The sequence below is a fragment of the Microcoleus sp. Pol1C5 genome, from assembly GCF_036701115.1.
Taxonomy (GTDB): domain Bacteria; phylum Cyanobacteriota; class Cyanobacteriia; order Cyanobacteriales; family Microcoleaceae; genus Microcoleus.
In genome coordinates this window covers 1-57,671 of the sequence record NZ_JAUBQE010000041.1, presented here as the reverse complement: position 1 = coordinate 57,671, position 57,671 = coordinate 1, and the positions used below count along the sequence as shown (strand labels likewise).

General features: G+C 45.7%; 49 protein-coding genes and 1 pseudogene (1 of these 50 running past the window's edge). 26 read left to right on the top strand and 24 right to left on the bottom strand.

Annotation, left to right across the window (positions count from 1 at the left end):
* A protein-coding gene (locus QUA23_RS21520; RefSeq protein ID WP_333078045.1) for an ATP-binding protein crosses the window boundary here: on the bottom strand, positions 1-1,901 show its 5' portion. The gene continues 646 nt to the left of window position 1, outside the view; the window shows 1,901 of its 2,547 coding nt (coding positions 1-1,901); its start codon is at positions 1,899-1,901; its stop codon lies beyond the left edge, outside the window.
* A 631-nt stretch (positions 1,902-2,532) separates the two neighbouring features.
* On the opposite strand from QUA23_RS21520, the gene QUA23_RS21515 reads away from it, so the two are divergent.
* The 4 genes from QUA23_RS21515 (at position 2,533) to QUA23_RS21500 (ending at position 10,474) form a co-directional block, all read left to right on the top strand.
* Complete coding sequence (locus QUA23_RS21515) at positions 2,533-3,819, top strand: chemotaxis protein (protein WP_333078044.1); 1,287 nt, start codon at positions 2,533-2,535, stop codon at positions 3,817-3,819.
* Positions 3,820-4,021: 202 nt separating this feature from the next.
* Positions 4,022-5,944 (top strand): response regulator, encoded by a 1,923-nt coding sequence (locus QUA23_RS21510; protein ID WP_333078042.1) that lies wholly within the window; start codon positions 4,022-4,024, stop codon positions 5,942-5,944.
* 269 nt (positions 5,945-6,213) lie between these two features.
* The gene (locus QUA23_RS21505; protein ID WP_333078040.1) at positions 6,214-9,684 is read left to right on the top strand and encodes a PAS domain S-box protein; all 3,471 of its coding nucleotides are present in this window, start codon (positions 6,214-6,216) and stop codon (positions 9,682-9,684) included.
* A gap of 403 nt (positions 9,685-10,087) precedes the next feature.
* The gene (locus QUA23_RS21500) at positions 10,088-10,474 is read left to right on the top strand and encodes a response regulator (protein WP_333078038.1); all 387 of its coding nucleotides are present in this window, start codon (positions 10,088-10,090) and stop codon (positions 10,472-10,474) included.
* Positions 10,475-11,141: 667 nt separating this feature from the next.
* Here QUA23_RS21500 and QUA23_RS21495 read toward each other — a convergent pair.
* Positions 11,142-11,303 carry a hypothetical protein gene (locus QUA23_RS21495; protein WP_333078036.1) on the bottom strand — a complete coding sequence of 54 codons (162 nt, stop codon included), beginning with the start codon at positions 11,301-11,303 and terminating at the stop codon, positions 11,142-11,144.
* 232 nt (positions 11,304-11,535) lie between these two features.
* Between QUA23_RS21495 and QUA23_RS21490 the strand changes: the two genes are divergently transcribed.
* Both QUA23_RS21490 and QUA23_RS21485 read left to right on the top strand, forming a co-directional pair.
* Positions 11,536-11,844: a DUF1830 domain-containing protein gene (locus tag QUA23_RS21490; protein ID WP_333078034.1), complete on the top strand. Its 309-nt coding sequence runs from the start codon at positions 11,536-11,538 to the stop codon at positions 11,842-11,844.
* 74 nt (positions 11,845-11,918) lie between these two features.
* Positions 11,919-12,269 (top strand): late competence development ComFB family protein, encoded by a 351-nt coding sequence (locus QUA23_RS21485; protein WP_333078033.1) that lies wholly within the window; start codon positions 11,919-11,921, stop codon positions 12,267-12,269.
* Positions 12,270-12,351: 82 nt separating this feature from the next.
* On the opposite strand, the gene QUA23_RS21480 is transcribed toward QUA23_RS21485, so the two are convergent.
* Both QUA23_RS21480 and QUA23_RS21475 read right to left on the bottom strand, forming a co-directional pair.
* Entirely contained in the window at positions 12,352-12,705 is a 354-nt protein-coding gene (locus QUA23_RS21480) for a DUF6464 family protein (protein WP_333066483.1), read from the bottom strand.
* A gap of 411 nt (positions 12,706-13,116) precedes the next feature.
* Positions 13,117-13,848 (bottom strand): sucrose-phosphate phosphatase, encoded by a 732-nt coding sequence (locus tag QUA23_RS21475; RefSeq protein WP_333078032.1) that lies wholly within the window; start codon positions 13,846-13,848, stop codon positions 13,117-13,119.
* Between the two features lie 171 nt (positions 13,849-14,019).
* On the opposite strand from QUA23_RS21475, the gene QUA23_RS21470 reads away from it, so the two are divergent.
* Positions 14,020-16,230 (top strand): iron uptake porin, encoded by a 2,211-nt coding sequence (locus QUA23_RS21470; RefSeq protein ID WP_333078031.1) that lies wholly within the window; start codon positions 14,020-14,022, stop codon positions 16,228-16,230.
* 319 nt (positions 16,231-16,549) lie between these two features.
* Here the strand turns inward: QUA23_RS21470 and QUA23_RS21465 are convergent, their stop codons facing one another.
* The 3 genes from QUA23_RS21465 to QUA23_RS21455 all read right to left on the bottom strand — a co-directional run bounded on the left by QUA23_RS21465 (position 16,550) and on the right by QUA23_RS21455 (position 21,270).
* Positions 16,550-16,723, bottom strand: coding sequence for a hypothetical protein (locus QUA23_RS21465; protein ID WP_333110503.1), 174 nt, complete (start codon positions 16,721-16,723; stop codon positions 16,550-16,552).
* A 139-nt stretch (positions 16,724-16,862) separates the two neighbouring features.
* On the bottom strand, positions 16,863-20,204 hold the full coding sequence (locus QUA23_RS21460; RefSeq protein ID WP_333078030.1) for a PAS domain S-box protein: 3,342 nt from the start codon (positions 20,202-20,204) through the stop codon (positions 16,863-16,865).
* 406 nt (positions 20,205-20,610) lie between these two features.
* Positions 20,611-21,270, bottom strand: a complete 660-nt coding sequence (locus QUA23_RS21455) for an HAD family hydrolase (protein WP_333078028.1) — start codon at positions 21,268-21,270, stop codon at positions 20,611-20,613.
* Between the two features lie 111 nt (positions 21,271-21,381).
* Here QUA23_RS21455 and QUA23_RS21450 point away from each other — a divergent pair, with 111 nt between their 5' ends.
* Entirely contained in the window at positions 21,382-22,167 is a 786-nt protein-coding gene (locus QUA23_RS21450; RefSeq protein WP_333078026.1) for a Uma2 family endonuclease, read from the top strand.
* 293 nt (positions 22,168-22,460) lie between these two features.
* Positions 22,461-24,269 (top strand): aspartate kinase, encoded by a 1,809-nt coding sequence (locus tag QUA23_RS21445; protein WP_333078024.1) that lies wholly within the window; start codon positions 22,461-22,463, stop codon positions 24,267-24,269.
* A 118-nt stretch (positions 24,270-24,387) separates the two neighbouring features.
* Here QUA23_RS21445 and QUA23_RS21440 read toward each other — a convergent pair whose 3' ends face one another.
* A complete protein-coding gene (locus QUA23_RS21440) occupies positions 24,388-24,828 on the bottom strand; it encodes a DUF29 family protein (protein WP_333078023.1) in 441 nt (146 codons plus the stop codon).
* Between the two features lie 88 nt (positions 24,829-24,916).
* Entirely contained in the window at positions 24,917-25,969 is a 1,053-nt protein-coding gene (gene dcm / locus QUA23_RS21435; protein WP_333078021.1) for a DNA (cytosine-5-)-methyltransferase, read from the bottom strand.
* Positions 25,970-26,428: 459 nt separating this feature from the next.
* Between dcm and QUA23_RS21430 the strand changes: the two genes are divergently transcribed.
* Entirely contained in the window at positions 26,429-26,812 is a 384-nt protein-coding gene (locus tag QUA23_RS21430) for a DUF4346 domain-containing protein (protein ID WP_006635547.1), read from the top strand.
* Between the two features lie 59 nt (positions 26,813-26,871).
* On the opposite strand, the gene psb32 is transcribed toward QUA23_RS21430, so the two are convergent.
* Positions 26,872-27,594, bottom strand: coding sequence for a photosystem II repair protein Psb32 (gene psb32 / locus QUA23_RS21425; RefSeq protein ID WP_333078019.1), 723 nt, complete (start codon positions 27,592-27,594; stop codon positions 26,872-26,874).
* A 132-nt stretch (positions 27,595-27,726) separates the two neighbouring features.
* Here psb32 and QUA23_RS21420 point away from each other — a divergent pair, with 132 nt between their 5' ends.
* The gene (locus QUA23_RS21420; RefSeq protein ID WP_333078017.1) at positions 27,727-27,957 is read left to right on the top strand and encodes a hypothetical protein; all 231 of its coding nucleotides are present in this window, start codon (positions 27,727-27,729) and stop codon (positions 27,955-27,957) included.
* 166 nt (positions 27,958-28,123) lie between these two features.
* Here the strand turns inward: QUA23_RS21420 and QUA23_RS21415 are convergent, their stop codons facing one another.
* Positions 28,124-28,669: an NADPH-dependent FMN reductase gene (locus tag QUA23_RS21415; protein WP_333078065.1), complete on the bottom strand. Its 546-nt coding sequence runs from the start codon at positions 28,667-28,669 to the stop codon at positions 28,124-28,126.
* Between the two features lie 326 nt (positions 28,670-28,995).
* Here QUA23_RS21415 and ftsH point away from each other — a divergent pair, with 326 nt between their 5' ends.
* Positions 28,996-30,930, top strand: coding sequence for an ATP-dependent zinc metalloprotease FtsH (ftsH, locus tag QUA23_RS21410; protein WP_333078015.1), 1,935 nt, complete (start codon positions 28,996-28,998; stop codon positions 30,928-30,930).
* Between the two features lie 133 nt (positions 30,931-31,063).
* Here the strand turns inward: ftsH and QUA23_RS21405 are convergent, their stop codons facing one another.
* Together QUA23_RS21405 and QUA23_RS21400 are read right to left on the bottom strand one after the other, a co-directional pair.
* Complete coding sequence (locus QUA23_RS21405; RefSeq protein ID WP_333078013.1) at positions 31,064-31,684, bottom strand: M23 family metallopeptidase; 621 nt, start codon at positions 31,682-31,684, stop codon at positions 31,064-31,066.
* Positions 31,685-31,893: 209 nt separating this feature from the next.
* Complete coding sequence (locus tag QUA23_RS21400; RefSeq protein WP_333078011.1) at positions 31,894-32,079, bottom strand: hypothetical protein; 186 nt, start codon at positions 32,077-32,079, stop codon at positions 31,894-31,896.
* 33 nt (positions 32,080-32,112) lie between these two features.
* On the opposite strand from QUA23_RS21400, the gene QUA23_RS21395 reads away from it, so the two are divergent.
* Positions 32,113-32,493: a hypothetical protein gene (locus QUA23_RS21395; RefSeq protein WP_333060384.1), complete on the top strand. Its 381-nt coding sequence runs from the start codon at positions 32,113-32,115 to the stop codon at positions 32,491-32,493.
* 167 nt (positions 32,494-32,660) lie between these two features.
* Here QUA23_RS21395 and QUA23_RS21390 read toward each other — a convergent pair whose 3' ends face one another.
* Complete coding sequence (locus tag QUA23_RS21390; RefSeq protein ID WP_333078010.1) at positions 32,661-33,470, bottom strand: phytanoyl-CoA dioxygenase family protein; 810 nt, start codon at positions 33,468-33,470, stop codon at positions 32,661-32,663.
* 169 nt (positions 33,471-33,639) lie between these two features.
* Between QUA23_RS21390 and QUA23_RS21385 the strand changes: the two genes are divergently transcribed.
* The 4 genes from QUA23_RS21385 (at position 33,640) to QUA23_RS21370 (ending at position 39,357) form a co-directional block, all read left to right on the top strand.
* Entirely contained in the window at positions 33,640-35,088 is a 1,449-nt protein-coding gene (locus QUA23_RS21385; RefSeq protein WP_333078009.1) for a RecQ family ATP-dependent DNA helicase, read from the top strand.
* A gap of 194 nt (positions 35,089-35,282) precedes the next feature.
* Positions 35,283-36,248, top strand: coding sequence for an RluA family pseudouridine synthase (locus tag QUA23_RS21380; protein ID WP_333078008.1), 966 nt, complete (start codon positions 35,283-35,285; stop codon positions 36,246-36,248).
* 179 nt (positions 36,249-36,427) lie between these two features.
* A complete protein-coding gene (locus QUA23_RS21375; protein ID WP_333078006.1) occupies positions 36,428-37,609 on the top strand; it encodes a hypothetical protein in 1,182 nt (393 codons plus the stop codon).
* Positions 37,579-39,357, top strand: a complete 1,779-nt coding sequence (locus QUA23_RS21370) for a formylglycine-generating enzyme family protein (RefSeq protein ID WP_333078005.1) — start codon at positions 37,579-37,581, stop codon at positions 39,355-39,357. Before QUA23_RS21375 ends, QUA23_RS21370 begins: the two co-directional genes overlap by 31 nt.
* A gap of 13 nt (positions 39,358-39,370) precedes the next feature.
* Here QUA23_RS21370 and QUA23_RS21365 read toward each other — a convergent pair whose 3' ends face one another.
* The 4 genes from QUA23_RS21365 to QUA23_RS21350 all read right to left on the bottom strand — a co-directional run bounded on the left by QUA23_RS21365 (position 39,371) and on the right by QUA23_RS21350 (position 45,565).
* Positions 39,371-42,739 (bottom strand): AAA domain-containing protein, encoded by a 3,369-nt coding sequence (locus QUA23_RS21365; protein WP_333078004.1) that lies wholly within the window; start codon positions 42,737-42,739, stop codon positions 39,371-39,373.
* Positions 42,740-42,890: 151 nt separating this feature from the next.
* Positions 42,891-43,568, bottom strand: coding sequence for an NERD domain-containing protein (locus QUA23_RS21360; protein WP_333078003.1), 678 nt, complete (start codon positions 43,566-43,568; stop codon positions 42,891-42,893).
* 279 nt (positions 43,569-43,847) lie between these two features.
* Positions 43,848-44,606 (bottom strand): phycobilisome rod-core linker polypeptide, encoded by a 759-nt coding sequence (locus QUA23_RS21355; protein WP_333078002.1) that lies wholly within the window; start codon positions 44,604-44,606, stop codon positions 43,848-43,850.
* A gap of 362 nt (positions 44,607-44,968) precedes the next feature.
* Complete coding sequence (locus QUA23_RS21350; protein ID WP_333078001.1) at positions 44,969-45,565, bottom strand: phycobiliprotein lyase; 597 nt, start codon at positions 45,563-45,565, stop codon at positions 44,969-44,971.
* A 135-nt stretch (positions 45,566-45,700) separates the two neighbouring features.
* On the opposite strand from QUA23_RS21350, the gene QUA23_RS31135 reads away from it, so the two are divergent.
* Positions 45,701-45,964, top strand: coding sequence for an NblA/ycf18 family protein (locus QUA23_RS31135; RefSeq protein WP_445242210.1), 264 nt, complete (start codon positions 45,701-45,703; stop codon positions 45,962-45,964).
* Positions 45,965-46,197: 233 nt separating this feature from the next.
* Here the strand turns inward: QUA23_RS31135 and pstB are convergent, their stop codons facing one another.
* The 4 genes from pstB to pstS all read right to left on the bottom strand — a co-directional run bounded on the left by pstB (position 46,198) and on the right by pstS (position 50,515).
* On the bottom strand, positions 46,198-46,998 hold the full coding sequence (pstB, locus tag QUA23_RS21340) for a phosphate ABC transporter ATP-binding protein PstB (protein ID WP_333077999.1): 801 nt from the start codon (positions 46,996-46,998) through the stop codon (positions 46,198-46,200).
* 95 nt (positions 46,999-47,093) lie between these two features.
* Positions 47,094-47,987: a phosphate ABC transporter permease PstA gene (pstA, locus tag QUA23_RS21335; RefSeq protein ID WP_333077997.1), complete on the bottom strand. Its 894-nt coding sequence runs from the start codon at positions 47,985-47,987 to the stop codon at positions 47,094-47,096.
* Between the two features lie 34 nt (positions 47,988-48,021).
* The gene (pstC, locus tag QUA23_RS21330) at positions 48,022-48,978 is read right to left on the bottom strand and encodes a phosphate ABC transporter permease subunit PstC (RefSeq protein WP_333077995.1); all 957 of its coding nucleotides are present in this window, start codon (positions 48,976-48,978) and stop codon (positions 48,022-48,024) included.
* Positions 48,979-49,330: 352 nt separating this feature from the next.
* Entirely contained in the window at positions 49,331-50,515 is a 1,185-nt protein-coding gene (gene pstS / locus QUA23_RS21325) for a phosphate ABC transporter substrate-binding protein PstS (RefSeq protein WP_333077994.1), read from the bottom strand.
* A gap of 382 nt (positions 50,516-50,897) precedes the next feature.
* On the opposite strand from pstS, the gene QUA23_RS21320 reads away from it, so the two are divergent.
* From QUA23_RS21320 to QUA23_RS21285, 8 genes and pseudogenes are all read left to right on the top strand, one after another.
* Positions 50,898-51,476: a biotin transporter BioY gene (locus tag QUA23_RS21320; protein WP_006635529.1), complete on the top strand. Its 579-nt coding sequence runs from the start codon at positions 50,898-50,900 to the stop codon at positions 51,474-51,476.
* Between the two features lie 211 nt (positions 51,477-51,687).
* Positions 51,688-52,209 (top strand): signal peptidase II, encoded by a 522-nt coding sequence (gene lspA / locus QUA23_RS21315; protein WP_333077992.1) that lies wholly within the window; start codon positions 51,688-51,690, stop codon positions 52,207-52,209.
* Positions 52,210-52,590: 381 nt separating this feature from the next.
* Entirely contained in the window at positions 52,591-54,228 is a 1,638-nt protein-coding gene (locus QUA23_RS21310) for a radical SAM protein (RefSeq protein ID WP_333077990.1), read from the top strand.
* Positions 54,229-54,341: 113 nt separating this feature from the next.
* Positions 54,342-54,452, top strand: a pseudogene (locus tag QUA23_RS21305) (SRPBCC family protein); the annotation flags it as partial.
* Between the two features lie 37 nt (positions 54,453-54,489).
* On the top strand, positions 54,490-54,819 hold the full coding sequence (locus QUA23_RS21300) for a type II toxin-antitoxin system RelE/ParE family toxin (protein WP_333077989.1): 330 nt from the start codon (positions 54,490-54,492) through the stop codon (positions 54,817-54,819).
* 3 nt (positions 54,820-54,822) lie between these two features.
* Positions 54,823-55,182, top strand: a complete 360-nt coding sequence (locus tag QUA23_RS21295) for a transcriptional regulator (RefSeq protein ID WP_333077986.1) — start codon at positions 54,823-54,825, stop codon at positions 55,180-55,182.
* Positions 55,183-55,195: 13 nt separating this feature from the next.
* Positions 55,196-55,657 carry an SRPBCC family protein gene (locus QUA23_RS21290; RefSeq protein ID WP_333077985.1) on the top strand — a complete coding sequence of 154 codons (462 nt, stop codon included), beginning with the start codon at positions 55,196-55,198 and terminating at the stop codon, positions 55,655-55,657.
* A complete protein-coding gene (locus tag QUA23_RS21285; RefSeq protein ID WP_006635525.1) occupies positions 55,641-55,829 on the top strand; it encodes a CPXCG motif-containing cysteine-rich protein in 189 nt (62 codons plus the stop codon). The genes QUA23_RS21290 and QUA23_RS21285 overlap by 17 nt, the downstream gene beginning before the upstream one ends.
* A 7-nt stretch (positions 55,830-55,836) precedes the next feature.
* Here QUA23_RS21285 and QUA23_RS21280 read toward each other — a convergent pair whose 3' ends face one another.
* Both QUA23_RS21280 and QUA23_RS21275 read right to left on the bottom strand, forming a co-directional pair.
* Positions 55,837-56,586 (bottom strand): gamma-glutamyl-gamma-aminobutyrate hydrolase family protein, encoded by a 750-nt coding sequence (locus QUA23_RS21280; protein WP_333077984.1) that lies wholly within the window; start codon positions 56,584-56,586, stop codon positions 55,837-55,839.
* Between the two features lie 202 nt (positions 56,587-56,788).
* Positions 56,789-57,448: a DUF2834 domain-containing protein gene (locus QUA23_RS21275; RefSeq protein ID WP_333077982.1), complete on the bottom strand. Its 660-nt coding sequence runs from the start codon at positions 57,446-57,448 to the stop codon at positions 56,789-56,791.
* Between the last annotated feature and the right edge of the window lie 223 nt (positions 57,449-57,671).

Below are 57,671 nucleotides of genomic sequence, written 5' to 3'. Positions count from 1 at the left end.
CCAATGCCAGTATCTTTGATTTGAAAAACAGCGGTACTGCCAGCAGGTGCAGTACCGGTCTGCCGCAATGCCGGCGTTCGATTTTTATCTTCTGTCACCCAAACTCGCAGGATGACTCGCCCGCCTTTAGGAGTAAACTTAATCGCATTTCCTAAAAGATTGAAGAGAATTTGTCTTAAGCGGCGCGGGTCAGCCATGAAGCGATCGCACTCTTGTTTGATCCGTTGTTCTTGCAGCAGTTCCACGCCCTTAGCCGCAGCTTTTTCTTTGAGGGCGTGCAGGCTCTGAGAAGCTAATTTAGAAAGTGAAAATTCACTAATTTTTAATATTGCTTTTCCCGCTTCTACTTGTGATAAATCTAAAATATCGTTAATTAATTCTAATAAGTGGTCGCCGCTGTCTCGGATAGTTTGCAGGTACTGCCGCTGCTTTTGCACCGGCACTTCTTTGCTGCCAACTTTGCCGTAAGACCACCGCAGCAGCGTGTCGGAAATGCCGATGACGCAGGTGAGAGGAGTCCGCAATTCGTGGCTCATAGCTGCCAAAAATTCGCTCTTGGCGAGGCTGGCAGACTGGGCGGCGACCAGTGCATCGCGCAGTTCTTGCGTTCGCTCTATTACGCGCTGTTCTGAGGTGCGCTTTTGCTGCTGGACTTCTGCATAAAGTTCGGCTTGGTAAATGGCGATTGCCAAATGTTCTGCTATTTGTCGCAAAAATGTTTTTTTGCTTTCTTCCCACTCCCGAAAAGTACACTGGTGGGCAATTAGCAGCCCCCACAAGTCGTCTTGAACTACGATCGGCACTAGCAACTTCGCCCGCACCTTCGCCCGCCGCATCAACTCTAAAAAACAAGGGTGCGAAGAGTAAGTTGTTTCCACATCCGCGACGCACAAAGTTAAACCTTTGCGATATTTCTCTCGGTCAATGACTCCATTGGTAAAACACTGCGCGTCTTCACTAAAATTCAATACAGACGAGATAGTATCGTTAGCTAAAGCTTCGTAAGTTACACGACCTAAATACAAGTAAGACCCGGAATTTGCTGGGATTTCGCCCGACCCAGAAACCGCCGCAGGTATTTTTTTAGCTAACTCGCCATGGTGCGGCGCAGGCACTTTTTCAAATTGATAAATTAACAGGCGATCGACCTCCAAAAACTCTCGCACTTGCTCGACTGCTTTTGACAAAATTACAGGCAATTCCAAACTCTGGCGGATTTGAGTTGTGACCTGATTCAAAAGTCGCTCTTGTTCAAGCTGTTGCTGCAAAGCATCTTCTACTGGCTGACAAAATGAAATGCAGGGACTGGCAATTTGTAATTGATTGACGGCTTCGGCAATCTGGCTCTGTAGCGTTTCTGGATCTATAACTTTGAGCGCGGATTTTCCCTCTATTTCTGTTTGGCTGTGTAGGGGCAGGCGATTATTTGGGCTGGCATTGGCCGCGAGAATATCCAGCAAATTTAGGGTAAATTCACTTTGAATAACGGCCGAGTTGGTCTGTATATTGTTAATTGCTTGTTTGAGGGCGCGAATGTCAATTTTCCACGAGGGTGCGCCCGTTATTTCTGCGAGTTTGTCTGCGAGGGGAGACAGGAAATTGGCGATCGCCCCAGGATCGAAAGTCAACTGCACATTCAATTGCGAATGGAGATTTTTTTCGCTGTGCTTGTGTCCGTTTGTTGCGAACTCATCTAATAGATTGCCCTGCAGCAGCGCGCTAAAATGCTCTGATACCACTGCTGCAAACCTTTCCGACGAATTTTCCCGATTTTGAGAATCAGCGATCGCATCGTCGGTGAGCCAAATCGCCCCTGGGATTTCAGCCATTTGCTGTAACAACTGGTAAGCAGCCTCAAAGGTTGCTAGCGGCAAAGTCCGATTTAAGGTTTTTGGTTTCAATCTAGATATTTTCCCGGTTGTTTTAAAGAACAAAATATGAATGCCCCTGTTGTCAGGACGGAACCTGGGACACAGCAGGCGCGGCCGATCCAACAGACTTGAGATGAAAGTAGTCAGAAAGTAGTTAATAGAAGGCCTCGGAGCCAGAGAGCTAATTTCTCCCTATAGTTCTCATCTTTCTTCTGGGCGAGTGACCCGCGCTCTAGCGCTTTACGAGCGCGAAAGCGGTAGGAGGAAACGGGGGGAAGGGATACGGCTGTATAATCGATCGCTTCTGGTTGTGTTTGTGAACCCGGTTGTTGATGGAAACTAAGCAATTCCACTCCCATTGCTGGGGTGAAGTTAGCACGCGCCTTTGTTTTGTGAGCTGATTCGCCTAATGGCACGTCCTTAACCCAAATAAAAATGTTTAACCCTTAACGACAGAACAGGGAACTAGCTACGCATCCGCTTGGTGTCATTACTCAAAAAACCTAGACATCAAAGGTGTCAGGCTGCTCAACTGAAAATGAAGTTTTAGGCCCCAAGCCCAGTCACTTCCGTGCTGGGTCGTTGACTACTTTCAACAATCTTATTCCAGTATAATATTAATATATAATTTGTTAACTTGTACTTAACACTATCCGGGTAAATGAGCAATCCAACTCAACTCACCCCCGATTTCACGATCGGACATCTGCCGTGTCACGACTTCCAAGTGAGCGCTGCAACTCTAGGACAGGTAGTGGCTGAAAGATTTGAGCAAGAACCAGACCTGCCGGGAGTCATTATTACTCATGAATCACAGGTATTGGGCATGATTTCTCGCGTCAAATTTCGAGAGCAAATGAGTTTTCCCGATCGCGTAGAACTTTACGGGTCACACCCGATTCGAGCCTTGTTAGATTTTATTAGAATTCCGCCTTTGCTGCTTTCGGAAAACTGGAAAGTTGACGATGCCGTCCAAGCGTCTTTCAACAGGCACAAAGACTTGATTTATGAACCGATTATTGTGGTAATGGAAGACCAAACCCACCGCCTTTTGGACGTTCATACTCTAGTGATTGCCCAGTCTAAACTGTTAGCACAAGCTAACAAACTTATTCAAAAATACCGAGTAGAAAGACACAAGTATTTGGTGCTACTTCAACAAGAGCAGGCTAAGTTTCACGAATGTAATGAGCTTTTGAAAATCCACCAACGTCAAGCAGAAAAGTTTCATACCCATCCCAGTTCCCAGCAAGTGGCACTGGTAAAACAAGCTGAAGAAATTGCTCAAATGAATCAGCGATTTGTGAGGATTGCGAAACTGATTTCTTCGGAAGGTCGCCAAGCGTTTCAAGCTACTTTTCAAGGGGCTAATTCTATTTGCAACAATACAGATAAAATTTTAGGCGTCGGCAAAGCAATAGCTAATGATTTAGAAACGGTTAACCGCACTTCCCGAACCATCCGGGAGGCGATCGAACAAGTCAGGTATTTAGCAGTACAGGTCGCTGTAGTTACCAATCAAATGGGAAGTCAGCCCAGCGGTCTGAGCAAAGTGAGTCTAGAAATTGGCAGACTGGCAAGTAAAACTTTTGAATTGGGGACTCAAATGGAGCAAATTGCCAGCCGCTTTAAACTTCGAGTTCACGAACTCACGGAGGCAGCAAGAGCGGGTGCTAATGTGGCTAAATCCGTGACGATAAAGATCGATCGCGCAGAAATGGCCCTGCTAGAGTTGGAAGAATTAATAGCGGAAAAAAATTTCAATTCATTGACCGCTATCCAAGAACCTTTGGGAGTCATAAAAAATGTTACCGCTGATTCTTTAGTTCAAGACAGAGAACACGCCGAAGTAGCAGTTTCCGAGTTGGAAGACGTAGTTAAACATCAAGATTCCTCGCAATATCTGATTCAAAAAATTCAGCAGGCGCTGAAGTCCAAAAAGCCCTAAAATCCCAGCCCGAATCTAATGAAATATTACCAGAGTAAAATAAGTAAAATTACAATAATAATTTACAATTATTCTATTTCAAGAATACTACTTGTTATACTGAAGGTGGGCAATTGTTAAATTCATTTGTAGTAAGGCTATTTAATTAGCCCCAAAAAACGATAAAAAGTTCCAAGAATAGTTGGAAGGACAGGTGACATTTATGAAAATCCTGCTGGTAGAAGATGACACAGTTACAGTCAGTTTGCTAACTCAAGCGCTGAACTCTCACAATTACAATGTGAATGCGGCAGCAGACGGTGAAACAGCGTTGCATTTGGTGCAGGCATACGATTACGACCTGATTGTTTTGGATGTGCTGATTCCTAAAATCGACGGCATTAGTTTGTGTCGAAAATTGCGCTCGTCCGGCTGCCAAATGCCGATTTTACTGCTGACAGCGCTAGATAGCAGCAACGATCGAGTCCAAGGTTTAGAGGCGGGTGCAGACGATTATGTGGTCAAACCCTTTAATCTTGAAGAATTAATCGCTCGAATTAGGGCTTTGCTGCGCCGGGGTAAGGCAACTTTGTCGAGTACAAATTTAAGATGGGAAAAACTGCAAGTCAACCCGGACACTACGGAAGTAACTTATGCCGAAAAAGTGCTGCACTTGACTCCCAAAGAGTACAATTTGCTAGAACTTTTCCTGAGAAATCCTCGGCGCATTTTCAGTCGCAGCGCCATCCTCGATCGCATTTGGTCGGCCGGCGAATTTCCTCAAGAAGAAGCCGTTACCGCTCACATCAAGGGGCTGCGGCAGAAGCTGAAAGCAGCCGGGATGACAGTAGATTTAGTGGAAACCGTATACGGATTGGGCTATCGGCTCAAAAGTCTGCCGGAGGAGATTGAGAGCCAACAAGTTGGGCAGGAAACGGCAGAAACTGCTAAAACTCAAGAGACTTTATCTACTGAATCCAGCGGGTCGAGCCAGGAATTAAACAAAGACGAGCGCCGTCTCAAAGTCTTGAATGCGATTGCCCAAATGCGGGGAAATTTAAAAGCTAATTTTATCGAAAAGGTGGCGATATTCGATCGCGCGATCGATCAACTGAACAACGGAAGCTTGGAAGGCGAACTGCGCGAGGCAGCCCAGACCCAAGCTCACAAATTAGTCGGTTCTTTGGGAACGTTAGGCCTGCCAAAAGGTTCGGAAGTTGCGCGCCAGATAGAACATTTGTTCAAGGCTGAAAACATCTTGAAACCGGGGACGGCTCAGCAGATTGAGGGATTTCTGCATCAGCTCAAACAGATATTCGATCACCCGTCGCTCGAACCAGAAGGCGATTTGGTTCCTGCAGTTTCCCAAACGCGCCGAATGCTGATTGTTGATGATGATACTTTTGGGAGCGATCAACTCAAAACAGTAGCATCCGGTTCCGGCTTCCAGATAGAAGTTGCCAACTCTCCTCAAGCGGCAAGAAATGCGATTTCTCAACAGCCTCCCGACGCGATTTTGCTGGATTTGACATTTTCCCGATCTCAGGAAAACGGACTTTCTCTCTTAGCCGAACTCCGCAGTGAAAAGCCCGAAATTCCGGTGATGATTTTTAGCGGACACAATCAATTGAGCGATCGAATAGAAGTTGCTCGTTTGGGAGCTTCCGGCTTTTTGCACAAATCTATCCCCCCAGCAGATATACTCAAAGCAGTCGCCCAACTGCTCGACCAGACTGGCCCTGCTGAAGCTAAAGTTATGGTGGTAGACGATGACGTGCATCTATTAGCTGGACTGCAAGTGATTCTACAACCTTGGGGATTTCAAGTAACAACATTGGACGATCCCGAAAAGTTCTGGGAGGTACTCGAAACAACTTGTCCGGATTTGCTAATTTTAGATGTGGAGATGCCCGGTTACAGCGGTATCGAGCTGTGTTTGGCAGTTCGCAACGATTTGCGCTGGAGCAAGCTCCCCGTGCTATTTTTGACAGCTCATTCCGAGTCGGAAATCGTGCGCCAAATGTTTGTCGCAGGTGCTGACGACTACGTGAACAAGCCGATCGTCAAACCGGAATTAATTGCTCGCCTCCTGAATCGTTTGGAGCGGACTCAACTTAGAAACAGACTGGCTCAGGCAAAGCGCTAATCCCATTTTAGATTTTAAAATTTAAAGAATTAAAGAATTGAAGAACTGGGAATGACTGATGAGATATGGGTTTCGAGCACGTACCTACAGTTGTATTCTTTTTTTAAATGGGATAACTAAGAGCAAATAGGCAGTGCGTGTCCGAAACAAATCAGGAAGCCTTAGCCAAGACTTGGGGTTGTTAGATTCTGTGATTCCGACGCGGTGCTATTAATTGATGCTGGGCCGCCGATCGAGAACACAGGCTAATTTAGAGAAGTATTAATCAGATGAAAGCAATGGTATTGCCCTCAGACACAGGCACTTTTAATAACAGCGACTGCGAACTAATTTACGCCCAGGGTTCGATTCAACCTCACGGTATGCTTTTGGTTCTGGAATCTCCTGTGTGGAAAATTTTGCAAGTTAGCAACAATACTTTTGAGGAACTCGGAATTTACCCCGAAGAACTTTTGGGCAAATTTTTACATGAATTTGTCGAGGCTGAGGAAATTGAAGCTATAGAAAAAGCTTTATTTGAAAACAGCCATCACTCTAACGGTATCAAATTATCCTTCAAAAGTCAAAACCGCCAGTCTTTTTTTCATGGAACGCTGCATCAATCTAGTTCAGCATTAATTGTTGAATTAGAGTCGGTTGTTTGCCCAAAAGCTAGCGATAGTTTTAATTGCTATCATTTAGTCCAAGAGCCGATCGACAAAATCCACAAAACACCCAACCTGCAAGTGCTGTGTCAGACAGCAGTGGAAGAAGTGCGGAGGATGATCGGCTTCGATCGAGCGATCGTATATCAATTTGATACCACCGGTGCGGGGGAAGTTATCGCCGAAGACAAAGTAGAAAGTTTGGCTCCTTTATTGGGACTGCACTATCCGGCTACCGATATTCCTCCCCAGGCAAGAAAGCTGTTCAACATGAATTTAATTCGGTTTATTCCCGATATTAACTGTCAGCCGATAGAACTAATTCCTCACTGCAATCCGCTGACAGGTCTCCCCCTGAATCTGGGCTTCTCTTTGTTGAGAGCAGTTTCCCCTTGCCATGTTCAATATCTCAAAAATATGAACGTTGGCGCTAGCATGACCTTGACATTAATCAAAGATCGAAAACTCTGGGGATTGATCGCCTGTCACCACCCAACACGAAAGTATGTCAACTACGAAACAAGAAAGGCTTGCGAACTGCTAGCAAAGTTTGTGAATCTAGAACTTAGCTACAAACAAGATAGCGAAAATTGGGAATATGCAATTTATTTAAAAGAAAATTGCCATAAGTTTATTACCAAAATTTCTCAATCACACTGGTTTGTAGAAGGTTTACTTAAATCCGGAGATGAATTGCTGACCTTAGTGGGCGCTACTGGTGGAGTTGTGTGTGCAAATGAAAATTTAACAACCATCGGCAAAACCCCGGAATTGCTAGAAATCGAAAACTTAATTGCTTGGATAAAAACTCAAATAAATAATGATATTTTTTATACAGATTCTCTCTCAAAACTGTATCCGCCCTCCCATAAGTTTAAAGAAGTTGCTAGCGGTTTGCTGGTCCTTGCCATGTCCGAGATGCAAAATTATTACATTTTGTGGTTCCGTCCAGAAACAATTCAAACTGTCAACTGGGCCGGCAAACCAGACTGGGAAATAGAACTTAAACCGGATGGCAGCCAGCCGCTGTCTCCTCGCAATTCCTTTGACTTGTGGCAAGAAACTGTGAGGTTAAAATCTTTGCCTTGGCAGCGGTGCGAAATCGAAATAGCCCGAGAACTACGGGTTGCTATTACTAGCATGGAGTTGCGCAAAACGAATCAGCAGCTTAGCTTAGCTTTGTCGGCTACCAAAATCGGATTTTGGGACTGGGACTTGCAGAAAAATCGCATTGTTTGGTCGAGGGAACACGAAGAGTTGTTTGGGTTGGCCCCGGGAACTTTTGCGGGAACTTATCAAAGTTTTGCAGCTTGCATTCACCCAGAAGATTTAAAAAATACGGATAATACTATAAATCAGACCCTTGCCCAGCGAGCAGATTACTTTCTGGAATACCGCGTGGTTTGGCCCGACGGCAGCATTCACTGGATCGAGGGAAAAGGTAAGTTTTTTTACAACGAAGCCGGCGATGCAGTGCGGATGGTGGGGACAGTTACAGAAATTACCGATCGCAAAGCTAGAGAATTGCAGTTGCGCCTGTTGGAATCAGCAGTCACCACCACTAACGACGCCGTGTTAATTACCGAAGCTGAACCGATTGAGGAACCGGGCCCGCGAATTATTTATGTCAACCCAGCTTTTACGCGGATGACCGGCTATACGCTAGAAGAAGTTGTGGGCAAAACGCCGCGCATCTTGCAAGGAGAAAAAACAGACCGGGCCAGTCTCCATCTAGTTCGGACAGCTTTGAAAACCTGGCAGCCTGTGCGGGTTGACTCGATCAATTACCGCAAAGACGGGACGGAATTTTGGGTAGAAATGAGCATTGTGCCCATAGCGGACGAAAATGGTGAGTTTACCCACTGGGTATCAGTGCACCGCGATATTAGCGATCGTAAACTTGCTGAAGCAGCCCTCCAACAGCTCAACGAACGGTTAGAAATGCGAGTTTTGCAGCGAACCAGAGAACTAGAAAGCTCTCAAGCAGAACTCCGGGAAAGCGAAGCTTTATTTCGCTCTCTGAGCGAGAGTTCCCCTGTGGGCATTTTCAAAATTGATACTGAGGGGAAATGTACCTATACAAATCCTCGCTGTCAAGCAATTGGTGGCTTCACACCGGCAGCAGCTTTAGGAAACGGCTGGATGCGGTTTGTTCACCGCGAAGATCTCAAACTAATTCTGTCTAAGTGGTCGGAATCAAAATCGCTAGATGGGGAATTTTCCTGCGAATTCCGCCACATTCAGCGAGACGGAACAATCCGGTTTTGTCGGCTTAAAACAGCTCCGATTTTTTCCGACCGATCTCAACTAATTGGTCACGTCGGCACAGTCACAGATGTCACAGAAAGTCGGGCAATTGAAAAAATGAAAAATGAGTTTATTTCGATTGTCAGCCACGAACTGAGAACGCCGCTTGCCTCCATTCGCGGTTCTTTAGGTTTGCTGGCGGCTGGGGTACTGAAAAATCGACCGGAAACTGCCAAACAGATGTTAGAAATCGCTTCGAGCGATACCGAACGGTTAGTGCGTTTGGTAAACGATATTCTCGACTTAGAGCGGCTCGATTCGAGCCAAGTTATCCTCGTCAAGCAGTGGTGCGATGCCCAGGTTTTGATGCGGAAGTCTGCAGAAGCTGTACTTTCTTTGGCTGCGGAAAATAATATTGATTTGTCGATTTTGCCCGAAACAGCCCAAATTTGGGCTGACCCGGACAGAATCGTTCAACTGCTGGTAAATTTGTTGAGCAATGCGATTAAATTCTCCGCTCCAGGGAGTACAGTCACTGTCAGGGTTGAAGATTTGGGCGATTCCCTACGGGATGGCTACGCTTCACGGGTTTTATTTGAAGTCAAAGATCGAGGGCGGGGGATTCCTGCAGATAAACTAGAAACTATCTTTGGACGGTTTCAACAAGTTGATGCTTCTGACTCCCGCCAAAAAGGAGGTACGGGTTTGGGTTTGGCTATCTGTCGCAGCATAGTACAGCAGCACGGCGGCAGAATTTGGGTCGAAAGTGTTGTCTCACAAGGCTGCAGTTTCTATTTCACAGTGCCTGCACCGTTGGAAGGCGAAGGGGGAAAAAGTTTGGATGTTTGAGATTGCTTCTATCGGAGTTCGCGAAACCTCAAGTTCCTGGCAACGCACGCGGGTAGGATGATTTTGGGAGGCTGATAGGGAGCATCTCAATGAAAGCAGCCAAGCCCAAAATTGGAATTAGGAGCCAGGAGCCAGGAGGAAAGAGTCAGAAGGAAAGAGTCAGAAGTGTTTTTACAAATATGAGATGCTCCCGGCTGATAGGCCGAGTTTTCTGTTCAGGGTTTCAGTAGGTGAGTGACAAAATATAGCAACCTCGCTCGATTAGGACGTTCTTAAGTGCTGAAACTCTTAATTTTATTGCTTCTTCCTTCTGCTATATCTGTCAAGAAACCCGGTTGATGAGCCAGGGTGCGTAAGTCCTTTTTCGGTTTACCATGATTCATTTAAAATTTGAGTTTTAATTATGTCACCAAAGCGCATTTTGGTCATCGATGATGAAAAAAACCTCTGCAGCGTGATTCAGGCCTGTCTGGAACATTTAGGCGGCTGGACGGTACTAAGCGCCCCCGACGGCAGCCAAGGATTGCTTTTAGCTGAAACTCACCTCCCTGACGCTATTTTGTTAGATGTGATGATGCCGGATATGGACGGACTTACTCTGTTTGGTTTGCTGCAAAACAATACTGCTACTCGGGGGATTCCGGTGATTTTCCTGACGGCTAAGGTGCAGGCGATGGATTTGAGCGAATTTGCTGATTTGGGGGTAGGGGGGGTGATTGCCAAACCTTTCGATCCTTTGAGTTTGGCACAGCAAGTGGCGGAAATTCTGGGTTGGGAACCGTTGTTTTAAACTGGGGTAAAATACATCGCAGATAGCATATCAAACTCGGCATTTGAAACCCCTACTAGACAAACAAAGTCGGCCCTCTCCGACGGAAGAATCAAGGGCATTAAAGCTGAATAACCATCGAAAATCTGCTATCTCGTTCTCTTGATTCTTGCGAACATCACGCAATTGTTACGAAACCGGGTTTCTGCGTCCAGGAAAGTCCTAGTTTTTCCGGCTATGTTCATAATTTCCTCATTTTTTTGATTTAGCTTTGAGATGGATCGGTGATTGGTTAATTTAAACTCTGATTCCCTAGAAGTTCTAGAGATGATCTCAGGGAGTCGGGTTTTTTTGTTACCTGCAATGCCGATCGGCTATCACCGTATTTACAGCCAGAATAACTCCTCCAGAAGTTACGCACACTTGCCTCAAGAACGATTTTTTAAACCAGGAATCACAGATGCAGCCAAGTTTTTGGGTAAAAAACCAGGCTGAAGCCTGCTAATCCAAGATTTACGCAGAGTTCCCTGAGAAACCGGGTTTTTTAACCCATGGTCGCAGATGGAACCAAGTTTTTGGCTAAAAAACCAGGTTTTTGCCTAACTCTTGTAATCTCTGCTTCGGCCAAAGTATATTTATCAAAAAAAATGATGATCTTCATAATTTCCTCATATTTTTTAGATAAAGTTTACCCCAAGCTCTGGATCAGAAGGTCGATCGCACTCTCAGCACGGTTCCGCTGCCAAAGAGCGAACCTGTTGTCAGGAGAGTTCGGGAAAGTGACGGTACTTTCGATTAACTGGTGCCACAGCACAACCAACCTAAATAAGTCAGGATCTAAGCCCTGCATACCAAACAAACCGGGTTTTTTAACCGGGAAAAACGGAGTTTCTGCGCCAGACCTCTAAGTGTTGGCAGGATAACTCAATGCTACAAAAATTAATAACTGAAGATGTGATTGGCGCTCTCGAATAACACCCCAAAAATAAGTCGGTCGTTTGCTCGATAGCCAAACTCGCAATTGCCACTAACAGCCAAAGCCAAGTCTCAGTTAGTTTTTGAAAGAGTGTGGAGATTTTTAAATGTCCGATCGGCTATCTTATAAAGGTAACAACCAGCTTCTGTGCTATTACGCAAATGTTACCAACCTAGTTCAGGTGGTTCGGATTGGGAACATTCCTAATTGGTACTTTGAAAGAGTGATGTTTCCGGGACAGCGATTGATGTTTGAAGCTGCTGCAGAAGCAGTCTTAGAAATTCACACTGGTAGGGTGCCATGTGCTATTTTATCCGACAAGATTCCCTGCTACGTGCTGCGGGTTATAGAAGAGGTAAGTTCCGAGTTTGAGCTGGCGATTACCGAAGAACGATTGGCGGTATTAGCCGGTTAAAATTCATGAGAAATCAGACCAGATCGAGAACGACCGCAAAAATATTAGTTAACGAGTGTTTGGGGACAGGGAAAATGCAGAAAAATCTTGTCAATATTACCTTAGCTGTAGTCACAGAGGAAGTAGAAATTATCTTGGAGTCTTATCCGAAGCACCCCTACCAACAAGCTTTTTCGCCTTCGGGATTGCGACAAGATTTAATTGCTTATGTGCTCAGCCGAGTTCCTAATAGATATACTGCGCTCGACTCCGGCGAGTCTGTGTCAAACCAAACAGTTCAGGTTCGCTGTTCTTCAGAGCAGTTGCTGCACATAGAAAATTTGATTCATACTGGAATTCGCGAGGTGCTGCACAGCTATCAAAAGATAGATTACTGCCTGCCTGAAGAAGTTAAATTTGATTCGAGAGTTGCTAGTTGGTTTTGATAGTTTCTGGTAAATGAGGGAGACGCCGAGATTCTCGGCTCTCTCGGTTGGGCGAGGTGGAATTGTGTACTGACTCGATGCTTCAAGACTTTTGGTAATCGCAACAGCAGTTGCACGGGCCATTGGGATTGACAGCACAGCGCAGAATTTCCGATCGAGCATTAAAACGGCAGCTAGCATCTCCGATAACCCAGATGCCGCTTACAAAAGTTCTTTCCGTCGGCGGTGTGGCCGACTGCACGTACAGGGCAATTTTTTGCAGTCGGTACCGGCCGGATTTGAGTTGATAGCGGTGGTGGCGTTCCAAAACAGCGTAGGTTTGTCCCTCTAAATCTAGATAATTCCCCGGTTGTGGCGTCCAATCCAGCCGAATGCTACCTAAATATTGGCGGGGGTGAGAGAGAATCACCTCTACGGGTAAAGTATTTTGTTCCATGTGGCGGTGCGTTCGCGAACTGAACTAAAGGGGCAAATAGTGGGCTAAACCTACATCTTCTCGATCTAGAAAGATCAGTTTTTCTAGAGAGATTAATTTAGGTTGAGGCGCTAAACTTAACTATAGAACCTTTGGCGATCGGCGGATAGCCGACTAACCCACAGGGTTAGGAAATAAACTTCACCTTGCTTGAGGTAACTAAAGTTAAGTTCGATTAGGTTTGATAAAGCAGTACACGCTGATGGTATCGCAACTCGCAGGTTCGATCGATACGCGGTTGAGATTCCTGAACAGATTTTAACGGTTTGCAGGACTTGGGGTGCTTCGGGTGCGTTTGTACTGAGGACTTCAGTCCTGTGATTTGTATGAGGAATGAAGTCCTCAGTACAAACCAAACCGAATTTTTGGCAATCAAAATTCCCAAAAATATGCCATTCCTTCCATGATTCCCCAAGCGCAAGCAGAACCAGCTAAATAATGATTTTCAGTGCCAAATTCGCGATGCCATTCTAAGAGTTCTGACAGAGCATTAGCCACGATTACTCCCCGGACCTCCTGTTCAAACATATTGATATCATTGCCAGAATCACCGCAAACTAATGTTGCCTCAAATGGAATTTGTAGGCGCTTTTGTAAATAAGTAAGGGCATTGCCTTTATTGCTAGTTTGCGGTAAAATATCCACATCACGATTGCTGCTAAAAATGATTTGAGCTGGCAGTCCCGATTCAGTTAACTTTTGCTGCAAAGTCTGGACAATCGAACTATTTTCTGCTGCTGGTTCCAAACAATAACTGATTTTCCAAGGATTTTGTTCTTTTAGGGATTGGGGTGTAAGCTGGGAAAACTGCTGAGCTAAAGAGGCGATCGCCATTTTATCCCAGTCTTGAGAAAGATATTCCGCCCAATCTAAGTCGAGGGTTCCGTCTTGGTAAATTTCGCTGCCTACACCTGCGATCAAATAGTCTGGTTCTAGCAGTTGCTTTTGGGCAATTAATTCGCAAGTTGAAGCATAAGAACGCCCGGTAGCGTAAACCAAACAAATTTGCGATCGCTGTGATTGCAAGCGCTGGTTGAAAACTTGAGTTGCTGCGTCATCTCCGACTAGCGTGTTGTCTAAATCTGTAACTAATAAAAACTTCATTTGGGGAATTAGTCAGGAGTCAGTAGTCTTCAGTCATTAGTGATTGGGAATTGCTCGCTTCCTAAAATAATTTTAACTATTTATAAGAATTTGTTAAACCAACTACATTTACAAGCAAGCTTATCGGTTAACATGGGCCAGATTTAATTTTCAATAAGTGGTGTGAGTTTTATGGTGAATAATGCAACCTCCGTTAAAGCTTTTTGGCTGTCTTTCTTGATTTCTGGTGCTGCAGTGCCTTTGGGGCCGATCTCCGCAACAGCTCAAATTCAGGATACCTCAACTCCAGAAGTTGCGCTAGAAGCGAGTGCCCTCCCGGAGGCTAACCCAAACGCAGCGCTGGCAGCAGGTAAGATTGAGATACCGCCGTTAGTGGCGATCGCCGCAGCAGAGACTAACTCAGCAGTCGATCGCCCTTTACCCGATACAGATGCAGCATGGGTGAATCGTGCTTTACCTCAAACAGATATAGCAACAGTCGATCCGGCTTTACCCAAAACAGATGCAGCAGTCGATCCGGCTTTACCCGAAACAGATGCAGCAGTCGATCCGGCTTTACCCGAAACAGATGCAGCATGGGTTAATCGCGCTTTACCCCAAACAGATATAGCAAAAGTCGATCGTACAACAACAGCCCCAGAAATAACAGAGGCAATTCGCGAATTGCCCCCAAAGAAGTTAGAAATTGCAAACTCTCCTCAGTCTCAACAAGTTGCTGAAGCCAGCAAAGTTGCCGACATCAGCAGCGAGACGGGCAGCGCTGATGACCTCAGCATACAAGAAGACGCAGCACAAGTCACCTCTGTTTCCCAACTGTCCGACGTGCGGCCGACAGATTGGGCTTTTCAAGCCTTGCAATCCTTAGTAGAAAGATACGGCTGCATTGCGGGATATCCAGACGGCACATTCCGAGGCAATCGAGCAATGACTCGGTATGAATTCGCCGCCGGATTAAACGCTTGCTTAGACCAAATTACCAAACAACTTGGCGGTTCTACTGGTAATTTAGTCAAGCGAGAAGATTTACTTGCTTTGCAAAGATTGCAAGAAGAATTTGCAGCAGAATTAGCTACATTGCGCGGTCGAGTAGATGCTTTAGAAGCCCGCACTGCCGAATTGGAAGCCAATCAATTTTCAACTACCACTAAATTAAACGCATTTGCTTGGTTTAACCTGACTGGAGCTTTTGCAGGCGATCGAGTCCGAGTTGAAGCAACAAATGGAAATGCTGCTCCGCTCGATCGAGTAGCCGGACGCGATCCTGTCACCAACAGACCCATTGTGCAGAGAGTGGACGACCCAGAAATCACTTTCAGCCAGTTAGTTTGGTTAACCCTCACTACTTCCTTTACAGGGAAAGACGAATTGATTACACAGCTAGCTGTAGGTAACGGCAATTCTCCAGCCAATCAATATACTTCTACGGGCCTGTTCAATACCTTTGGCACTCCTTTTCTCGACCAGACTGCTGGGGTGAATCCCAATGAAGTTACCCTGCGAGAACTTTCCTATCGGTTCCCCCTTAGCAACCGCTTCCAAGTAGTAGTCGGGCCGAGGATTAATTTCTACCGCTACTTTGACAACAATAGGTTTAACTTTTTCGTAGACGGTGCGAGCAGCTTTAATTCTAACAACAGCCCTTTGTTAACCGCTACCAAACGCGGCGCAGGTGCTTTGGTTTTGTGGGATATCGGCCGCGCATTGAAACTGCGTTTTGGCTATTTGGGCGAGAGTACGGAATTTTTGCCCACTTCCGTGTTTAATTCCGCTTCCAATCCGTCTCAAGGCTTGTTTGGTGGAACAAATACGACTACAGCAGAATTAACATTCAGTCCGAGCGATCGGACTAACTTGCGTTTTCTGTACAGCCGTTCCAACATCCAGCAAATCGGTGGCTTAATTGGATCTCCTAACAGCAAGCCGTTAAACGGTGTGGCAGATGACGGTTTCGGCGGCCGCCTGGGCAATTCGACAGCAAATACTTATAGTTTCAATTTCGATTGGTTAGTCGCTCGCCGCTTTGGTCTTTTCGGCCGCTACGGTTACGCCGAAACCAATATATTTCCCAAGACTGACCGACCCGACGGCACGATCAAAAATCAATCTTATCAGTTAGGACTTGCATTTCCCGATTTGTTCAAAGAAGGAGCTTTGCTTACGGTGTCATATTTAGTACCTTTTGACTTTACTGGCGGTCGGAGGTTTCTAGTTTCTGGCGGAGGAAATGGCGGCACGCAGTACGAAATTGAGGCAACTTATTATTTGCCTCTCACCGACCATATTTCGATCGTGCCAGCATTTTATGCGATCAGCAATGCCAATAATTTCGATAATAACCCGACAATTTTTGTGGGCAATTTGCGGACGCAGTTTAGTTTTTAAGTAAATTAGGGGTGCCTTGAACCTAATTATAGTATTTTTCAGTTGAGTCAGCTACACATTAATAATCGGTAATGGGGCGCTGACTCGAGATTACCTGACTCAGTTGAAAACTGCTATATGTAGGGTGTGCCTGAAGCATCTTACTGCGTTAGATCAAATCTGTTAGCATCGACATTATTCCGATCTCTGTTCTCTACCTCTGCGTGAATCAGCGTCAATCCCTTGTCATCTGCGGTTAATACATTCTCTTATTTTTTACCGCAGACGAGGGCAGATCAACACAGATTAACGCAAATAAATTAGAGAAATCTTGGTGGAACTATCCATCGGGAATTGTTGACTGTTGACTAGATTTGACTATTCCGATGCAACGGGAATTGCTATTAGAGTAAGGCGTCAAACCACTGATAGCAATTCCGCGCTGCATCGTCCTGGTAAAGTCTCCTTCAATCTGCCACCAAATATAAGCATAATTTTCACTTTTTAGGCTCACCGTCAACAGTCAACAGCGACAAGGCTGAGGCTAAGTCCCTACGGCGGGGATAGCTCAATAGGCGCGTGTCGTTCATAAATGTGGAATCTGCTGTAACTATATTCATGGACATGAGAGCCTGATTAGCGTCGTCCTGATGTCAACGAATTGGAATTTCGATGATAAATTCAGTACCTTTACCGGGTTCCGAGAAGCACTGCAATTTACCGTTGTGTTTTTCAACGACAATTTGGTGCGAAATTGATAAACCCAAACCTGTGCCTTTACCTACGGGTTTTGTGGTAAAAAACGGATCAAATAAACGCACAATCTGATCGTCGGGAATACCCAGACCGTTATCTTTGATCCGAATTAAAATGCTCTTTTCATCAATCGTTTCAGTTTGAATGGTAATAGTAGGAAAGATAGAAGTTCCGGTGTCTTTGGCTTGGCTGCTGCTTTCTTCCAAGGCGTCGATCGCATTTGCCAATACATTCATAAATACCTGATTTAACTGTCCGGGATGACAGTTTATTTGCGGCAGTTCTCCGTATTCTTTAATCACTTTAATGCCCTGCCAGTTGGGTTTTGCTTTCAGTCGGCTGTTTAACATTAACAAGGTACTTTCTAAACCTTCGTGAATGTCGGCAGTTTTGATTTTCGCTTCGTCCGCCCGCGAGAAATTTCGGAGAGTTTGAATGATTTCTACAATTCGTTCGCATCCGGTCTGCATTGAATTGAGCAACTTGGGCAGGTCTTCTGCTAGAAATTCTAAGTCTATATCATCGGCTTGTTGCTGAAGTTTTGCTGGGGGATTTGGGTACTCTTCTCGATACACCTGTACGATTTCTAATAAGTCTAGAACGTAGCCTCGGACGTGGCAGAGGTTGCCGGCGACAAAGCCAACTGGGTTGTTTATTTCGTGGGCAATTCCTGCTAGCACCTGTCCGAGGGAAGACATTTTTTCGGTTTGTACTAACTGCATTTGAGTTTGCTGCAAGTCACTCAAAGCTGTTTGCAGTTCTTGGGACTTTTGTCGATCGCGATCGGCGGCGGCGGCCCGTTCTTCCTCAACTCCGATCGCCCCGGCAATAATTCCAATCAGCTTGCAATCGGCTTCTGTGGGCGCGATCGACTCGCTGTAGAGAACGCACAGCGCACCCACGTAATTGTCGCCCAGCCGCACTGCTTGTCCCAGATAGCTTCGCAGTTGGTAGCGGATGACAGCGGGATCGGTTTGGGCGTAGATCGTGCTCTGCAAGTCAGGAATCGCAACAGCCCGATCGCTTCCTTTGCTGCATACGTCGGTGCAGATGTGGCCCTCGGCGCGATCGACCAGCGGGTAGTCCGGCGGTGCTTGCCAAGTCGCGATCGCTTCCAGCAGTCCGCCACCTAAACGGCTGTAGATGGCGCAGCTTCCCCCTAAAAGCTCGCCGGCTAAGGATGCCAGCCGCTGGATGTTCTCAGCGGCGTCGGTGGTGAATCCCAAAAAGCACTCGTTGATTTTGCTGAGGCGGTACTCTGCTTGCCTGCGCGCCGTCATGTCGCGGGAGTTGATCACAATTCCTTTCACAGCGGGGTCTGCTAGCAAGTTGATGCCCACACCTTCGAGAAAACACCAAGAACCGTCAGCGCGCCGGAACCGGCCTTCTACGGCGATCGGATCGCCTGGATTTGCCATCAGTTTTTCGCCGTCGGAAATCACCGAGGGCAGGTCGTCAGAGTGGATAAAATCGAGAGCAATTTGACCGGCGAGTTCATCTGGTTCGTAGCCTAAAACTCTTTCTACAGAAGGGCTTTCGTAAACAATGCGACCGCTGGCGTCGAGAATAGTAATGATGTCGGAACTGTTGAGAATTAGCGATCGCCACTTAGCCTCATTTTGAAACAAAGCTGACTCGGCTTGTTTGCGATCGGTAATATCCTCTACCATTTGCAAAATAAACTGTGGCGTTCCCTGACTGCTGTCGATGACAGAGGCGCTGAGGCGTCCCCACCTGATGCTGCCGTCTTGGCGGAGGTAGCGCTTCTCGATTTGGTAAGCTTCGCGGGAGCCCGCGACCAACTGTTGGCGCAACTGGCGCGAAACTTCTGCGTCTTCCGGGTGCGCGCAGTCGTCGAGGCCGACACCCCGCAGTTGAGCTTCCGATCGCCCTAGCATAGCTTGAAATGCCGGATTAGTGGCGATCGCAACACCTTCGAGGGTAGCGACTACCATGCCGATTGCAGCGCGTTCAAAAATTGCCCGAAACCGCTGTTCGCTGTCTCGCAAAGCTGCATCCGCTGCCACTTCCTGCGTGATGTCCCGTCCCGCCACTGCCAAACCTTTGCGCGAACCGTCGGGGTTGAACAGCGGCACTTTCCGCACTTCAAACAAATTGCTGCCGCCTGTGGGCAAGGAGACAATTTGGCGGCTGGAGGTAAGAGTGCCTGCTTGCCAGGTGGTTTCGTCGGTTTCCTGCCAAGTTAGCAGGATTTCTCTGACTCTCGGATCGGCGGCGGCAGCGAGTTCGGCAGTAGTTTTGCCCTGGTAGTCTGAGGTTTCCCAGCCCAAAAGTTGGAGGGCGCAGTCGTTGGCAATCAGCCAGCGCCCCTCGCTGTCTGTGAGGTTGATCGCGTCGGGCACGGCGTTAATCGCGGTTTTTAACCAGTATTCTTGATTTCGCAGGGCTGCTTCAGCTTGTTTGCGATCGGCTATTTCGGCGACGGTTCCTTCGTAGTAAAGGAGTTCGCCGTCTTCGTCGCGGACTTCGCGCACGTTTTCCGAGATCCAGGTAGTGCTGCCGTCTTTGCGGCGGACGCAGGACTCAAACTCTTTCAGGGAGCCGTTTTTGCTGATTTCTGCCATGAAGGAAGCGCGGCGGGTGCGATCGGCGTAAAGGTTTTTTGCCGAACATTTTGCGATCAGTTCTGAGGGGGAATCGTAGCCGTACATTCGGGCGAGTGCCTGGTTGGCGCTGAGGTAGCGCCCGTCTGGGGCGGTTTGAAATATGCCTTCGGTGGCGTTTTCAAAGATGCTGCGGTATTTGGCCTCGGCTTGTTTGAGGGCTTCTTCTGCTTGTTTACGATCGGTGATATCAGATTGGACGCCGATGAAGTGGGTAACGAGCCCGCTGCTGTCGCGCACCGGCGAGATGCTGAGTTCGTTCCAGAAGGCGGTGCCGTCTTTGCGGTAGTTTTTCAGAACTACTTTGCAGTCATGCTGTTCTTTCAGGGCCACGCGGATTTGATCGACGGCAGCGCCATCGGTATCCGGGCCTTGCAGGAAGCGGCAGTTCTGCCCGATTATTTCGCTGCGATTGTAGCCTGTAATCCGCTCGAAAGCCCCGTTGCAGTAGACTATAGGCCTGTCCGGCTGGGTAGCGTCCGCGATCGCGATGCCGTTGCTGGTAGCTGCCAGGGCGCGATCGTACAGCCGAAATACTTCTTCTATTAAATTCGGTGTGCCGCCAGTACGAGTCGGCGATAGCGTTTCAGAAGGAATGCTTATATCTATCTGCATGAGTTTCTATAAATTGAGTTTATTGTAGATCCCGACTGGCAGCACACCCTAGACTTTAACAGAATTGCCTGTTTTCCACAGGCAGAAGTTAGAAGGCTATTATGCAGAATGTGGGCGGTAAATTCTACCTAAAAAAAATCTGGCTTCCCTCGTTTTTTTCTCTTTGCTTCTGCCTTGTGCCTTCTACCTTCAAAGGAATCCTACTTGTTAATTTATAATAGCTGTTCTTGGGATCACTCTATCTTTAGTATGGTTTACTTGGTAGGGTTTAGGTAGCTTACAAATTCGCGCAATTATTTTTTTTATTGAACCAAAATCAGATACCCGGAGTCTCTATTGAAATATTTTTAATAAAAAACCTAGGACTTAAACGATTCAAAATATGCTAATAAAAAACCAGTAAAAATTAATGTTGAACGAACACAGCAAGTTCTGAAATATCGTCGATCGCGAAAGTCGGTTCTAGGGCGAGACACTGAGCGCGATCGCCATATCCGTAAGCCGCCCAACAAACATCTATCCCAGCATTTTTAGCAAATAGCAAATCAATCGCCGTATCGCCAACCATTAAAATTTGACTGTTATCCAATTCCGGAAACAGCGGTTTAATAATCGAGTTAAAAACCGCTGGGCTGGGTTTCATAATTATTTCTCCGTTGTCACCTAAAATTAAATCAAAAAAACTGTGAATTTTCAATTTTTGCAGTAACGAATTAACAAAACTAACGTGTTTGTTGCTAAAAACTCCCAGGCTCAATCCCGACTTACGCGCCAACTGCAAGACTTGCTTTGTCCCGCTAAATAAATCTACCTGCTTTTCACCTTCCGTCCGATAATAAGAGCGGTAAGTTTCAACCCATTCAGGAATTGCGCTTTCCGCGATCGTCGGATGCAGGATTTTAAAAGTATTTGGTAAATTGATGCCGATCGTACCTATAATAGTATCAGGAGTAGGTGGGGTAATATTGAAAGTTTCAAAAGTTTTGGTAAAGCAAAATACAATAGCTTTGTGAGTAATTGCCAAAGTGCCGTCGAAGTCAAAAATAATTAAGTTGTACTTACTCATATTTATGAAAATTTTCTATATAGCAATCGGAGGTTGCCAAGGACCTAATAGCATTATTAATCTCTAAGTCACTAATTATAAGTATAATCTTTAAACATTCAAGAGGTCAACATGAGTGTCACCGAAAAACCAGAAATTATAGCAACAGATTTCCCTGACCACACTCAATTACCCGACTCGGACGGTACTTTTGTACAAAACTTCCAAGAACATCCTCAAAGCATCCTGTTAACAACATCAATTCGACTGATTTTAGATCGAATTCATCCCGACGGACAATACTGCATCGGTCAAGATTCCGGTATTTACTGGCGAGTGCCCCAGCCCCCGGAACCGCCCGAAAGAGGAGCCGAAGCACCTGATTGGTTTTACGTGCCCGACGTGCCGCCAACTCTTGACGGAAATCTGCGCCACTCCTATGTCATGTGGCAGGAATTAATGCCGCCTCTAATTGTACTTGAATTTGTTTCTGGTGATGGCAGTGAAGAAAGAGATAGGACTCCTCGCCAGGGCAAATTCTGGATTTACGAACGGATAATTCGACCTGCGTTTTACGGCATTTATGAAGTCAAAAAGGCACAAGTTGAAGTGTATCATTTGGTAGAAGATCGGTTCGAGTTAGTTGCACCAAATGAGCGCGGACATTACGCGATCGCACAAATAGGAGTGGAATTAGGCATTTGGCAAGGGGTTTATCAGGGTGTAGAACTGCCTTGGCTGCGCTGGTGGGAGGCTTCCGGGAATTTGCTGCCGGCCGCCGAAGAGCGGGCAGAACAAGCCGAATTGGCAGCAGAACAAGCGCAGTCAGAAGCAGAACAAGAACGACAAAGGCGCATAGAAGCTGAGTTGCGAATTCAAGCTTTAGAAGCGCGTTTGCGAGAGTTAGAAGAACGGTAATTCGATTTTAGATTTTAGATTTTAGATTTTAGATTGGGGATGACTGATGATTATCGAGGTTGGGTTCTTCATAAGTCATTCGCAATTCTTCAATTCTTCAATCAACAATCTAAATTCCCATCAGTCGCAGGTTCCGGTAGGGACACGGCAATTCAGTGTCCCTAGGAATATCATGTGCTTTAAAAACCCGATCGCCTAGCAGCCTCCTCAGAAACGATATAAACATTCATCGGTTATTATCAAAAATTTGCGTATATTAACTTAAGTATTGCATCACTTTTTGTGTAAGTCCTATGGCACTAATTGTTCAGAAATATGGCGGAACGTCGGTTGGCACAGTCGATCGCATTCTGGAAGTAGCCAGACGAGTAGTAAAAACAGCACAGCTCGGCAACTCTCTGGTTGTCGTACTTTCAGCGATGGGCAAAACCACCGACGGTTTAGTTAAACTCGCCAAGGAAATTTCCGCAAATCCCAACAAGCGGGAAATGGATATGTTGCTTTCCACTGGGGAACAAGTCTCGATCGCACTTTTGAGCATGGCATTGCAGGAAATGGGACAGCCCGCAATTTCCCTCACCGGCGCCCAAGTCGGCATTGTCACCGAAGCCGCCCACACCCGCGCCCGGATTTTGCGAATCGACCCGAATCGGCTGGAGAGTCAGTTAAAAAGCGGTAAAGTCGTTGTGGTTGCGGGTTTCCAAGGTATCGCCGATGCCGGAGAATTGGAAATAACCACCTTGGGACGCGGCGGTTCCGACACAACCGCAGTAGCTTTGGCTGCAGCGCTGCGGGCCGACAGGTGCGAAATTTATACCGACGTGCCCGGAATTCTGACTACAGATCCGCGCTTGGTTGCCGACGCCCAATTGATGGACGAAATCACCTGCGACGAAATGCTGGAATTGGCGAGTTTGGGCGCAAAAGTCCTCCACCCGCGCGCGGTAGAAATTGCCAAGAATTACGGCGTGCCGCTGGTAGTGCTTTCTAGCTGGAGTGACGCCCCCGGTACGCGGGTAGTGTCCCCCCCACCGCAACCCCGTCCTTTGGAGGGCTTGGAGCTCGCAAAAGCGGTGGATGCGGTGGAATTTGACTTAGATCAGGCGGGGGTGTCGCTGCTGCGTTTGCCCGATCGCCCCGGCGTAGCAGCGCGGTTGTTTGGTGCGATCGCGCAGCAAAACCTCGATGTAGACTTAATTATCCAATCAATTCATGAAGGAAATACTAACGATATTGCCTTCACAGTGACGCGAACATCTCTGCAACAAGCCGCCGCCGTTGCAGATGCAATTATCCCCGCCCTCGGCAAGAATTCTCGCCCCGAATTGGGAGAACCGGAAGTGAAAGCAGAAGAGCGGCCAATAGCTAAAGTTAGCATTGCGGGTGCGGGAATGATCGGTCGTCCGAGGGTAGCCGCGCAGATGTTTAAGACTTTAGCGGATGCGGGAATTAACATTCAAATGATTTCTACATCCGAGGTAAAAGTTAGTTGTGCGATCGATGCCGAAGATTGCGATCGGGCTGTTGCCGAACTCTGCAAAACATTTGATGTCGCCAACTCCCCTATTGGGCTGCGTTCATCCTCCCACAAACCGCCTGCAGTCCGCGCCGTTGCGTTGGATCTCAATCAAGCGCGTCTAGCAATTCGCCAATTGCCCGATCGACCCGGAGTAGCAGCAAAACTGTTCGGACTTTTAGCCGAAGAAAATATCAGTGTAGACACGATCATTCAGTCGCAGCGCTGTCACAATATTGACGGCATATTAACTCGCGACATTGCATTTACCGTAGCACAAATTGACGCGGAAGCTGCTAAAAACGCCCTCGAAAAAGCCGCCCCCGAATTTGGATGGGGCGAAGTAGCAGTCGATACACAAATAGCCAAAGTTAGCGTTGTCGGTTCCGGGATGGTAGCGCATCCGGGAGTAGCGGCAAAGATGTTTGAAGCACTTTCCCGCCAGCAAATCAACATTCAAATGATTGCCACTTCCGAGATAAAAATTAGCTGCGTTGTGGATGAGGAACAAGGTGTAACTGCTTTGAAGGCAATTCACGCAGCCTTTGAACTTGCCGGCACTGAAAAAATCCAAGTTCCCGCCTAATCAAGTAGGGAAACGGCACTGCCGTGTCCTTACAAAAATCGAGGAGACGGCAATGCCGTTTCCCTACAATTAATTGAGGTAGGGAAACGGCATTGCCGTCTCCTAACTTTGGGTAACTTTAGTCCTTATCTTCAGCTTCTTGTGAAATTAAAGTCATTGCTTGATTAATAAGTGCCTCTTGATTCACTAACTGCGACAATTCTCTTGGTTCATAACGCCCTTCTTCCACTTCTAGGGAAGCTTTGTTAATAGCTTGTCGATACGCCATTTCTAAAACAATGAGTAACTCTTCTACAGGTAAGTAAAATCCCGCGCCTCTCGGTCGCTTATTTTCCTCCTGAATTTCTAGAACCGAGTTCCGAATCGAGATATCCCAAGAGCGAGTTGTGCGATTTTCAGCTTGCTGTTTAATCAGATGCAATAGTAAAATCACTGCATAGCTGCGAATAGTTTTAATGATGTCTTTTTTGCTCATTTCTTCTAGTTCTTCAACTATAGCTAATGACCCAGGTATATCCCCTTTTAGCAGTAAGCTTTTTAAGGTGAGTAATTCTTCCATGACGACTATATCTATCTTGGGTGACTTATATTATAGCTCAAAGTTAGCGCTTGGTTAATGCTAAAATTGTTTAATAACAAAATTAATCTCAAGTAATAGTGTTAACTAGAGTCCCAACTGATTGCAGAAGTCGGGAGTCGGGACATCTATGTAGTTCTTTCTTTTCATCATAAAATAAGTTTTGACTTAATATTTCTTTTGCGATCGCCTCCACCACAGGTACACAAACCGAATTTCCAATTTGCTTGTAACTTTCCCCCGCACTTGGATAACTCTTAAAATCTTCAGGAAAACCCATAAGTCGATAACATTCCTTCAGCGTCAACTTTCTCACCATATCTTGCTCAGGAATGTAGATAAAAAACCTGCCCGATGTTTCTTGCGAAGGAATTGTCGGATGCACTCCCTCTACCGAATAAATGCGATTAGGCTGTCTGTGAACTCTCGATAAATGTTCTGTATTTGGCCTGACGCCAGTTTTCCAAGTACCTTTATTTCTGTAACCTACAAACAAAAGTCCCGAATCTTGCTTTCTCGGAGAGTCAATTAAAGTATACTCTGATTTGTCCAATATTTCAAAATCTCCTGTCTTGTCTAGAAATTCCCTGAGTTGCGGAGGAAACTTGCTTTTAAGCCGAGAAAAATTGAATGGTTTACCTTTAGTGGCAATAATGAATATTCTTTCACGATGTTGAGGAATTCCAAAGTCTTTAGCATTCAGCATTTTGTAATTCACGCTGTATCCTAAACCTTCCAGACTGGCAATAATTACTTTTAATGTATTTCCCTTGTCATGATGGATTAAGTGCTTGACATTTTCGAGGAGAACTACTTGAGGTTGCTTTATTGTGATGATTTTACAAATCTCGAAAAATAGCGTGCCTCTAGTATCTTCAAAACCCAGCTTTTTGCCACAGATGCTAAAAGGTTGGCACGGAAACCCTGCGACTAAAATATCAAACTCTGCTAAATCGGTGGGGTTAATGTTACTGATGTCTGCAAAAGGAACCTCACCGAAATTTGTCTGGTAAACTTCTCGGCATTTGCTGTTTATTTCGCAGGAAAAAACGCATTCAAAGCCCATTTTTTCAAATCCCTGTCTAAAACCTCCTATTCCTGAAAACAAATCTATAAACTTCATTTATAACTTAATCCAAAAATTCCTCAACCCAATGATAACTCACCGAAGAGCACTATTCTCAAGAACCGGCTTTCCGGCCTGTTCCACAAAGAGTGAATTTCTGGTTGTGGGTAGGTCAACCCGCCCTTGAAAAGCTGATTGGAAAGGGTGCAATATCTCAGTGAGAACATATTTTGTTTCTCTCTTATTTCACTCTGCGTTCTCTGCGTTCTCTGCGGTTAATTATATCAATTTCAACAAGTCTTGCTACAGTCCTCAATCTTATACCAATCGTTAAAAGTTGCAGAAGCCCGGGCCGGACTTAGGCTCAGCCGTGTCCCCACAGATATCGCGTAGAATGTCGATGGCCAGAAATTTCCCCCCGCATTCAACCAACCAACCTGCCAAACTTGTCCCGCAGCCGACTAAACTAGAAATAGCAAAAAAAATATAGCTATTGTTTACTTCCTTTCACCAACCATGAGTCAAACCTTGGAAAACCTCACCGCAATTGATGACAAGCTATCCAAACGCCACATCGACCTCGATCCAGGCGGCTACTTCATCATCTATCTCGATCGCGAAACCAGCTTAATTTGTGCCAAACATTTCACCAACATCATCGACGATCGAGGCCTCGCCGTCGATCCCGAAACTGGCAAACCCATCCCCGCCCGCGGCAAAGTAGAACGCACCCAATCCACACTTTTTACCGGCCGAACCGCCAAAGAACTTTGTGTCAAAATCCTAGAAGAAACCCGCCCCTGTCCGGTGACAATGTTAGATCACGCGGCTTATCTGGGACGGGAATTTGTACGGGCAGAAATTGCATTGTTGAGCGATCGAGAATACGTTCAAGATTAGTGCAGCCCTGCCTTAATTTCTGGACAAAACGGCAACCGATCGGATTTATCAGCACCAGATCACGAAAAACCTTGATACCAGAAATAAGTCACCATCGGAATCACTGTCGCCAACACCAACAGCACAACCACAACAACTGTGGCATTGCCTTGGTCTGTTTCTTCAGCTTTTTTAAAGGTGCCTTCAACTTGAATGTTGTCAACAACTTCAGGAGGACCCGGATCGGGTTCGCCCGACAAAACAGTTGCAATGCGCGTACTTGCAGCCGCAAATGCCTCGTTGTATTTATTCGCTTCCCGCAGCGGGACTTGCACGGTTTCCCCAGCTACACTTTGGGCAATTTCATCGGTTAGCAGGGATTTCACCCCTTCCCCCGTCCGAATTGCCGCGCTGTTGGTAACAGTGTCGAGAACGAGTAAAATTTGATTAGTCTGGTCTTCTTTTGCGGGAAACCACTGTTCAAACAGTTGGTCGGTGAAAGTGGCAGCCGTTTCGCCGTAGTCTAAGCGGTGGATGGTGACAAATCTGACTTGTTTCCCTGTTTTGTTTTCCAGGTTGTCGAGCACGCTGCTGATATTGCTTTCGCTGCTAAGGCTGAGCACGTCGCCTTTGTCGAACACCCAAGTTCGATCGCCCGCCGACAACAGGGGCATTTCGTAAACGCCAGTCGCCAATGCCGGCAATACCGCCATCTGGGATGCGATTAGGGCGATCGCGATCGTCGCCGCCAAAGGTTGGAGATATTTTCTCCAGTTAAATAATTGCTTCAGGAGTCGGGTCATGAGGTTAACCGTAAAACTGACTTTTTTCCAAAAATACTATAGAAACCCCCGTAAAATTCATTTTATGCAGGGCAATATTTACAATTAGCTCGCCAGTGGAACTCCCCGCCCGATTATTTTAGGATTCTAACTATGGAACCAGCAGACACTTATAAAGGTTGGATTATTCAATCCCAGAAAGTCTTCTACGTCGAAGTTTGGGATAGTCGCGGCAACCGCCACGTCGCCGTCCAAAATGCCAAGACTGAGGAGGAAGCTTTGGAATTGGCCAAAAAGTGGATAGACAAATATGAGTCAAAACCCGGAAGAATGTCGATCGACGTACCCCATCCTTTCGGAGACATGATCGATATGCCATTTTAATTCAGTTGACGGTTGACGGTTGACTGTTGACTGTTGACTGTTAACATTACAGCTTGTCGGCTGCCCTACTAGAGACAAAACATCTTCAAATCGAGCAATTATTGCAACTGACGCATCCGAAGAATAAGCCAGTTGCGTCCCGGACTGCATTTGTCATGAGATAAAGTTACGAAATTCCTCGCAATTTCCGCGTATTTTCTACCAAACTCCGAGCAAATTCGTCGAACCTTTCAGACAGTTTTTCATCCAACAATTTACCATCAGGACTAAAAGCTTTCCAAGCTTGTCCGATCGCAATTTGTTCGGGAATTACCCAAGCGTGTACCCATCTCAAAATCACGCGCAAATCGTTGAGTGCGTTGCTGTTAACTTGCCCTCCCAAAACGCTGATCCCACCCGCAACCTTCCCGTCCAAATGCTCAAAACTCATCAAATCCAGGGCATTCTTGAGAGCACCGCTGACGCTACCGTGATACTCCGGCGTTGCCAAAATCAACCCGTCGGCTTGCTTAACCGCATTTCGCAGCTTGTCTACATCCGGGTAATCGATATAATCATTCTCACCATCGCAGAACGGCAGCTTGAGCGATCGCAAATCGAATATTTCAACTTCCGCGCCCAGGGTCTGCGCCCGTTCTGCTGCCACCTTCAACGCTAACTGGCTGTAGGAGCCAGCCCGCAAACTTCCACCAATGCCGACAATTTTTACCATAAAACTTAAAAACAAAAACTGCTTTACTAAAGCGTACTCATTACGAGTATGATTAACATAGCAAGTTCGATCGGCAACTGTCAAGTCAAGTTTCCGGTGTAGAAAATAGAACGAAGAACAGAAGGTTATGGGTAGGAGGGGTGAGTGCTCATAAGCCCGGTCAGGGAAAACAGACTCGGAGCGTTCACAAGCCACTATTTTGAGGGGTTTCTTAAGATGCCCGCGAGAGATAAACCCATCCAACACCCGCCATCTTGTTAAAATAAATGAACGTAGCAAACCACAAGCGGTCAATCTTGGCAGTCTTCAACCTTGGGCAAAGCAATATGAAAAATTCTTGGAAACACGCATGGCTGGGGCATCTAGCTGAAAACAAAGACAAATCGAGCCAGAATCCTAAAAAATCAATTCCAGGACGGAATCTTTGGCGCATCCTGGGCAGTTTGGTGATTTCTCAAGGAATATTGCTCTCGACCCCGGTGTTTGCCGAGAGCACGCCAAACACCATGAGTTACAGCCAACTGATCGACAACATAGAAAAAGGGCAAGTCAGTAAAATCGAAGTAGACGAAACTCAAAAAACTGCCAAGGTTAGGCTAAAAAATCAAAAAAGCGATCAAACCCAATCAGTTAGTCTGTTCGACTACAACAACCGAGAACTGTACTCGCAAATCCGCGCCAAAAAGATTGACTTTGAAGTCAAACAAACAGCCGACAACGCCGCCGCAGTCAGTTTAGTAGTAAACTTGCTAGTGATTTTTGCAGTGTTGGCAGTGCTGATGGCAATCCTGCGCCGATCGACCCAATCTCAAGGAAATGCCATGAACTTCGGCAAATCCAGAGCCCGTTTCCAAATGGAAGCCAAAACCGGCGTGATGTTCGACGACGTAGCAGGCATCGAAGAAGCTAAAGAAGAACTGCAAGAAGTCGTAACTTTCCTCAAAAAACCCGAACGGTTCAACGCCATCGGCGCCAAAATTCCCAGAGGAGTTCTGTTAATCGGGCCTCCGGGAACAGGCAAAACCATGCTGGCAAAAGCCATCGCAGGCGAAGCAGCCGTCCCCTTCTTCAGCATCTCCGGTTCCGAATTTGTCGAAATGTTTGTCGGAGTTGGCGCCTCCCGCGTGCGTGACTTGTTCCGCAAAGCTAAAGAAAATGCCCCCTGCATCGTCTTCATCGACGAAATAGACGCCGTAGGAAGGCAGCGCGGCGCTGGTATCGGCGGCGGCAACGACGAACGCGAACAAACTCTCAACCAGTTGCTGACAGAAATGGACGGCTTTGAGGGTAATAGTGGCGTGATTGTGATTGCAGCTACTAACCGCCCCGACGTGCTCGATACCGCCCTGCTGCGGCCCGGCAGGTTCGATCGCCAAGTAACGGTAGATTTACCCAGTTACAAAGGGCGTTTGGGGATTTTGCAAGTTCACGCGCGCAACAAAAAACTCGACCCAGAAGTTGCCCTAGACACGATCGCCCGCCGCACTCCCGGCTTTTCCGGCGCAGACTTGGCAAACTTGCTCAACGAAGCAGCAATTCTTACCGCGAGGCGTCGCAAAGACACGATTACTAACTTAGAAGTTCACGACGCGATCGACCGGATCACGATCGGGCTTACCCTCAACCCGCTGCTCGACAGCAAGAAAAAGTGGATGACAGCATACCACGAAGTCGGACACGCCCTAGTCGCGACCATGCTCAAAAATGCCGATCCAGTTGAAAAAGTAACGATTATTCCGCGTTCCGGCGGCATAGAAGGCTTCACTAGCTTTGTGCTCGACGACGAAATGCTCGACAGCGAAGGTTTGAGGAGTCGGGCTTTGCTGTTAAACCGAATTAAAGTAGCTTTGGGGGGACGGGCGGCGGAAGCAGAAATTTATGGCGATGCTGAAATCGACACTGGTGCCGGTAGCGATCTCAAAAAAGTTAGCAGTCTCGCGAGGGAGATGGTAACGCTTTATGGAATGTCGGATTTGGGACCTGTGGCTTTGGAAAGTCCGAACAATGAGGTGTTTTTGGGCCAAAACTGGAATTCGCGATCCGAGTATTCCGAAGACATGGCAATTAAGATCGATCGGCAAGTCCGGGAAATTGCCTTTGAGTGCTACGAAGAAGCTCGCCGAATTATCCGCGAAAACCGCGCTTTGGTAGACAAACTTGTCGAAGCGCTGTTGGATGAAGAAACGATCGACGGCGATGAATTCCGCCAAATTGTTGAGCGGTACACCGAGTTGACTAAAAAAGAGTTGGCACCAACGTAAAGAGTCATTAGTCATTAGTTATTCAAGTTTGTAGTGATGACTTGATTCCTCATTCCCGAAAAAATCAGGACTTTAGTCATTACTACAAACAAAAAAAATGACTACTAACTAATGACTACTAACTAATGACAAATTAAGATTGTTGCGCGTACATTTCCCGGAGTACCAAAGCCGGGTCTACCCAGCGACCGCCGTACTTCAGTCCCCAGTGCAAGTGAGGCCCACTCGTGCGGCCGGTCATCCCAACTCTGGCAATTCTCGCACCCGCAGGCACTGTTTGACCTTGCCAAATTTGCACGGTACCTTCGCTATCGGTATAATAACGCCCGCCGTTAGCTGTTAGCACTCGGCCTCTGAGGTGACAGTAGATGTGTTCCCAATTTCCCGATCGCACCACCATACCAGTGCCGCACCGGCCATCTTCCCAAACTTCCACAATTTGCCCGCCCCACCAATTGCGGATATAGCTGCCTTCCGGGGCGGCCAAGTCCAAACCGTAATGAAAATCTCCGCCACGGGGGCCGAAGGCGGAAGTGTATGTTTCAAAGTTTTCGACTGGAAAAGAAGCTTCTTGCCACAAATTACCCGTCGCTACTCTGCTTGGTAAGCCTGACTGAGCTTTGACCACCTGCTGCTGTAAATAAGGGCCGATCAACACAATGCCGATCGAAAGTGCCAGCAGCAGCATCTGTCTGAAACGAAAAAAGCGTTTTGCCGTCAGCGGGCCTCTAGAGTCTTGCAGGATTTTTTTCACGGCTCAAAGTTAAATGTGTGTGGGAGTTTGCGTTGTCTGTTAGGCTCACATTTTGCACCCTTGTCAGTCAATAAAGCTTTCCGGGGCGGGCTTTCCGTCCCACCAAAAAAATCATTCTTTGTGGAACGGGCATCTTCCCCGTTTCTGAGTTTCTGAGAAGGGTGCAAGATGTAAGTTATGCCAATTCGCTGCAAGATTGGCTTTGAGCTCTACCCGCGATCGCGAATCAGTTTAATAACAACGTGTATCTTACTCCATCCAAAACCCGTGTCAAGGCTTCCGGGTAAATGCCCAGGGGCGATAAAAAAAAATTGGCCGAGGAATTCGTGCTGCGGTTGAATTCGATCGAGCTTTTGCTTGACACTATAGTTAAGTTCGGGGATTTTGGAGCTCATCCAACATCTCAAATTCATAACACACATCAAGCAATGCTTACTGAAATTTTTCCCTTTAGTTTTGCCATAGATGCAACTGCGATCGCCGGTGCGTCCTTGTGGTCTTTGGCCCTGTACTGGGGCCTGTCGCCCGTGACAGAATGGGTAATCCTGCAACTCAACCGCTGGATGAATTTTGCAGAGAGATCCCTCTACACCTCGGAAGCCGAGTTTGAAAGAACCCGCCAAGCCAGAGAAGCCCAAAATGCCTTTTACGCTTCGCTGTTGAGTATTGTGCCCTTTTTGATTGTGGGCGGATTGTGCAATTGGGGCGTAGAATTTTCTCTAGGCACTGGTTGGGCGGTATCTATGGGTACGATCGCCTGTATTGGCGGCGGCGTTTACGAACTCGGCCGCCGTGACGGTCAATCTTAGGCGGTTTTAGATTGTGGATTTTGGATTTTGGATTGCTCAAGATATTCGGAGATTTACCAGCCTCTAGAATTGATCGTAATCTCAAATCCAAAACTCCCACTCTCAAATAAATATGACATTTCCCGTTTATTTATCGATCGCGCCTCAAACAAAATTAGCAATGTATTTTAACCGTAATTTGACTCAGGATGTTTACCCAAAAGTCGCAGTTGCCGTTCAGTAGCGGTAGCGAGAATTTCGGGATTGAACTGCCACGGCCAAGGCGAAAATTTCTGCGCGATGTTGCGGTGGGAATAATGCACTTGCAGTAAGTAGCGAGTTCCATCTGTCGTCGTATTTTTGCCGCCTGAGTGCCAAATTTCACTGCGGAAAAACAGCACATCTCCTGCTTTGCACAAAACTGGTTCTGGGGAGTGTCCGTTCCAAGTTTCTTCCCCGCGATCGGGTTTTCGACCAGATTTGTGACTGCCGGGAATAATGTAGGTAGGACAGAGGTCTTCTGCGATGTCGCTGAGATAGAAATGGGCTGTACAAATCCATACTGGCAGTTGAAAAGTGCCATCGGCAAACACGCTTTCGGGCACGGGTACAAACACCTGATCGACGTGGACGCGCCAACCATCATAACCGGGCCCGCTTTTCCACGCAGTCATGCCGATAATGTGGCAATCGCTGCCCATTAATGCTTCGGCTAACTCAATTATACCCGGTCGATCGGCATAGGAAAGCCACAGCCGATCGCGATTAAAAACGCACTTAAAATGCTGGTTCAATTCACTCCAACTGCTACCGTCGAGTCCGAAGGGTTGCAGGCGATCGAGTGCTTCCTTGGTTTGCGCCACTTCCGACGGACTGAGTACACCAGGAATCAGCGCAAAACCATCTTCATGCACCCCATCTACCGCCCCCGCTGTATCGAAAAGATCACAAGTCTTTTGCCGATAGTTGAAAACTTCGCTTAACGTGCTTGCGTTCATAATTTAAAAAGTCAAATTATTAACTGTTATTAAATTAACACTTATCCGGCTCGATACTTGCATACTATGAAACCAGCCACCCGGTTTATTGGTACATCAGGACTTACACAAAATTTAATTATGTCGGGCACGCACTGCTCACATTACGTCTGATTTGGGGATAAATTAAATGAAATACCAACCAGAACCAGTATCATTAAATCAAGCCCGCACCGCCTTCCAAAAAATCTGGGGATACGACGACTTTCGACCGCCCCAAGGAGAAATCGTCGGTAGTTTATTAGCCGGAAAAGATACAATTATAATTATGCCGACAGGTGGTGGCAAATCAATCTGCTTTCAACTGCCAGCTTTGTTACAAACAGGCTTAACTTTGGTAGTTTCGCCGTTAGTCGCACTGATGGAAAATCAAGTGCAAGAATTGCGCGATCGCAATCTTCCCGCTTCCCTCCTCCACAGTCAATTGCCAACACAGCAGCGCCGACAAACTATGCAGTCGCTGCAACAAAACAAATTAAGGTTGCTGTACCTGTCTCCTGAAACATTACTCAGCAAACCTGTTTGGGAAATTATCAGTCAGCCACAGATCCAAATAAACGGTTTAATATTAGATGAAGCTCACTGTTTAGTGCAGTGGGGCGATACATTCCGACCAGCTTACCGCCGTTTGGGAACAGTGCGGTCGGCTTTGTTGAAAGCTAAACCAGCAAACAGTAAAATTGCAATCGCAGCTTTCACCGCTACCGCCAATCCCGACGCACAGCAGACAATCAAAAATGTGTTGCAACTGCAAAAACCCGAAGCATTTCTGCTAAGTCCCTACCGTTCTAACCTGCACCTGCAAGTGCAAACAGTCTGGACGCCGAGAGGACGCAAGCAGCAATTATTAAATTTTATCAAAGAGCGACAAAAACAAGCAGGTTTAGTCTATGTCCGCACTAGAAAAGATAGCGAAAATTTGGCGGATTTGTTGGACGCAGCAGGTTATGAAACAGCAGCATATCATGCAGGTTTGAGTCCAGAATCACGACGAAAAATAGAAACAGCTTGGCTGAACAATGATATTAAATTCGTGACTTGTACCTCAGCATTCGGGATGGGAATTAACAAGCCAGATGTCCGGTGGGTTGTTCACTTTCAAGCACCTTTGCTCTTATCGGAATACATTCAGGAAATTGGTAGAGGCGGACGCGACGGCAAATCAGCGATCGCCCTGACATTGATTAGCGAACCGACGGGTTTGCTTTATCCCGAAGATAAACAAAGAAAGGAATTTTTTCAAGATAAATTGCGATCGCAATACCGAGAAGCTCAGCAATTAGCCAAAAAACTGCCAGTTAAAGGCGATATAGAAGCAGTTTCCCGCGAATTTCCCGAAAGTGCGATCGCCCTTTCAATCTTGCACAGTAGCGGACAATTAACATGGCAAGATCCTTTTAATTATGCGATCGATAAATCTCCCCAGCAAAAAGCGGAAAAATTAAATTTTACCGCAGCGGAAGAAATGGCTAAATATCTCAAACATCGCGAGTGTAGGTGGCAATTTTTGCTGCAAGCTTTTGGGTTTGCCAAGGAAGCTAAGTCAATGCGCTGTGGCCACTGCGATAATTGTCGATAGAATTGACGATTATACTCAAACGACTTAACCACTCCGACAAAGAAACCGGGTTTTTTACCCAGTCTGCGGGTCCAAAGGAAGTATTGCTGTGAAAAAACCCGGTTTCTCGCTACCCGTTCGATCGCGAACTAACTTACAGATGTTATGATTAAGATATTTGCTTTACACACTTGGCAAAAAATAGTAAAAAGTAAATGATAGAAACAGACACTGCGGCAAAGATTTACACAGTAGAAAATACAGAGGAATTCGATCGCAGTAATGTCAATCAGCGATTAGATATTTGGCTGTCAAACCAGATACCGGACTTATCCCGATCGCGAATCCAAACCCTCATATCACAAGGCAACGTCAAAGTCAACGACGAAACCTGCACCTCGAAAAAAATATCAGTAAAAACGGGCGATCGCATCCAAATTATCCTACCCGAAATCCAAGCGACAAACTTGCAGCCCGAAGCAATTCCCCTCGACATTCTCTACGAAGACGACAGCCTAATTATCATCAACAAACCAGCCGGATTAGTTGTCCACCCGGCCGCCGGACACCAAGACGGTACATTAGTCAACGCTCTCTTAGCCCACTGTCCCCTAGCAGAAATAGGCGGAGTTCAGCGGCCGGGAATCGTGCACAGATTAGACAAAGATACAACAGGTGCGATCGCGATCGCCAAAACCGACATCGCCCACCAACACCTGCAAGCCCAACTCAAAACTAAAACCGCCCGCCGCGAATATTTAGGCATAGTTTACGGTGCTCCCAACACCGAAACAGGCACAATAGACCTACCCATCGGACGGCATCCCACAGACCGCAAAAAAATGGCAGTAGTACCAGTAGAAAAAGGCGGTCGCCCCGCAGTTACTCACTGGACAATCAAAGAAAGAATCGGCAACTATTGCTTAATGCACTATCAATTAGAAACCGGCCGCACTCATCAAATTCGCGTGCATACAGCCGAAATAAAACATCCGATTGTGGGCGACCCGATGTACAGTTCCAACCGTTCCATCGGCGTCAATTTAACCGGACAAGCCCTCCACGCATGGCGGCTGACATTGCAGCATCCCGTAACAGGAGAATTAATAGAAGCGATCGCACCTTTGCCCGATCAATTCAACACTTTGCTGAAAATATTGCGCCTGCGCTCTCACATTTGATAAGTGGTATAGCAGTCGCCAAAGCTGTTATGACAAGTAGCCATCAGACGCTTGCAGAGCCTTGAGCCAATTTTTGTCCTCATCTGTCTCTGTCTGCTGCTATAACGGGAGCAGAATCTTTACTTTTTTGATAAGCAACCCTAAAGTGGTATAGAATCCCTTTGAGTATCTGTAAAACAATGACAACTCTTGTATTTGTACATGGCACAGGGGTACGACCAACTCAATACGAGGAAAATTTTGCGCTAATTCAAAAAAAGCTTGGTATCCAACGGCCCGATATCAAAGTCGTCCCTTGTTTGTGGGGCGAAATGTTGGGAACCAAGTTAAATGCTCAAGGGGCATCTATACCTTTGTATGATGCGACACTAGCGCTGTCGGAAGAGGAGGAAGAAGATAAGGAGATTTTGCTATGGGAACAGCTATACTGTGAACCCCTCTATGAATTACAGTTATTGTCACTGAAACCGAGTGAAGAAGGTTTTGCTAATCCTTTTGCAGAACAACCCAGTGATGAATTAGACTCTAGGTTGCAAAGATTTGAGCCTTCACCCGAACTGCAAGCGCTTTTGGTTGAGGCGGGAATTGCTTTGGTGTTTGATGAAGCACTACAAGCAGTTATTCGCAGTGAAGCCTATCATGAAGCTTTGCAAAAAGCATCGGACTCCTTAAGTGAGTATTGTGATGCTATAGCAAGAGCGATTGTAGCTCAAGCAATGTTTTACTGCGAAGAACAGGAGAAGTATCCGTCAATTCTCACCAATGCTGACTTGCGGGATAAAGTGGTAGAAACGCTCAGTTGTGCTTTGGGAGAAGCGGAGTTGGGATTGGGAGGTTGGGTGTGGAACGCTCTTTCTTTGCTAGCGCATCCAACAACGTTGGCTATAAAGCGCAAGCGCGGCAGCATTACAGACGCAATTTCACCCTTTCCTTGCGATATCTTGCTTTATCAGAGTCGAGGGGAAAAAATTCGCCAATTTATCCGAGAAATTATTGAGCAAGCTGAATCACCAGTAGTTTTGCTAGCTCATAGCTTGGGAGGAATTGCCTGCGTTGATTTGCTCGTCAAAGAATGTTTGGAGAACGTGGCGCTATTAGTGACAGTGGGTTCCCAAGCACCATTTTTATATGAGATTAATGCCCTACACAGTTTAGAATTTGGTGAACCGCTACCAGAGCATTTCCCAGCTTGGTTGAATATATACGATTTACGGGATTTTCTCAGTTACGTGGGCGCTAATGTGTTCCCGAATAAAGTGCAGGATGTGTTGGTAGATAGCAAACAACCGTTTCCGCGATCGCACAGCGCTTACTGGGAAAATCCTGCAACATGGAAAGCGATTATTCCCAGACTGCCATGACGGAAATAATTGCTAAACCAGGGCGGACTTATGGGTTAGTTGTGGGTATCGAGAAATACAGTAATACTGTTTGGAATGTCGGTGGCCCTGCTAATGACGCTCTCAAGTTCGCCGACTGGCTGTGTAAGCGAGGTGTACCGAAAGAGAATATCCAGCTTTGCTTGTCATCGCTAGAAGAAAATAATCCCCTACTTGAGCAATCAGATTTCACAGTAGAGGAAGCAACCGAGCAAAATCTATCCAATATAATAGAAAATAAATTTTCTAAACAAAAAGGAGATTTGCTTTATATTTTTTGGGCGGGCCATGGTTTGCTTTCCTCCGAACGAGAACGCAGGCTACTATGTGCTGATGCCACATCGCAAAATTGGCGGAACTTGGATTTAAATTCTTTGCTTCTTTTATTAAAGTCAAATTTGTTTGGAATTAAAAATCATATTTGCATTCTTGATGCGTGTGCTAATTATTTGTTGGAGTCGGACGGACGACCAACTAATTTAAAAGGGAAAGAATTCTCTAGTGGTCAGCCTATGCGAGATTATAAACAGTTTGTGTTACTGGCCGCTAGAGAAGGAGAGAAAGCAATAGTTAACACTAAATGTCAAACAGGATACTTCTCTCAAGCAGTCAGGGAGGCACTAGAACAGGAACCTTTAGAAACTTGGCCTCCAAATATGAAGGTAATTTCTGAGAAAGTTAAACAGCAAGTTACCAGCTTGAATAATAAACAACTGCCAATTTATTTGGAAAGTTGTAGTTGGGATGGCGATAGAGAGAGTTATCGTCTAAATGAATTAAATCTGCCAGATAAAACTCCTCATTTAAAGGATGAATCGGTAAAAAATATCTCGGCGAAGCCGCTAACATCATTAATTCCCGACACCACAACTTTTGAGTTTGAAGTGGTAACTGTGGATGCTCAAGGGCTAGAAACTAAACCTTGCTACAAACAGGCACAATACTTTGTAGAAATTTTGGACGATGCTGTTAAGCTGGAAATGGTTTCCATCCCAGGTGGTAAATTTACAATGGGAGCGCCCCAAGAAGAACCTGAATCTCCCGAGGATGAACGTCCCCGACATATAGTTACTGTCACATCCTTCTTTATGGGTAGGTATCCCATCACTCAGGCGCAGTGGAGAGCGATCGCATCCCGACCAAAAATTAAGCGTGACCTCGATCCCAATCCATCCTGCTTTAAAGGGGATAATCGACCGATTGAGCGGGTTTCTTGGTATGATGCTGAGGAGTTTTGCGATCGACTGTCGAAGGAAACAAAACGGGTTTATCGTTTACCCAGCGAAGCCGAATGGGAATACGCCTGTCGCGCCCAAACAACAACCCCATTTCATTTTGGCAAAACAATTACGACACATCTAGCAAACTATTGCGGACAAGACCAGACAATTAAAGCTCGTTTATATAGAGGTACTTATATTAGCGAACCATTAGGGGTTTATCGCAAACAGACAACTGAGGTAGGTAGTTTTCCAGCTAATGCTTTTGGACTCTGCGACATGCACGGTAATGTTCGGGAATGGTGTGCTGACTATGAACACGAAAATTATCAAGTAGCACCATTAGATGCTAGTGCATGGCTCAATAATGGAAATGAGGAATATCGAATTTTGCGGGGTGGTTCTTGGAATTCTTTTCCTCATGAGTGTCGTTCTGCATCTCGCTTTTCCGAAGATGCAACCATTACTGACAAAGAATTTGGTTTTCGGGTTATCTTTTCTTGTATGTAAAATTTGCTGATTACTATGTAATTAACTTATAAATCCTTGCCTTGACCTCCGCAATACACGATGAGTCAGAAAGTTGTATGCTCATCTCGCGGCGGATTTGAACTTTGGGATTGATTAATAACCTTCTACACTGCTCTCTGTAAGGGTGAGACAGCCAATTCCAACTTCCTATAACAGCCAACTTATCGTCGCAAACTAAACTTCTTTCATTGGTTCCTCTGCTTTCTATATATATTTCTTTACCTAAACGAATTAAACGTGAACCTGGATGCTGGGAAAATAAATCTCTCAACTCTTTTTCAGCTTGAGCATCATTATTATCATTATCTTCGTTATCTTTCTTTCCGTAAATCACTGTAACCTTAACCCCTTTTTGCAACGGCGAGACAATCTCAGAAACAAACCATTTTGGTTCGTTACCGCGAATCCAAGGTGAGACAATCAAAATTTCGCGTTCTGCTTGCTCAATAGCTTCTCTAAAAATTGTTAAATGGTCGCAATCATAAATTGGAGTCGCTCCAGGCTGTTGCTGCGGAATTTCTGCCTCTGATTTATACTCTAAAATAACACCCTGAACTCGAATATGCTCAACAAGCTGACGGGTCAATCTTCCTTTTTCTAGTCTATAAAGATTGCCCACCAAGATAAATAGTTCTTTTGCTCTAGACACGGCAACATTAAGAAGATTAGGTCGCTTATTAAGCCAACTAACATTATCCTGCGATCGGCATACTTTTGTAGACAGGATAATTACTTTTTTCTCTGAACCTTGAAAAGTGTGAATTGTTCCCACGAACTTTCTATTAAATTGAGGGAATATTTTAGTGATAGCTTGCGTCAGAGCATTAGCTTGAGCGCGAAAGGCTGAAATTACACCGATATCTTTTAATGAGTAACCTTGATCGAGCAAATGCTGAATTATTTCACAGACAGCAGTAACTTCTTCCTCATTAACATTATTGCGGATATTTCCCTCAACATCGTAAGCAATTAAGTGGGATTCCAATAAAGACTCAACTGGTTCCGTTTTGATCTCTAAGCCATAGCCAGCAATAGCATTACAATATTGAATAATGCTAGGTTGACAACGGTAATGCTCCATCAAGCGAATCCCATTACCTGTATTGCCATCTTCTCCAGTTACTCCGGCGGCGCGATGATAGGTAGTAGCGCTATATTCTTCTTCCGGACTGTAACAATGGTAATCACTTTCAGTTAATTCTCTGTCAAGAAATGCTGTTTGACGGTATTTATCGCGTCTTTGGTCACTTAAAGTAATTACAGGCTCAATTTGTAGGGGATCTCCGACAATAATAGCCTTGCGCGAGCGCACCAGCAATGGAAAGCTCTGATGCACTGGAATCATTCCAGATTCGTCTATAATTGTGCGGTCAACACACTCAGAGATGCGCGGTAGCATATTTCGTAGTGAGAGCAACCCACTGCTAATGACTGGAAATATCAAACTTATGGCTTTAAAATACTCATCTTGATTTTTTTTAAACGTATTAAGCGCCTTAGAGTTTACCAAAAGAAAATCTAAATATGACTTCAAAGCTTTTTGTACATTGTCCTTATCTTGTAGTGCTTGCTGAGTCAGAAATTCCCGCGATAGCTTAAAGAGTTCTTGGTGTCGATCGTGAAACTTTTCATGAAAGGAAGCGTAAAAGTCTTCCAATGGAGTTGCCAAACTATTTTCTAAGGAAGTTAACTCTCTATCCGCTCCATCTTTTTGTTGCTCTGTGTTGGCTATATCTTCAGCATTTGTTTGCAAGCTTGCTTGTACGTGTTGTAGGTCTTTTGCTTTTGCTAGTTTTTCCCTAACCCTCTCTAATTCTCGAATAAATTCGTGGCGATTTTTGGGATTTCCTACAGGGAAAGGAGTATTAAATGTAATTTCAATTGCTGATTCGCAAGCTAAAACGGCCTTAGTTATAATCTGTTTTTCTGTTCTCCCAGTTATCCAGCGCCACAAACGAGTCCACCAAGGTAATCTTCCTTCTGGTTTCTCTATGTGTCCTTCCACATTATTAAAGTGCCGTTCTATTTTGCGATAAGCTTCACTTGGTAGTTGTTCATATTTTGCCAAATCTTCTGCTAGTTCTTGCAAGTTGCTTCTAGTAGCTATTGCCTCATCTAAATGCTGTTGAAGTATTTGTATCTCTTTCCGAAGATGAGGCAGTCGTTCTTCATCTAAAGCTCTTTTACGGCGTGCTGCTAAATATTTCGACTTCTCTAATAAAATGTCATCTTTTCTCTGTTTTATTTCCTGCTTTTTTTGATTAAAAACTGTTTCGTTAAAACTATTTTGTTGAATATATTCAAGTCCTTGTTGTAGATTATCGAGAGCACCTCCCGCTTTTTCAATATTCTCTCTACTCCCTCCTTTTATATAGAGAAAAGTATGTTCTAAACCATCGTTATTTAACCATTCATCTATCTTTTCAATAACATTGTCAACGGCTTTATTATTGGTACTGCTAACAACTGTGAGATTATTGATATCCTCCTCTCCATCAATTAATCTGAGTGCGCGATTGACTACCTGTTGAGCGATAAGATGAAGGATGAGGGTAGTTTTCCCAGAACCAGGTGGGCCTTGGACCGCCGTCACAGGTTCACTTTGAGCGTGTTTCAGTGCTGTTAATTGTGAATTAGTCGGTGCATGGGTTGGGAAAGCACCCATATAAGTAACCTCGTGTTCTGGAGGTTGAGGCGCACCGAATAGATATTCATAAGCTGGATGTCCTTTTGACCAGTTTTTTGAGCCGGCCTTAATGTCTTTCAGGTCTTTCTTGAGTTTCCCTGAAAATGGGCCTCCTGTAAACTTAAACAAGTACGGCTGCCGTTGAACCGGGCGATGAGAGCCTGGTATGACCACCTGTCGCATCCACTCCTCATAAGTTTGAAACTCAATTGCAAATGTTGTTTCTAGAAACAGTCGCAGCCCATCTTTAGTAATCAATTTCTCGCGCTGTTCATCATCCATTCCCATAAATTTAGTTAAATTGTCTCCTGCTTCTATGAGTTTTAGTTCGTCAAGGTTCCATCCTTCTTCTTGATAATTTCCCTTAAGAATAGATGTAACATCCAAACTAAACAGAGGACAAAGATAAGATTTTCCCTTTTCTACATCAAAAATTTGCGGAAAGGATAAAACCCACACAGAGTCCTGCTGATTTTGTTGCTTTTTGGTGGCTTTATGTTGCAGGTCTGAAAAGATAGGTTCCTGAATTAAGACCCGATCGCCTACTAGCGTGATACCATGCATTTGTAACTTATCCCGATCGGCTACTTCAATCCTGGCCTGACTGTAGTCATCCAAATCAATGTAGTCGAACCATGCGTTGAGAATTGCATCTACCTGGGCTGTATTGTCCAAGATTCCCTCCAGGATATTGTTTCTACCTTAACTGTTTTTTATAGCACAAGTGTCACTTAGATGCTAGTGCAAGTCTGGGATGGTAATGCTGTGTGCAAATTTGTTGATGTCCAACATATCACTATAGCTCTTGCTCTCATTTCTCCCAATCTTATCTACTTTTATAGGTGCGATCGAGTTCTTGCAACCCTGACACCAGATTGCCCAGTTCCATGACGTAAGCACCCCTAATCTTCGTTTTGTTGCTAAAACTCACCTTGGCATCGCTAAATACAACTACTGGAGTGACCTTGGTTAACTTCTTAGCTTTTTTGATAGCCGTAACTTCTTTGGCAATCTGTGCCAGAAAATCTTTCTCAAAATCTCTCAATTTCCCGTAAGATTGACGCTTGAGCACATCCCCATCCAACAGAACTACGGTTGAGTGAGACTTCACATCAAGGATAAAATTGACTCCTTTAGGCGATCGCAGCCACACATCGATATCGCCTACTTGCGGCAATCTTAAATTGTACTCAGCTATCCATCCAGATTGGATTAGGGCCTCCAAAACTTGCTGAATCTTTTCTTCACCACAGGCCCCTTGGTCAAATCTCTGAGACGACTTCCAAAACGTTTTCCCGTCCTCAATGAACGGAAGGGCGATTAATGCCCCTATCAAAATAGCCGCGACCAAAAATAAAGGAGAAAAAGGTGCTACCGCGTATACCAGCAGTGGCAACAACACCAGCCCTGTCGCGGCACCGTACCTGTATAAGGCTTTGGTACGAAGCTGTTTAGCATGGCGACGCAATGGTTTTCCAGCATCTTCGTTATATTGCGGCTGCATAAATGCACCTATGCACTTATAGTTAACAATGAGAAAAGGTCGAATTATTTTTCTTCCTAATGACTAATGACTAATGACTAATAACTAATGACTAATAACTAATGACTAATGACTAATAACTAATGACTAATGACAAAAAATTATGAGTCCCGAGTTTTGGATTCCAAGTTTATCAAAAAACTCAAACCTCAAAACTCAAGACTCAAAACTCTCTCAGCCTAAAAGCCGATCGATTCAGTTGATCGCCCGACACAAATAATCGCATCAGGACAGCATCAATTACCGGCGACGGGGAACCATCGTATCGATATTGATATTAGCTAGAGGCACGCGCTGCGGCGGAGTAGCAGGCAGGGGCATATTGCGCGCCATACCCAAATAGTTCGACGGATCGCCGGCCTTCGCCTGCTGTTCTTGAGGAACAAAACGGCGGACACTTGTCTGCCAGATGATTTGCGGGAAGCCAAGCTGCGAACGGTGGTACTCACCGTAGCGGGGCGTCTTCAAGTTGAAAGGAGTGTCCCCTCCAACTCGCTGAGGCAAAATTCGGCGCTGTTGGTAAGGTACGGTATCGTAGCCGAACTTATCCAGGTACTCTTCGCTATTGACCAACTCGTCAATAAAGCCTTGAGGCCCCTTATTTGCTACCACGATCGACCAAGCAATCTTTTCGCGCTCGCTGTACACATCCCGGCCCAAAACGCGCTGCACGCACATTTCTACAAACCGGTAATTGCTGTTAGTTTGATAATTCCGCTCTAGGAAAGGAGCAGAAGTCGCCAAACCGCGAATAAAGTCCCGCACAGTAATTTGGCCGAACTTGAGTTGCGACTCCAAAGACTTTTGGCGGTTGCTCTTGAGGATTTGGTGTTCGCTGTAAATCTGGCGATATCCAGCCCAAATCAAATTTTCCATGTCTCCAGACGAGAGCACATTTTCAGTTGTGAAAATTCTCGGCTGCTCGTCGCTCCCCACTTCAAAACCAGCAACGCGCTGGTTTTGGCTCTTGGGGGCGTAGCTTAATAAAGGAAGCGCCACGTTAAAATCTCCGTTATCTCAAATTTCAGAAATAGTTGACACCGTGAGCTGCCAGCATAACGGATACAACTAACCAACATACAGATTAGGGGATTCCCGCAATCTAAATCTGATTTTCCTGAATTTTTGCAACAATCTGTAACATTTGTTGACTGTGGGGAAGGAAGAAGGAAGAGGGAAGAAGGAAGAGGGAAGAAGGAAGAGGGAAGAAGGAAGAGGGGAGAGGGAAGTTATGCAGAAAGAAGGCTCGTTCCCCGGAAGCGGGCAGGAACGCCGCTCGGCCAGGCTCTGCCTCGTCAAACAGGAGGCAAACGGCTCCCGCCAAGCTTTCCCAAGCAAAGCTGGGGGAACGAGCTTACAAATTACCAGCCCAGAGCCGAATAAAACTCGCTGGCGGGTACTTGATCTCCTGCTGCTTCTGATGTTGCATCCGAGTCGGGTTGCACCCGAATTTCGGTACAAAAAGTCGAAGTGCTGAAACCGCCAAAGCGCTTTACGGTACTCGTCCGCATCCGCACGTTCGGATTAGCAAACCAGAAACGCTCGATCGAACTCATCGTCTCGTATTCCGTAATCAGCAGCAGCCCATCCTCATCATCCATCTCAAAACGGCCAGCGACCGGCACAATTTCCGCATAGCCCCGTTCGCGCAACATCAAACCCTGCCGGGGATTTTCAGGATCGGGGACGATCGCGAACACCGTAGACCCTTTATGATTCTCATCATCCTTATCCCACGCCATTGAGCCGTGCCATGTCACAAAAGCCCCCCCAGCAGCCCGGCTCGGATCGACTTCGTGCATCTTGCAAATCTCCGCGACTCTAGCGTCATCGGCAGCTAGGGCTGTTACCTGAATATTTGAATCCCCAATCTCCGCTTGGCGGAAAGCGAGGTGGTGAGTGCTGCGCTGAGAACGCCACTCCCCAGCACTGCTTTGAAAAAACTCCATTGCATCCATACGAACTAGCTCCTTTGGCTTATGCTTCCCGGTGTTGACGCCTTTTTATGATAGAGCTCCCCCCACTTAGATGTACTTTTGCTACACAAATTAGTCTCAAAATGTCTACTTTGGACATATTGTCAAGGGAATGTTATGATAGTTTACAATGTAGGAGACACAACAAATCCTGCGAAACGTCATTCCGATCAATTTCGCATCAATCTCAGCAAACTGGAGGAGCGATTTATGGATATGCCTACAACCAGCCTCAGCATGGAACAGCAGTTCAAACTTCAAGTGCTGCGCGAAGAAGTCAAAAGGTTAAGCCAAGACCAAGCTCAGGAATACTTGCTTGAAGTTATGCGGCAAAACATGGTAAAAGAAAACCTGTTCAAGCATTGGATGAAGAATATGTGAACTCTTCGAGCATTTCTTCACAAAAATCAGCGACTTGTATCTGCAAAAAGTACGATCGAGCTTTTAATCATAAAATCCAGAATCCCGCTTTCTCCAAGAAAGCGGGATTCTAAATTGACAAAACTTTTACGCAGTTTTTTTTGTCGTTACCATACTCAGCAAATTAAATTCTTTTCATCCCTTAGAGAGGGACGAGAGTTTGTGTAGCCCGATTGTTTCAACTTGTCGGGGAATCAACCAAAACGGCCGCTCACATAATCTAAAGTAGACTCTTCCTTTGGACTTTGGAAAATTACCTCAGTCTTGTCACACTCCACAAGATAGCCAAACCGCTTCCCATCGTCAGAAAGTTTAGCATTGAAAAAAGCAGTCAGGTCAGAAACCCGAGAAGCCTGCTGCATATTGTGAGTAACGATCACAATCGTATACTTTTCCTTGAGTTCCCGCATCAACTCCTCAATCTTAATTGTAGAAATCGGGTCAAGAGAAGCGCAAGGTTCATCCATTAACACTACATCAGGATTAATCGCGATCGCCCTAGCAATACACAAACGCTGCTGCTGGCCACCGGAAAGAGAAAAACCGCTTTGCTTCAACTTATCCTTCACCTCATCCCACAAATAAGCTTGGCTGAGCGCTTTTTCCACCAGCTCATCCATATCCCCCTTATAATTGTTCACCCTCGCACCGTAAGCAATATTGTCATAAATCGACTTCGGGAAAGGATTCGGCTTTTGAAACACCATCCCAATCTTGCGGCGCACCTCCACAGCATCAATATCAGGATCGTAAAGATTTTGACCGTGGTAATCAATTCTACCCTCTAAACGAAAACCGCTAACTAAATCGTTGAGCCGGTTAAAACATCGCAGAATTGTACTTTTGCCGCAGCCAGACGGCCCAATCAAGGCAGTAATACGATTTTTAGGAATCTCCATTGAAACATTTTTAACCGCGTGAAAAGCGCCGTAAAAAATATTGATGTTTTCTGTCCGTAAAACTGTTTCCGTTTGCTTGTCTAAATCCATCATCATACAGGTAACAATCCTCTCAAATTTTACTCAAAACCTGGGTTACATTCGGCCTTCACCATAAGTAAGTGCATGAATGCCTTTTTAAAACTCACCCTTTAATACACTTTTTTGTGAGTAGCCCAGCGAGAAAGAATACTCGTCAGCAAAACCATAAACACCAAAATCAAAGATGCAGCCCAAGCCAATTCTTTCTGTGCCTTAAAAGGAACCGTTGCAAAGTTGTACACCAAAACCGAAAGACTCGGAGTTGGCTTATCAAATCCGCCAGGCCAAAAAGGGGAATTGAGCGCCGTGAAAATCAAAGGAGCAGTTTCTCCAGCAGCGCGAGCAATTGCCAGCGTCACGCCCGTTAAAATAGCCGGAATTGCCGCCGGCAAAACCACCTGCAACACCGTCTGATAATTAGAAGCACCCACACCAACCGACGCCCATCTAATATCTTGCGGGACGATTTGTAGAGCTTCGTCAGTAGTCCGCACAATCGTCGGCAACATCAGCACTGCCAGCGCCGCGCCCCCTGCAATTGCCGAAAAACCTCCCATATTTACCACGAACAAACCGTAGGCAAATACTCCGGCAATAATCGAAGGAACGCCGCTGAGGACATTAGTAGCAAAGCGCACCCAGCGAGCGATTTGGCCTTTGCTAAATTCCGACAAATAAACGGCTGCCAATACACCAAAAGGAACAGCAATTAAAGAAGCAATTCCCACCGTCATCAATGTACCGAGAATTGCATTAGCAATACCGCCTCCCGATAGTCCGGGCGGCGGTGGCAGCTTGGTAAACAAGTCTAAATTCAGGCGATTGAAACCTTGTACGGTGACGTAGGAAAGCACTGCAAACAAAGGCAGCAGAGTGATTGCCAAAGCAGCTCCAGCCAGTACAGTCATCGCCAGACTAAACAGCGCTTGCTGGCTGTTTTTAACCTTCTTCAAACTTCCTGTTTTCGATACGAAAGGATTCTCATCGGAGACGCTATTTGACATAAACTAAAACTATGTAGGAAATTGCGGCAAACTTCTAGTTGTACTTCGCTCTTACTTGAGAAACAATCCACTCAGCCAAAATATTAACAATCAGCGTCAGAATAAACAGAATTAGCCCCGTGTACATCAGAGCCGCCACTTGCAATCCCGAAGCTTCGGCAAATTGATTTGCCATCAAAGAAGCTATAGTATTTGCAGGAGCTAGCACGGAAGCACTTAACTGATTGGAATTGCCAATTAACAGAGTTGCGGCCATTGTTTCTCCCATCGCGCGACCGAGCCCGAGCATAATTCCGCCGACAATCCCGGAAAAAGCCGCCGGTACGAGCACCCTAAAAACGGTTGTCCAGCGAGTTGCTCCTAAACCTAGAGATGCTTGTCGCAAATCGGGCGGGAGACTTGCTAAAGAGTCGCGGGAGATAGCAGTAATAATGGGCAAAGTCATGATTCCCAAAATTACTCCGGCTGGTAACATTCCCGGCCCAACTGGCGAGGTGCTAAAAATCGGCAGCCATCCGAAAGTGCCGTTGAGAAACTTGCCGAGAGTGGTAATCATGGGAATCAATACAGCAATTCCCCACAAACCATAGACTACGCTGGGAATGGCGGCTAAAAGTTCTACTAAAAAAACCAAAGCTGTACGCACTGGCAGCGGCAAAAAATCTTCGCTCAAGAAAATGGCAGTCCCTACTCCTAATGGTACTGCAATTAGGAGCGCGATCGCCGAACTGACGATCGTCCCGTAAATCATCGGCAGCGCACCGTACTCTTCTTTAACCGGATTCCAGCTACTGCCAAACAGAAAGCCCAAACCGTACTGTTGAATCGCAGGTAAAGCCCTGTAAGCAACGGTGAGCGCGATTACCAGCAAAATTACACCAACTCCTATGCCCAAAATCCGCGTCAGCCAGATAAAGCCTTGGTCTAAGGACTTTTCGGCTTGAGAGCGCGATCGGGTCTGCGATCGAGCGCTGTTATTACCTGAAATCATAGAAAAAAAAACCAAATATATAGTAGCCGAAAATAGCCTGTTTCGGAAAAAGCTAGAACGAAGCAGAAAGAAAGACCATAAATAAAATCAAAGAGGGGCGGGTTTATTAATTCCGTGACTTTTCAACAAGTATTTCTGGTCAAACCCACCCCTACACAGATGCACCGATTGTTACATAGAAGAGGGGCGGATTTATTAATCCCCTGACTTTTTAACAAATATTTCTGGTAAAACCCGCCCCACAGAAATATCTCTCTTCATTCTTGCTGATTTTTACCCGCACGCGCAATGCCGAAGGGCTTTTGTTCCCTCTGACAACGGACAACAGTCAACAGTCAACAGTCAACAATTACTATTTGGCAACCTCAATCTTGTAGTCAGGGCTGATGCCGTCAGCGGCCGCGGCTACTTTTTCTTTAACGTTTTGGGGCAGAGGAACGTAGCCCAATTCGGAACTAACTTTTTGCCCTTCATTCAAGCCGTATTCAACCATTGCCTCGATGGTTTTGGCTTTGTTGGGGTCAGCAACTGTTTTGGGGACGAGCATCCAAGTGTAGGTGACAATCGGATAGGATTGAGCGCCTTCGGGGTCTTCGATAAATGCTCGCAGGTTTTCCGGCATGGGCACAGTTGCTAAAGCTTGAGAAGCTGATTCGTCGGTAGGTGCGACAAAGCTGCCTGCTTTGTTTTCCAAAGATGCAAATTTGAGATTGTTGTTTTTGGCGTAGCCATATTCTACGTAGCCGATGCTGCCGACGGTTTGCAGGAGTTGGGCTGTGACGCCTTCGTTGCCTTTTGCGCCTACGCCTACGGGCCACTGTACTGTTTTGCCGTCGCCTACTGCACTTTTCCAGTCGGGGCTGATGGCACTCAGGTGTTTGGTGAAGACGGCGGTTGTACCGCTACCGTCGGAACGGTGGACGATGGTGATGGCTTGGTCTGGCAATTTAGCGCCCGGGTTGGCCGCTGCAATTTTGGGATCGTTCCAGTTGGTAATTTTACCGGCGAAGATATCTGCGTAAACATCCCGTGGCAGTTTCAGTGGTTCGGTTAAGTCTGGCAGGTTGTAGCCGATGACGATGCTGCCTGCTGTCATGGGCAGCAGTATCACGCCTTTGTCGGCTGGAACTTTGGCGATTTCGTCGTCTTTCATGCCGGTGTCGCTGGCCCCAAAGTCTACTGTGCCTTTGGTAAATTGTTCGACTCCGGCGCCACTGCCTACTGATTGATAGTTAATTTGTACTTTGGGGTTGATTTTGTTGAAGTCTTGAAACCAACGCTGGTACAGGGGGGCGGGGAATGAGGCGCCGGCTGCGGTGATGGCTACGTCCGAGGCTAGGGCGAGTTTGGTGTTTTCCGCTGTGCCGGTGGCTGCAACGGGGGAAGCGCCGGGAGATGCTGCGGTGTCGCCGGGGCTGGGGCTGCTGCCTGTGGTTGTGCTGCCGCCACCGCAAGCTGCTAAACTGAGGGCGATCGCCATAGCCGAAATTGCTGTAGTCAGACGGTTTGGATTAATCAAGTTGAGACGAAAAAGCATAGGTATACAAAAGTTTCGATCGTTATAGGGGTGTCCCGCATCAGCATAGCGCGCAAAAGTAAAGGTTAGGTTAAGAATCTTTACACTTAATCCAATTTAATATTAATTAATATTATTAATGTTATTTATGAGCTTGACAATTGTGAACTTATAAGATATATGGCAGAGAAATAGCTACGGAAACAAGCAGTCGATCGCCCGATCGCGAAAAATTCCCGATTAAATGATCGCAAGATCCAGGCTTGAGAACCAGAAAACCATACAATGGTGGTTATTTTGACAGTAGTGCTAGTATTAAGAATTTAAAAGCTGCGGGCATTGAAGCTGGCCTCTGACAAATGCCTTCTGCCTTATACCTTCTGACGAATGCCGTTTGATGATAATGCCTGCTCCTATTGAATTAATCTGGGCTGTTATTGGTTTGCTCCTGACGATAGGAGGCACTTTTTTGCCTGCATCTGTCACCATTCCTATTGGGTTGTGGGACGATCGAGGACTTCAGGCGTACTCTTTAGGTGTTACCTATCAAATTGGCGCCGTTTTGCTAGTAGGCTGCATGGGGGGAAAAAATGCTGCGGCTCTCTCGCAAATTGCTTATTTGGCATTAGGATTAACTTTGTGGCCAGTTTTTTCTCAAGGCGGCGGCATAGGCTATCTCAAAGAAGCGAGTTTTGGGTATTTGCTGGGTTTTGTGCCTGGTGCTTGGGTGTGTGGCTGGGTGGCTTTTAAGGTAGCTTCGCGGCTGGAATCTATGGCTTTTAGCTGTTTGTGTGGTTTGTTCACTGTTCACGCGATCGGCTTAATTTATCTAATTTTTACTTACTGGCTACCTCCAGCAAAAAAAACACCTTTATTTGATGAGATTCTTAAATATTCGGTTTATCCCCTGCCGGGACAATTGGCGGTAGTTTGTGCGATCGCAGTGCTGTCATTTACTTTACGCCGCTTGATGTTTTATTAATTCGGGAATTGAGAATTGGGAATGGGCAATTGGTAATCGGTAATCGGGGATTGGTTGTTGTGTCAAATAAGGTTATACTATCATTGCCCAACGGGAGAGTCATCTCGCTGCGGCTGGGATCGCTTTGCAGCACAGCATTCTGCTGACAAAAACCAGCGAAATTTGAGTAAATTATCCCATGCCCGATGCCCCCTATTCAATTGCCTAATTCATGCGTTTTAAAAGAAATCCCTTGTTCTGGATTGCTGCTGTTATCAGTTTAGTTTTAGACCACCTGACTAAGTTTTGGGTGGTACAAAATTTTGACTTGACGATTCCTCCGCAGACGCAGCCGCTGTTACCCGGGGTGTTTCACTTCACTTATGTTGTTAATACCGGTGCGGCTTTTAGTCTGTTCAGCAATGGGGGGGCGATTTGGTTGCGCTGGCTGTCTTTGGGCGTTAGTGTCGGATTGATTGTGCTGGCTTGGTTCGGGCCGCGAATTAACCGCTGGGAACAAGCTGGCTACGGTTTGATATTGGGGGGAGCACTGGGGAATGGGATCGATCGATTTGTTTCTGGCCACGTTGTAGATTTTATCGATTTTCGGCTCATTCGGTTCCCGGTATTTAATCTGGCGGATGTGTTTATTAATGCTGGGATTATCTGTTTGCTGATTGCAACTTTTAACAGTACACCGCCTACTCCGACTATTCCGAGAACTCAGGACGATCGCGATTCTATTTCAGAGTAACTTTTAAGAAGTCAATCAATTTTAGATCTTAGATTTTAGATTTTAGATTAACCCACGCACCTGCTGTACCGTTCTCAGGTTTATCGGGTGCGGAGCTTTTTTTTGCTTATCCACTGATGAATCCGGCGGCCTCGCCACCAATTGCTTTCGGTCATTTGTCCGTTCTCTGTTGTCAGAAGGTATAGGCGTCAACTTAAAGTTAGGGTCATTTATGAGCTATAATTATATTTTTTACTGCTAAGGCTAAACTCGATCGCGATTCAAAACACTTTGGTTACAAAGCCCCGGATTTATCCGTGGGATAAATTCCCAAATCTAAAATCTAAAATCTAAATTCCCCAATCTAAAATCTAAATTCCCCAATCTAAAATCTAAAATCGGATGACTCCTAATCCATTTGCCCAAGAACGCTTACTATTTGCCCCAGCAACGCCCGATGCTGATGCTATCCCGACTATTTTTGCTTTTCCCAACGAGTACACGGTAGGTATTACCAGTCTCGGCTATCAGATAGTGTGGGCAACTTTGGCTGTGCGATCGGATATTGAAGTCGGCCGTTTATTTACTGATATCCGCGAACAACTTCCTCGACATCCAGAATTACTGGGATTTTCGCTTTCTTGGGAACTAGACTATGTAAATATTCTCAATTTATTGGAATCTCTAGAAATTCCGATTTGGGCGTCAAAACGAACTGATAATCATCCGATAGTATTCGGCGGTGGCCCGGTTTTTACGGCTAATCCCGAACCTTTCGCCGATTTTTTTGATGTGATTTTGCTGGGAGATGGCGAACATCTCATAGATAATTTTATTGATGCTTGTAAAGAAGTCCGTACCGCCGACAGAAAAACTAAATTGCGGCATTTAGCCCAAGTTCCAGGAGTTTACGTCCCCAGTTTGTACGAAGTAACTTATCTGGATGCGAGTGAGGGTATTAAATCGATTCAGCCTGTCGATTCGGGAATTCCCAGTATGGTTGAAAAACAGACTTATCGCGGCAATACTTTATCTGCTTCCACTGTGGTGACAGAAAAAGCTGCTTGGGAAAATATTTACATGGTGGAAGTGGTTCGGAGTTGTCCAGAAATGTGCCGTTTTTGTTTGGCAAGTTATCTGACTTTGCCGTTTAGAACTGCGAGTTTGGAGGATTCGTTAATTCCGGCGATCGATCGCGGTTTAGCTGTGACTAATCGTTTGGGTTTGTTGGGCGCTTCGGTCACTCAGCACCCGGAATTTGAAGCGTTGCTGGAGCATTTGAATCATCCGAAATACGACGGCGTGCGGCTGAGTCTTTCTTCGGTAAGAACGAATACGGTAACAGTAAAATTGGCAGAAATATTGACCAACAGAGACAGCAAATCTGTGACGATTGCGGTGGAAAGCGGGAGCGATCGCCTCCGCAAAATCGTTAACAAAAAACTCACAAATGACGAAATTATTCAAGCTGCTATCAATGCTAAGGCTGGCGGCTTAAAGGGAATTAAACTTTACGGGATGGCGGGAATTCCCGGTGAAGAAATGGAGGATTTAGAGGAGACGGTGGCAATGATGCGGGCGATTAGAAAAGCTGTTCCCGGTTTGCGGTTGACTCTGGGATGCAGCACTTTTGTCCCGAAATCTCACACTCCTTTTCAGTGGTTTGGAGTGAATAAAGATGCGGAGAAGAGGCTGAAGTTTTTAGATAAAGAATTGCGGAAGTTAGGTTTAGAATTTAGACCTGAAAGCTATAATTGGTCGGTGATTCAGGGTTTGTTGTCAAAGGGCGATCGGCGGTTGTCTCGGCTGTTGGAATTAGTGAGGCATTACGGCGATACTTTGGGCAGTTATCGGCGGGCTTTTAAGGAGTTGCGGGGACAGTTGCCGGAGATGGATTTTTATGTTTTTCAAGAGTGGGAATTGCATCAGGTTTTGCCTTGGAGTCATTTAAAAGGACCGCTACCGGAGGCGACTTTGAAGAAGCATTTGGCTGAGGCGAGGAGTCTTTTTAAGACGAAGGATTTGCAGTTGACGAGTTAGGAAATAGCGGATGCGAAAGATTGAAACTAACGGTTGCTGTTTGTACTGATACAGAGGATAATACTGCCAATGCTGAAACGCGATCGCACTTAACTGTCTAGCCCAACGATACAATGCCCAATTTTAAATACTCGTCGCTGATTAATGCCACCGTTGAAGCAGTATGGAACTTTCACGAAAGGCCGGACATTCTGCAACTTTTGACTCCGCCTTGGCAATCGGTTTAAGATAAGATGAGGAGCGACATACTATAATACAATTATGGCAGAAGTCCAACCCAGGGAAATTCAGCGTTATGTTGCTTCAAACGGTCAAGTGCCGTTTGATAACTGGTATGATTCGCTCCGAGATAGCAAAATTTCAACAATTATTGATAAAAGACTTAACCGAGTTATTTTGGGGAATTTGGGAGATTGTCAATCAGTTGGAAATGGAGTCTTTGAATTAAGGATAGACTATGGCCCTGGTTTCCGAATCTATTTTGGGCAAGTAGGAACAACAATTATACTTCTTCTGTGCGGAGGAGATAAAATCACTCAAGACCGAGACATTCGCCAAGCAATAGAATACTGGACAAATTATAGGAGTTAAAAAATGCCTAAAAGTTTACCGTATCATGACTTTTTGATGGCGCGGCTAAAAGACCCCAGTTATGCGGCTATCTATCTCGAAACTCATTTTGAATTAGATGAAGGCGAAGAACCTGACGAAGCATTACTCAGACTTGCTCTCAGCAATGTAGCAGAAGCTCTAGGTCAACCAAAAATGACTCCTGAAGAATATGAATTGCACTTAAAAAGACTGGAGGAATTGCTATCGCTACAAGGAAGTGATGCGATTTACAATCTGGGAACTTGGCTGAAGGCTTTGGGATTGAAACTAACAGTTGCTGTTTGTACTGATACAGAGGATAATACTGCCAATGCTGAAATTCCCGCACAATTAAGTGTTTAGCAAAATTCAAAAAATGCCTAACTTTCGATATTCGTCGCTGATTAATGCCACCGTTGAAGCTGTCTGGAACTTTCACGAAAGGCCGGATATTCTGCAACTTTTGACTCCGCCTTGGCAACCGGTGAAAATCATTCGCCGCCAAGGGGGACTCGATGTGGGTGCTGTATCAGAATTTCGCCTGTTATTGGGGCCGATTCCTGTAAAATGGGTGGCGACTCACACTGAGTGCGAACAATATCGCTTGTTTGTTGATGAACAAACTGAGGGGCCGATGGCAAGTTGGACTCACCGACACGAGTTTACCTCAGAAAATGGCAAGACTAGGTTGACAGATACGATCGCATTTTCGATACCGGGCGGCCCGATTGTCGATTTGCTGTTAGGTTGGTGGGTGAAAATGCGGTTAACAGATATGTTTCGCTACCGCCACGAAGTCACAAAAAGAGAGTGCGAGAAAGATGCAAACAACGGCTGAATATTACTGTGCTTTCTGCGGCGAACCGAGTACAACTTTTGTTGATATCAGCGGTGGTATGGAGCAATCTTATATCGAAGATTGTCAGGTTTGCTGTCGCCCGAATGTTCTGTATGTCAGAATAGATGAAGATACCCTGGATATTGAAATAGATACTGACTATCAAGAATAAGTGACTATCAAAATGTATGAATTGCCTTTGATGCAGACTTGGTAAAATTCATAAATTTTGAAGCTGCAGCTTCTACGAAAGCCTTAAAAATTCGAGAGTTGAACGAACAGTTGGGCGACATTTCTGGGTGCCATTGAATTGCTATCATCCAAGGGTGATAGCAGTGTTCCATTGCTTCTACCAAAGTGTCAGGTGCATTGGCTACTATTTGCCAATCGGATGTTACCTTCCGCACTGCTTGATGATGCCAGGAAACAACTGTTGTTGAAGTTTTTCCCATAATTTTTGCTAGCCGACTGTTGGGATCAATTTCAATGGTATGCTCGATCGCGCGCGGGGGAATTCCCGATCCGTGATTAACCTCATCTCCGTAAGCATCCGGTACGTGAATCACCAAACTGCCGCCGCTGGCTACGTTCAGGATTTGCATTCCCCGGCAAATCCCCAACACAGGTATGTCCGCCTTCAAAGCTAGCTTTGCTAAGTTTAATTCAAAATTGTCGCGTTCTGCATTAACCGAGTAAACTGTGCGATCGACATAACCGCCATAAAGTTCTGGGTTGATATCTCCGCCCCCGGAAAAAATCAAACCATCTACTGCATCCAAAATACTAGCCGGATCTAATTGATTGGGCGGCAGTAAAATCGGAATGCCACCAGCCGCCTGAACTGCATCAATATAAGTCCCATTTAAACGATATTCGCCTGCTGGACAGCGGTTGTATGTTGTGATGCCAACAATCGGAAATTTTTTCATTTGCTAGAGGTTGGGAGATAATTATTTAGATTAATACTCAGATTTTGCACTATTTGTAATCAGTGTTTCATGGGCGGGCAACTAGGAGCAACGACCCAAAATAAAACTTACTTATTGTTATGAAACAGGCATCTTGCCTGTTTCTTGTCTGATTACTTGTGATTAATTCCTACATTACACTGAAACTTCCCTGCACGGCTGTCTAATTCGTAACAGTTTCAGTATTAGTTTCCGGCAGCGATTTGCGCGTGCACAGATAAGCCAGCGGCCCGAACAGCGGCACTAATGTTACCGCCCAAAATGCTGTAGAATTCTGCATTCCTCGGCGGGCCATATCGTCTCCTAATAAGGCAGGAAATAGTAGGCAAAGCATACAAAAGTCTAAACTCATTACGTGGATAAAACGGTTGGTTTGCCACTGGGTAAAAAAATCATACCAATCGCCTTTTGTCAAGCCAAAGGCAACTAAACCAACAGCAGCTAATGTTAAGAAAATTCCAGTAAAACGGGAGTCTAATATCTTTAAAAAGATATTTTTATGACCGCGAAATTCTGGATTAGGTTCGCGCAGGGCTAAATAAGGCAGCAAGGCAAACGCGCCGACGCCAAAGGATAAAACGGCAAATAGCCATGCAGGTATTTTCTGGCCCCTGCCGTCAGCAAATAAGAGGCAACTGTAGATGAGCGGCCATACTCCCATGATGTTGAACAACGCTACAATTAAAGGGTTGATGTCTGCTATTTTGCCTGTGGAAAGATTGGTAATGAGTGTGATGGTTTCTGGGCTGTCGGGTGGTGCAAATACAAAGGCGTAGGTGGTAAATGCAATCCAAAGCAGCCAAAATCCAATTTTTCGGAACATAGTTAGTTTTCTTTACTTCTGATATTACTATAGCAAGCTTAAAGGGTTTTTGAATAAGACTTTTTTTGTTTACCGCAGAGGACGCAGAGGACGCAGAGGAGGAGAGGAGAATATCTGGGCGTTGCTGAATTGATGTATGATATAGAGATCGAGAGCAAAGTTGACGAAAAACAATGAACAGCAAATTAGAGTCCCTCAAATGTCCTGAATGCAAGTCTAGTCG

Excerpts from the sequence above, each read along its gene's own strand:
- QUA23_RS21295 (WP_333077986.1), top strand. The coding sequence starts at position 54,823 with ATGCCTAAAAGTTTACCGTATCATGACTTTTTGATGGCGCGGCTAAAA.
- QUA23_RS21290 (WP_333077985.1), top strand. The coding sequence starts at position 55,196 with ATGCCTAACTTTCGATATTCGTCGCTGATTAATGCCACCGTTGAAGCT.
- QUA23_RS21390 (WP_333078010.1), bottom strand. The coding sequence starts at position 33,470 with ATGAACGCAAGCACGTTAAGCGAAGTTTTCAACTATCGGCAAAAGACT.
- QUA23_RS21385 (WP_333078009.1), top strand. The coding sequence starts at position 33,640 with ATGAAATACCAACCAGAACCAGTATCATTAAATCAAGCCCGCACCGCC.
- QUA23_RS21285 (WP_006635525.1), top strand. The coding sequence starts at position 55,641 with ATGCAAACAACGGCTGAATATTACTGTGCTTTCTGCGGCGAACCGAGT.
- QUA23_RS21500 (WP_333078038.1), top strand. The coding sequence starts at position 10,088 with ATGTCACCAAAGCGCATTTTGGTCATCGATGATGAAAAAAACCTCTGC.
- dcm (WP_333078021.1), bottom strand. The coding sequence starts at position 25,969 with ATGAAGTTTATAGATTTGTTTTCAGGAATAGGAGGTTTTAGACAGGGA.
- QUA23_RS21510 (WP_333078042.1), top strand. The coding sequence starts at position 4,022 with ATGAAAATCCTGCTGGTAGAAGATGACACAGTTACAGTCAGTTTGCTA.
- QUA23_RS31135 (WP_445242210.1), top strand. The coding sequence starts at position 45,701 with ATGATAGTTTACAATGTAGGAGACACAACAAATCCTGCGAAACGTCAT.
- QUA23_RS21455 (WP_333078028.1), bottom strand. The coding sequence starts at position 21,270 with ATGAGTAAGTACAACTTAATTATTTTTGACTTCGACGGCACTTTGGCA.
- QUA23_RS21320 (WP_006635529.1), top strand. The coding sequence starts at position 50,898 with ATGCCTGCTCCTATTGAATTAATCTGGGCTGTTATTGGTTTGCTCCTG.
- QUA23_RS21300 (WP_333077989.1), top strand. The coding sequence starts at position 54,490 with ATGGCAGAAGTCCAACCCAGGGAAATTCAGCGTTATGTTGCTTCAAAC.
- QUA23_RS21275 (WP_333077982.1), bottom strand. The coding sequence starts at position 57,448 with ATGTTCCGAAAAATTGGATTTTGGCTGCTTTGGATTGCATTTACCACC.
- QUA23_RS21440 (WP_333078023.1), bottom strand. The coding sequence starts at position 24,828 with ATGGAAGAATTACTCACCTTAAAAAGCTTACTGCTAAAAGGGGATATA.
- pstS (WP_333077994.1), bottom strand. The coding sequence starts at position 50,515 with ATGCTTTTTCGTCTCAACTTGATTAATCCAAACCGTCTGACTACAGCA.
- QUA23_RS21310 (WP_333077990.1), top strand. The coding sequence starts at position 52,591 with ATGACTCCTAATCCATTTGCCCAAGAACGCTTACTATTTGCCCCAGCA.
- QUA23_RS21400 (WP_333078011.1), bottom strand. The coding sequence starts at position 32,079 with ATGAGCTCCAAAATCCCCGAACTTAACTATAGTGTCAAGCAAAAGCTC.
- pstC (WP_333077995.1), bottom strand. The coding sequence starts at position 48,978 with ATGATTTCAGGTAATAACAGCGCTCGATCGCAGACCCGATCGCGCTCT.
- QUA23_RS21470 (WP_333078031.1), top strand. The coding sequence starts at position 14,020 with ATGGTGAATAATGCAACCTCCGTTAAAGCTTTTTGGCTGTCTTTCTTG.
- QUA23_RS21280 (WP_333077984.1), bottom strand. The coding sequence starts at position 56,586 with ATGAAAAAATTTCCGATTGTTGGCATCACAACATACAACCGCTGTCCA.
- QUA23_RS21420 (WP_333078017.1), top strand. The coding sequence starts at position 27,727 with ATGGAACCAGCAGACACTTATAAAGGTTGGATTATTCAATCCCAGAAA.
- QUA23_RS21360 (WP_333078003.1), bottom strand. The coding sequence starts at position 43,568 with ATGCAGCCGCAATATAACGAAGATGCTGGAAAACCATTGCGTCGCCAT.
- QUA23_RS21515 (WP_333078044.1), top strand. The coding sequence starts at position 2,533 with ATGAGCAATCCAACTCAACTCACCCCCGATTTCACGATCGGACATCTG.
- ftsH (WP_333078015.1), top strand. The coding sequence starts at position 28,996 with ATGAAAAATTCTTGGAAACACGCATGGCTGGGGCATCTAGCTGAAAAC.
- QUA23_RS21445 (WP_333078024.1), top strand. The coding sequence starts at position 22,461 with ATGGCACTAATTGTTCAGAAATATGGCGGAACGTCGGTTGGCACAGTC.
- QUA23_RS21490 (WP_333078034.1), top strand. The coding sequence starts at position 11,536 with ATGTCCGATCGGCTATCTTATAAAGGTAACAACCAGCTTCTGTGCTAT.
- QUA23_RS21485 (WP_333078033.1), top strand. The coding sequence starts at position 11,919 with ATGCAGAAAAATCTTGTCAATATTACCTTAGCTGTAGTCACAGAGGAA.
- QUA23_RS21380 (WP_333078008.1), top strand. The coding sequence starts at position 35,283 with ATGATAGAAACAGACACTGCGGCAAAGATTTACACAGTAGAAAATACA.
- psb32 (WP_333078019.1), bottom strand. The coding sequence starts at position 27,594 with ATGACCCGACTCCTGAAGCAATTATTTAACTGGAGAAAATATCTCCAA.
- QUA23_RS21505 (WP_333078040.1), top strand. The coding sequence starts at position 6,214 with ATGAAAGCAATGGTATTGCCCTCAGACACAGGCACTTTTAATAACAGC.
- pstB (WP_333077999.1), bottom strand. The coding sequence starts at position 46,998 with ATGATGATGGATTTAGACAAGCAAACGGAAACAGTTTTACGGACAGAA.
- QUA23_RS21460 (WP_333078030.1), bottom strand. The coding sequence starts at position 20,204 with ATGCAGATAGATATAAGCATTCCTTCTGAAACGCTATCGCCGACTCGT.
- pstA (WP_333077997.1), bottom strand. The coding sequence starts at position 47,987 with ATGTCAAATAGCGTCTCCGATGAGAATCCTTTCGTATCGAAAACAGGA.
- QUA23_RS21450 (WP_333078026.1), top strand. The coding sequence starts at position 21,382 with ATGAGTGTCACCGAAAAACCAGAAATTATAGCAACAGATTTCCCTGAC.
- QUA23_RS21475 (WP_333078032.1), bottom strand. The coding sequence starts at position 13,848 with ATGAAGTTTTTATTAGTTACAGATTTAGACAACACGCTAGTCGGAGAT.
- QUA23_RS21480 (WP_333066483.1), bottom strand. The coding sequence starts at position 12,705 with ATGGAACAAAATACTTTACCCGTAGAGGTGATTCTCTCTCACCCCCGC.
- QUA23_RS21375 (WP_333078006.1), top strand. The coding sequence starts at position 36,428 with ATGACAACTCTTGTATTTGTACATGGCACAGGGGTACGACCAACTCAA.
- QUA23_RS21370 (WP_333078005.1), top strand. The coding sequence starts at position 37,579 with ATGGAAAGCGATTATTCCCAGACTGCCATGACGGAAATAATTGCTAAA.
- lspA (WP_333077992.1), top strand. The coding sequence starts at position 51,688 with ATGCGTTTTAAAAGAAATCCCTTGTTCTGGATTGCTGCTGTTATCAGT.
- QUA23_RS21495 (WP_333078036.1), bottom strand. The coding sequence starts at position 11,303 with ATGCAGGGCTTAGATCCTGACTTATTTAGGTTGGTTGTGCTGTGGCAC.
- QUA23_RS21415 (WP_333078065.1), bottom strand. The coding sequence starts at position 28,669 with ATGGTAAAAATTGTCGGCATTGGTGGAAGTTTGCGGGCTGGCTCCTAC.
- QUA23_RS21395 (WP_333060384.1), top strand. The coding sequence starts at position 32,113 with ATGCTTACTGAAATTTTTCCCTTTAGTTTTGCCATAGATGCAACTGCG.
- QUA23_RS21350 (WP_333078001.1), bottom strand. The coding sequence starts at position 45,565 with ATGGATGCAATGGAGTTTTTTCAAAGCAGTGCTGGGGAGTGGCGTTCT.
- QUA23_RS21430 (WP_006635547.1), top strand. The coding sequence starts at position 26,429 with ATGAGTCAAACCTTGGAAAACCTCACCGCAATTGATGACAAGCTATCC.